Here is a 55,758-nt window from a genome sequence, read left to right as displayed (position 1 = left end):
GCCGACGACGCCACCATTCAGAAGTGGATCGACAGCGAATTCCAGCCATCCACGCTGTCGAAGGCAGAGCAGCTGAAAGAACTGCAGTGGTACGAGAAGGCCGCGCAGCCGTTCAAGGGCATGGAGATCAATATCGTCTCCGAAACCATCACCACGCACGAATACGAATCGCGCACGCTGGCCAAGGCGTTCTCCGAAATCACCGGCATCAAGCTCAAGCACGACCTGATCCAGGAAGGCGACGTGGTCGAGAAGCTGCAGACCCAGATGCAGTCCGGCAAGAACGTCTATGACGGCTGGATCAACGACTCCGACCTGATCGGCACGCATTTCCGCTACGGCCAGACCATCGCGCTGTCGGACTACATGACCGCAGAAGGCAAGGACGTCACCAGCCCGACGCTCGACGTCAAGGACTTCATTGGAACGTCCTTCACCACCGCGCCGGACAAGAAGATGTATCAACTGCCTGACCAGCAGTTCGCCAACCTCTACTGGTTCCGGTACGACTGGTTCACCAATCCCGACTACAAGGCCAAGTTCAAGGCCAAGTATGGCTACGATCTCGGCGTGCCCGTGAACTGGTCGGCCTATGAAGACATCGCCGAGTTCTTCACCAACGATATCAAGGAGATCAACGGCGTCAAGGTCTATGGCCACATGGACTACGGCAAGAAGGATCCGTCGCTCGGCTGGCGCTTCACCGACGCCTGGCTATCGATGGCCGGCAATGGCGACAGGGGTCTTCCGAACGGTCTGCCCGTCGATGAATGGGGCATTCGCATGGAAGGCTGTCGTCCGGTCGGCTCCTCCGTCGAGCGCGGCGGCGATACCAACGGTCCGGCCGCCGTGTATTCGATCGCGAAATATCTCGACTGGATGAAGAAGTATGCCCCGCCGCAGGCGCAAGGCATGACCTTCTCGGAGTCGGGTCCGGTGCCGGCGCAGGGCAATATCGCCCAGCAGATGTTCTGGTACACCGCTTTCACCGCCGACATGGTGAAGCCGGGTCTTGCGGTCATGAATGCCGACGGTACGCCGAAGTGGCGCATGGCCCCGTCGCCGCATGGCTCGTACTGGAAAGAAGGCATGAAGCTCGGCTACCAGGACGTCGGTTCGGGCACGCTGCTCAAGTCGACGCCTGCCGATCGCCGCAAGGCGGCCTGGCTCTATCTGCAGTTCATCACCTCGAAGACGGTGTCGCTGAAGAAGAGCCATGTCGGTCTCACCTTCATCCGTGAGAGCGATATCTGGGACAAGTCGTTCACCGAACGTGCGCCGAAGCTCGGCGGTCTAGTCGAGTTCTATCGCTCGCCGGCCCGCGTGCAGTGGTCGCCGACCGGCAACAACATCCCGGACTATCCGAAGCTGGCGCAGTTGTGGTGGCAGAACATCGGCGATGCGTCGTCCGGTGCGAAGACCCCGCAGCAGGCGATGGACTCACTGGCCGCAGCTCAGGATTCGGTGCTCGAACGTCTTGAACGATCCAAGGTTCAGGGCGAATGCGGACCGAAGCTGAACAAGAAGGAAACCGCCGAGTTCTGGTACAACAAGTCCGCGAAGGACGGCAACATCGCGCCCCAGCGCAAGCTGGCCAACGAGAAGCCGAAGGGCGAGACGGTGGACTACGACACGCTGATCAAGTCGTGGCCCGCAACCCCTCCGCAGAAGCGCGCGTCGGCGAATTAAGGCTGACTCAATAAACACAAAGGCCGGGAGTGATCCCGGCCTTTTCTTTCTGCCAGCACTCCTGCTGTCGTCATTACAGGGACCGTAATGACGATCCTCATCTCAAATCTCGGTCGCCAGTGCCTTGCGGGCGATGCTGGCTGCGAACAGCGGTGTCTCGCGATTGTTGTGATCGCCGCCAGCGGCCTGCCGCGCTGCCGCTGCCTGCTCGTATGTCTGGCCGCGCTCGGCGATAAACGCCATGAATGCGTCTGTCGGATGACAGGTGACGCGGTTGGTGTAACGCGTGCGGCTGGCATCCAGTGGCTCCGCGATCAGCTCCCAGATGACGTTGACCTGTGTGCGCCCGCTCGCGGTGAACACGTCCGAGATCGAATTCATCCGGCAATAGGTAGGCGTCGCCTCTTCAGCCACATAATGCTGTATCACCAGTCCGGCTCCGATCTGCTCGACATTGATGGACATCCGGCGTCCATCGTCGGTACTGGTCGTTCCGGCGGAGATGTGGTCGGGCGGGCAGCAGCGCTGATATTCGGCCTCCGGCAGGTTGAACAGCCAGTCGGCGATATCGATTTTTTCGATGGGAACGTCGATCTCGCTCGAATAGGCCGATTGAGAGAGTATCTGATCAAGGAGGATCTTCATGCTATGTCCTTTGCAGTGACGAGGGCGCCTCAGCTATCGAGTGCATCCATCCGACGTTCGCTAACGGGAACGACACCACTGTTCTGGCAGCACCGCCCACATTCCTCCATCACGCGGTAGCTTGCTGTTCGCATGCTTGCGTTTGCGCCATAGCAACGAACGTATATGCGCCCCGCATGCCGGAGGCGCAGGAACTTACAAGACGCTATTGCGCTGCCGCTTCCGACTTTAGGGGATCAAGAGTATTTTGCCGAAGTGCGCAGCGCGTTCTAGATAGCGATGCGCCTCTTCGGCCTCGCGCAAGGCGAATGTCCGGTCGATGATCGGCTTCAATTCACCTTCCACGAGCGCTGGCATCCATCGCTCCGCGAAACGCCCAACCATATTCCGCTTCTCATGCAGAGAGACGGATTTCATTACCGTCCCTTCAATCCGTAGTCGCCTGAAGAGCACGAGATCGAGGGGGAGCGTTGCTTGCGATCCACCGGAGACGCCAATCTGGATCAGGCGTCCGCCCGGCCGCAGTGAACGAATGTTGCGCTCGAGATAAGGGCCTCCGACGAAGTCGACAATCACATCGACGCCGGGATCGGGGGACAGCTGCGCGATAACGTTTTCGAACTGTTCACCGCGGTAGTTGATCGCCAGATCGACGCCAAGAGCCAGCAACCTCGTACGTTTCTCGTCGCTGCTTGTAGTGATGACGGAGCCCGCTCCGGATAGAACCGCCAGTTGCACGGCTGCAGAGCCGACGCCCCCGCCTGCACCATGGATCAGAGCCCGCTCGCCTTTTTGCAGGCGCCCGAGATGAAAGAGTGCCTGATGGGCTGTAACAAAGGCTTCGGGAATGGCTCCCGCTTCGATATCCGTCATCCAGGTCGGGACGGGTATCGCCAGCCCGGCATCCATCCGTGCAAACTCTGCATAGCCGCCACCGCCCGTGATCCCCATGACCCGGTCACCCGGCTTGAATTGCGTCACGGCTTCGCCGGTATCGATAACCGTTCCGGCAATCTCCAGGCCCGTCAGGTCGGAATCGCCGAAGTTAGGCTCCTTGCCATACTTCCCTTTTCGATAATTGATATCAGCCTGGTTTATCCCGGCAGCCGCGACGCGCACGATCAGGTCGTTTGGCCTTGCGGAGGGCGAGGGGAGCCCGACATATCGCAAGACCTCCGGCCCGCCGAAGTGATCGAAGGCAATAGCCTTCATGGAAGCGGGATATGTGGGCTGCGTCATGTCGAACCTGTTGAGGCGTCGCCGCGTCGTTGCGGCACGAGATGGAGAATTTACGAAGCGCGTTGCAAGCGCACAAATAGCAGAAAAGGCCGGGACGATCCCGGCCTTTTCACTTTATCGATAGCGGATCTTACTTCGCCGCAGCCAGCGTTGGGTAGTCCGTGTAGCCCTTGGCGCCGCCGCCATAGAACGTCGCCTTGTCGGCATCGTTGAGTGGCGCGCCGCTCTTCAGGCGCTCGACCAGATCCGGGTTCGAGATGAACGGCTTGCCGAAGGCGATCAGGTCGGCGGCATCGGCCGCGAGAACCTTGTTGGCGAGCGCGAGATCGAAGCCGTTATTGGCGATATACGTTCCACTGAAACGCTTGCGCAGGCTGGCATAGTCGAACGGTGCCACGTCGCGCGGACCGCCGGTCGCGCCTTCGACGACATGCAGATAGACCAGCTTCTCGGCGCTGAGCCCGTCGGTGATGTAGTCGAACAGCTTTTGCGCCTGCGTGTCGGCGGCGGCATCGTTGGCCGGCGTCACCGGCGAGATGCGAATGCCGGTTCTGTCGCCGCCGATTTCCTTGGCAACTGCCGCGGCCACTTCCAGCATCAGTTTGGCGCGGTTCTCGAGCGAACCGCCATAGGCGTCGGTGCGCTTGTTGGTGCTGTCACGCGCGAATTGCTCAAGCAGATAACCGTTGGCGCCATGGATCTCCACGCCGTCGAAGCCGGCTTCGACCGCATTGGCAGCGCCGCGGGCGAAACTGTCGATGACGCCTTGAATTTCACCCAGCTCCAGCGCGCGGGGCTCCGAGACGTCGGTGAAGGTGTTGTTGACGAAGGTCTTGGTGTTGGCGCGGATCGCCGAAGGGGCCACCGGCGCTCCGCCATTCGGCTGCAGGCTGACATGCGAGATACGGCCAACGTGCCAGATCTGCATATAGATATGACCGCCCTTGGCATGCACGGCCTCGGTCACCTTCTTCCAGCCGGCGATCTGCTCCTTGGTGTAGACGCCCGGGACGTCCTGATAGCCCTGGCCCTGCTGCGAGACGGGTGTGCCTTCGGTTACCAGAAGGCCGGCGCTGGCACGCTGGCTATAATATTCGACCGCTAGCGGATTCGGTACGTTGCCCGGCAATGCGCGATTGCGCGTCAGCGGGGCCATTACCGTGCGATTGGTCAGCGTGTTCGCACCAAGCTTGTAGGGTTCGAAGAGTTTGGACGTGCTCATGATGAATGATCCAGTCGATGAAAGGTGAAATCGAATTGGGCATCATGCAGCGCATTGGCAATACCGCTGCGCTGCATGTCGTTGGTTCAGGATAAAGCGATCGTAGCGATGACGGATTGAATGATCATGATCTCTCTATCGGTCGGCCAGTAGCCGAATATCCTTTGGTGATGGTCCGGCTTACTACGCGCCGAGGAAGTCGCGCTTGCCGATCTCGATGCCGCTATGCCGGAGAATGCCGTGGGCGATAGCGACGTGGAAGTAGAAGTTGGGCAGCGAGAAGCTGCTCAGATACTGCTGGCCCGTCATGGTCGTGGTCTTGCCGCCGCCGATCGGAAACGTGACCTCGCGTGCGTCGGCGCCTTCGAATTGAGCCGGCGTGAAGCCCTTCACATAGTCCATCGCCTTGGCCAGACGCTGTTTCAATTCGCCGAAGGTTTTCTCGGTGTCCGGTACCGACTGAGGTTCGTTCTGGGTGAGCCGGGCGCAACCACGCATCGCCTGGTCGCAGGCGACCTGAACCTGGCGAGAGAGCGGCAGCATGTCGGGATAAAGCCGCGCGCCGAGCAAGGCTTCCGGCTCGATCTTTTTCGCGGTGACGTGGGCCTCAGCCTTGTCGAGAATGGCGGAGAGGCTGCCGAGCATCTGCAGATAAGCAGGCACGGCGGAATCGTAAAATGACATGTGATGCTCTTTTTCGGTCAATTGCGGCTGCGCAGCGGTGACGACCCGGAAGGGTCAAGAAAGATGCTGCTGCATGGACTTGGGGCGCGGCCAGCCGAATTCAACCGCCCCAGCCTTACAAAAGAGAAGAAATTTCGAGCGTGATCCCGAGATGTGGATACCGTTTCTCGGATCAGATAAATCAGGCTCTAGCGCCCGGATTTCAGTGCCGCCAACAGTTCAGCCGTCGGCCAGGAGTCCGCGGGCAGGCCGAATTTGACCTGCATGGCTTTGACGGCCGTGCGGCTCTGCTGGCCCAGGATGCCGTCGATCTTGCCGACATTGAAGCCGCGCTTCGCCAGCAGTTGTTGCAGCTCGCGCAGTTCGGGATGTGACAGCTGGGCGACAGGGGCGGAGGGCTGCCGCATCTTGGAGGCGCCATTGATGCGGGTGGCGAGATAGGCTGCTGTCGTCGAATAGATCAGCGAATTGTTCCATTCGGTATAGGCGGCGAAATTCGCGTAAGCGAGGAAGGCGGGGCCGTGCCGGCCCATCGGCAGCAGCAGCGATGCCGGCATGCTGTCGTTCGGCAGTGGCCGTCCGTCGGGATAACTCACGCCGAATGACGCCCATTTCGCGCGGGGCAGTTGGATGGTGAGATCGGCCTGATCCCACGGCACGTTGTCGGTGACCCGCACCTCCTGCAGCCATGGCTCGCCGCGCCGCCATTTCAAACCGGTGGAAATATAGTGAGCGGTCGAGCCGATTACGTCGGCGGGGCTGCGCAGCAAATTACGATGGCCATCGCCGTCGTAGTCGACGGCATAGTTGAAATAATGCGTCGGCAGAAACTGCGTCTGGCCGAGCTCGCCGGCCCATGAGCCGATCATCTCGGCCGGCGACAGGTCGCCGCGATCGATGATCTTCAGCGCGGCGATGGTCTCGTCCTGAAACATCTTCGAGCGCCGGCAGTCATAGGCCAGCGACACCAGCGAGCGCAGCGTCTGCAGATTGCCCATCTGCACGCCGAAGTCGCTCTCCAGCGCCCAGAACGCGGCGATGACCGCTGGCGGCACGCCATATTCCTTCTCGGCGCGCGCAAAGGCTGCGGCGTTCGCCTTGATCTTCAACTGCCCGTTCTGCATCCGGTAATCCGCCGCCATGCGGCCGGCGAATTGCGTGAACAACTGCCCGAACACCCGCTGCCCGCGGTCGCGATTGACGATGCCCTGATCGTAGACGAGATAGGGCGCCGCTTCCGCCATCGCCCGCTGCGATACACAGGCAGCAACGGCCTGCTGTTTGAGGCTGGCGAGGAATTGATCGAAGCTCTGGCCGCCATGACAGGACGCTGCGCGCTGCGCGGAAGCGGGGGAGGTGAAGGAGATAAGGGCAGATGCTGCAACGAGAATTGTGAATCGCACAGACATTCGCAGCATGAACCAGACCTCTCCGCTGTCGTACCCGGACTTGATCCAGGCATCCATCTTTCTCCCACACTAACATTCAAGATGGATGGCCGGGTCAAGCCCGGCCATGACATGTCATACAAGCATCAGCGCTCGAGGACCCATCGTGTTACGGCCTGATGAAAATTCAACGGTCCGGGTACGGTCATATGGGTCTTCACATACTTGAAGCCGGCTTTTTGCAAGGTTCGATTCGGCCCGATGTTGAAGGCATTCGGCTCGCAGAACAGCGATTTCAGCTTCAGCATATCGAAATAAAGTGCGGCGCTCTGGCGGACGCATCGAGTGCCGATACCGCTCTGCCGTTTATCCGGGTGCAGCACGTGAAGATGCATGGTGGCGCTTTCGCCATAGACGATCTTGTCACAACTGGAAAATCCGATGGGCTGATCATCCATTAGCCACAGCGCGACAACGGCCGCGCGGCGTTCCGGCGGGAGTGCATATTGTTGGCCGATACGCTCTTGCCAGATCAGCGCCGGCGGCATCCTGGTCGGATCGACGCCCATCGTTTCCAGGAATTCCGGCGTGGCATTGTGGAAATAGGTGCTGACGACGTGAGCTTCGGACGGCAGCATTTCCCGGACCAGCAACGTCATCAATGGCCTCAAAGTTAGGGGCGATCGGGAAGACCTTGCAATTATAGTTCCCGCGCATTGCTGAAAGCAAATGACGATACCCGCCGCGTATTCTCGTCCAGGATCAGGCTGCGCGTGATCGGCGGCTCGGCGCGCTGGCTGCAATTCTCGCGCTCGCAGAGGCGGCAATTGACGCCGATCGGCGTGCCTTCAGTCTTCTCCAGATCGAGGCCTGCTGAATATGCGAGCTTGCCGGCATGGCGGATCTCGCAGCCGAGGCCGATGGCGAAGCGCGGTTGCGGCTGCGGATGCGGCGCTGCGGGCCGGCGTAGCGTCTGTGCGATGGAGAAATAGCGGCTGCCATCGGGCAGTTCGATTACCTGGCTCAGCAGGCGGTCCGGCGTGTCGAAGGTCGAATGCACGTTCCACAGCGGGCAGGTGCCGCCGAATTTCGAGAACGGGAAGGTGCCGGATGAAAACCGCTTCGAGACGTTGCCGGCATTGTCGACGCGCAGCATGAAAAACGGCACGCCGCGCGCATTCGGCCGCTGCAGTGTGGTGAGGCGATGACAGATCTGCTCGAATCCGACATTGAAACGCTGGCCGAGCACCTGCACGTCATAGCTCAGCGCTTCCGCGGCGGCATGAAACGCTGCATAGGGCATCAGCGTCGCTGCTGCAAAATAGTTGGCCAGCGTGATGCGATAGAGCCGCCGTGTGGTGTCGTCGAGCGGGCCGGCGCGGCCGATGATGGTCTCGAAATGCGATGAACATTCGACGAGGCCGATCTGGAACGCGGCCTGAAAGGCGCGGCCGGGCGCATCGACCATTTCCGAGATCAGCAGCTGCCGGCGATGTCGGTCGAAACGTCTGAGCGTCTCGCGCATCACATCCACCGGCATAATGCGAGTGACGATCGAATATTTGTCGCGCAGTCGCGTACTCAGCGCCGCAAACAGATCCTGCGACGGCACGTTGATCTCGTCGCGCAGGCTTTCGGCGGCCGCTTCGAGTTCGGGGAAGTAGTTGCGGTTGGCTTCGATCAAATCACGCACGCGCTCGATCGGATTGGCCTCGAATGGCGCGCCTTCATGCCGATCGGCCATCTGCGCCGCCACCATGGTCTCGCCGCGCCGCGCTTCGGTATAGGCCGCGTAGAGCCGCTGCAGCGCATGCGTGACGCCCGGACAGAGTTCGGCGAGGTCGCGCAATTCCTGTTTCGGCAAATCGATCTGGCGAAACAGCGGATCGGAAAAGATTTCGTTCAGCTCCGCGAAGAAGCGATCTTCATCCGCCGTCGCGAGATCGCGGAGATCGAGGTCATAGGTCTCGGCGAGGCGCAGCAGCAACTGCGCGGTGACCGGCCGCTGGTTGCGCTCAATCAGATTGATGTAGCTCGGCGAAATGCCGAGGCCCTCTGCCATCTGGGTCTGGGACAGGCCCTGTTGCTGCCGGATCCGCCTGAAGCGCGGCCCCACGAACAGCTTCTTGCCAGACTCGCCCGCCATCCGCGCCAATTCCTGGTTCCCCGACTCGCCACTGGGTCGTTGATTATGACAAAATTGACAAAATGACATTTATTACAAGTCGTGATGTTACATCACATCACCATTCAAACACAAGGCATCTGGTGGTTTTGCCCGACATGGCGTTATCTGTTCACACGGTGAATGCATCGCATGTCACGAATGTCGATTTAAGGAATGAACAGGAGCACGACATGTCACACGGTAGCAATTTCTGGGTCATCGGCGGCGAGTTCGGTTCGATGAACTTCCACAAGCTGGTTGAAGGCTCGGCCCAGGTGCAGGGCCCGTTCAAGACACGCAAGCAGGCCGAAGAAGCCTGGAAGACCGTGTCGGAAGAGAATCGCCACCGCGCCGGCGTCCGCTTCTCCATCGTCGAAGAGCCGAGCCGCCAGGTCGCTTAGGACCGACGGGTCGCCTGAAGCTGAGATCCCGAGCGGCGCCAGTGCCGCCGCTCGCCTCAAGCCTGTCGCTGATTTGCCCATAAGAAGACGTCCAAGGATATCAGCGGCCTTATCCGGGAAACCGGGTGGGGCCGTTGATGCGTTTAGCGGCCAAGCCTCTGGAAACAAACGGCCTTTCCGGCACTCGTGGTTACTGATAGGTTACTGCCCGGTGGATGGCGCGCTCAGGCAGCCAGAAAGGGGTCCAGCGTGGCGAGTAACGGGACGAAGCCTGTCGAGGAAGTCAGGCCGCAGCGGCTGCGCGACGCGTTGCGTCAGGCCCGCATCGAGGCGGCCGATCGCACCGGTGTCGTCGTCGAGCTGCGCGATGCCGAAGTGGCGCGGCTGGAGATCCTCAATGAAGCGCTCGATCCGCTGTTCGCCGAGATTCCTGTTGGCATCGAGATGTTCGACCGGGGCATCAGCCAGGGCGACACGCCGCGGCTGTGGATTGACATGGTCGCTCATGTGGCGATGGGGCGTGACAAGCGCATGTATCGCTTCGTGCAGGACACCCGCCATGGCCGCGTGGTGCTGGCCGAGGCGCATGACGTTCCGACCATCGTAAAGGCGGTCACCGACTATATCGCGCGCCGCATGATCGAGCGCGAGCACGCGCTGGTGACAATGCCGGCGCCGGAGGTAGCGACGGCGGTGAAGAAGCCGCGCAGCAGATTCTGGCCGTTCGTGTTCGGTGTGATTGTCGGCGTCGTGGGACTATTTGCGCTCGCGCTGTTCGTGTCCGTGCGCGGACATTAGTCACGCTACACCAGCATCGTCCGCGTCAGCTCGTGTACCATATTGCTGCCCCCGAATCCTCGCACCGTCTGCTCGCAGCGCCAGCGTTCGCCGTCGCGTTCGATGGCGAACAGATTGTAGGCGGCTGCCGGCTTGTGGCCGTGTGCAACCGATGATGCCGATGGCACGCCGATTGCGGGAATGCGCCGCTGTGGGCCGTCGAACCACATGGTCGAATGAATGTGGTCGTGGCCGTGCAGGATCAGTTCGACGCCGTGGCGCTTGAGCACAGCTTGCAGCGCTTCGGAATCCGTCAGTCGCTTCATTTTCTGCTTTGAGCGTAGCGGATGATGAATCAGCAATACGCGAAACAGATGAGCGTCGGCGAGGCCGCCAAGCATAATGTTGAGCGCCCTAAGCTGTGCGTCGCCGAGCGAGCCCGTCGCCATGAACGGCGCGGTTGGCACACTCGACGACACGCCGATCAGAGCCAGCGGGCCGCGGATACGCAGAAATGGAAAGCGCGTATCGGGGGTGCCGTCACTGCGCATATAGTCGCCGAAGGTTGCCGCAAAGCGCTCCGATGCCCCGCGCACATAGGCGTCGTGATTGCCGGGGACCAGGGAGACCTTGTCCGGTGTGCCGACGCTCTCGATCCAGCGGCGCGCGCGCGGGAATTCGGCATCCAGGGCGAGATTCACGAGATCGCCGGTGACGGCAATATGGTCCGGCTGCTGCGCCTGCATGTCGCTGACGATGACATCCAGCATGTCGCGGCGGTGGATCAGGTGCCGGTTACGCCGCCAGTTCAGATAGCCGAGCACGCGCTGCCCCAGGAGCTCGCGCCATTGCGGCTCTGGCATCGGCGGAACATGCGGATCGGACAGATGGGCGAGGGTGAAAGCGGTCATGAGAAGCGATCTGCCCCTGCGCGTATGTGAACAAGCCGGCTCAATGCGCCCTCATGCCTGTGAAATCCCTGCATGTTTTGGCAAGGTGGGGCATATGACGCAAGCACCCACCGTGTCGCCAGCCAGGAATTTGCCGCGATGACCTCACCGACGTTGCGGCAGCGGCTGGAGCCGACCCTGCGCAAATTCGTGCATCTGTATTTCCGCTTCGCCCGCGGCATGACCTTGGGCGTCCGCGCCGTGGTGCTGGACGCTGACAATCGCGTGTTTCTAGTCCGGCACACTTATGTCACCGGCTGGTATCTACCCGGCGGCGGCGTCGAAGTCGGCCAGACCTTTCGCGAGGCGCTAGACATGGAGCTGCGGGAAGAGGGGCGCATCGAACTCACGGGAGAGCCGGTTCTGCATGGTGTCTTTCTCAACAGTCACGTCTCGATCCGCGATCATGTGGCGGTCTATGTGGTCAGGCAGTTCCGGCAGGACTGGTTGCCCGAGCCCAATCGCGAAATCGCCGAAACCGGCTTCTTCGCCCTCGATGCCCTGCCTCACGACACCACCGAGGGCACCCGGCTGCGGCTGGCCGAGATCTTCGACGGCAAGCCGATCAGTGCTACCTGGCGGATCTGATCCCGTCCGCCCGGGCAATGGACCGCGCGCCCGCCAAATGCTATCCCGCCTCCCGATATGAATGACCTTTCTCTGACCATCCTGGCGGAAACCGCCAACGACGCCCAGATCATCGAACGGCTGCATGCCCGCACCTTCGGCCCGGGCCGTTACGTGCTATCAGCCTACCGGCTGCGTGAACATGTCGGTCATCTGCTCGACCTGTCTTTCACGGCACGGATCGGCACGCTGCTGGTCGGCTCGGTCCGGCAATTGCCGATCTGTGTGGGTGATACGCCGGCACTGCTGCTCGGGCCGCTGACCGTCGAGCCGCCATTCCGCAGCCGCGGCGTCGGCCGCAAGCTGCTGGACCGCGCCATCGCCGATGCGCGCAAGAAGGGGCACAAGCTCATCGTGCTGGTCGGCGACGAGCCCTATTACCGCCGGGTCGGCTTCAAGGCGATCCCTAAGGGCAATGTGACCATGCCGGGTCCGGTCGATCAAAACCGGTTGCTTGTGCTCGAGCTGGTGGAGGGCGCCGCTACGGGTCTCGCCGGCGCCGTTCGGCCGGATTGGGACGCGGCGAAGTAATTTTTTGATCCAAGCCGTCATTCCGGGGCGCGCGCAGCGTTAGCTGCGAGCGAACCCGGAATCTCGAAGTGATAGAACCGCATGAGGTTCCGGGTTCGCGCATTCAGCCGCGCTGAATGCACGCCCCGGAACGACGAGTACCAATCAGAACTTCACACTAGCAAATGCCCGCACGTTCAGCCCGGGCTGCAGCACATTGTCCTTGTTATAGGACACCGCGTTGCGGATGGTCTCGTTCAACAGATTGTTGCCGACCACGCCGAGGGTCATTTCCTTGGCGCCGTAGATGCGCGGATCGAGCAGCGTCTTGTAGCTCACTTCCGCTTTCAGCAGGTTGTAGCCCGATGTCGGCGTCTCCGCGATCTCAGCGATGTCGTTCTGCGCGAAAGCGTGCAGCAAGTTCACGCGCGCGAACCAGTTGGCATCGCGCCAGAACAGGCCGCCGCCGGCACGCACCGGCGGAATGCGCGGCACATTGGTGCCGTCGCTGAAGGTCGCGCGCACGATGTCGGCCTGGGTCTCGATACCCCATGTGCCGCCATAGATCTGCGCAACATCGAGCTGGCTCTGGAATTCGCCGCCGCGGAAGATGGCGTCACGCTGCGAATAGATCGCCTGGTTCAGTTCGAGGCCAAGCCCCGCCTGGCAGACTCCGTCTCCGCAGGTGTTGCCGGTCAGGCGGCGATAGATGAAGCCGCTATATTGCGTGTAGTAACCGGTGAGCTCGAAGCGGAACGGACCGGCGGCGCGGCGCAGGCCGAGTTCGACCGACTTCGCCGTCTCGATGCCGAGATTGGGATTGCCGATGTCGAAGGTCTCGGTCGCATCATGTCCGCCGCGCGAGAACAGTTCGGCGGGCTTCGGTGCGCGCTCGGTATATTGCGCGGTGATGCTGGCGGAGAGCCCATACCAGGGCAGGTCCTGGATCAGGCCGATGCTGCCGCTCTTCGGCGTGAAGGTGAGGTTACGCCCGACCGCCGGACCGATCGCGCCAGGATCGGCATTGAGATCGAACTCGTTCGGGATCGACGATGGCGTCGTGCCTGACAGTTCGACATGCTCGATGCGGCCGGCGATCTGCGCCTTCGTGGTTTCGGTGAATTTGAACTCGTTGAAGCTGTAGCCGGCAATCCTTGTGTTCTTATTCGGATCCCACAGGCCGTTGAGCGGGCTGCCGATATCGTCGGGGCTCGGTGCCGTCAGCTCCTGATGATTGATCTGCAGGCCGAAGGCCGACGTGATCGTGGCGAAGCGCGCGTTGAAGGGCATCATCTGCACTTCGAGCCGGCCTTCCTGTTCCTTGTTGGTGAAGGTCTGGCGCACGCCGTCAGACAAGAGATCGCTGGCGTCGGCAAGGCCGATCTCGTTGTGCTTGTAGTTGGTCGCGCCGACCCAGAAGCGGATCGCTTCGACCGCCGCGGCATCCGGGCGATATTCGCCCTTGGCCGTGAACTTGGTTTGCTGGCCGGCGATGCGGGTGCCGACCTGCGCGCCTTCAACGCCCGGAATGCGATAGGTCGTGTTGTTTTGTGTGATCGCCGCGCCGATATAGCCGCCGGTGAAGAAGTAGGAGCCGCCGACCGATGCGCCGGCCGACTGGTTAGCCGAGTTCGGCTGACGCCCGTTGAAGGCAAGGCCGGGCGCGGCATAAGGATAGCTCGGCAGATTGTAGTCGCCGGCCTTGCGGCCATAGACATCGGCATGAACCGCGACATTGCCGCCGCCGGCATCGAGCAGGATGCCGCCATCAACACCGCGATCCACTGAACTGAACGAGGTGCGGACTTCGGCATTCATGCAGCCCGGCGCCGCGAGACCGGCGGCCGGCGCCTTCACCGGCATGCCATAGCTCTGGAACGGCGCCGCCACGGCGCAGTTCGGCAGCGCGTCGGGAATGCGATTGTTGGACGCGCTGACCACGCCGCCGATCGACTGCGAGCCGTAACGCAGCGTCGCCGGGCCGCGGATCACCTCGACCTGATTGGCGGCAAACGGATCGACAGGCACGAAATGATCTTCGCCGAGATCGGATGCGCCGTTGCTGCCAATGCCATTCTCGACAATGCCGACGCGATTGACGTCGAGACCCCTGATGATCGGCCGGCTCGAGGCGCCGGGCGCGTAGCCGGAGCCGGTGATGCCGGGCTTGTTGGCGAGGAGGTCGCCGAGCGTCGAGGCACCGGAACGGCGGATCTCGTCATTCGGCACCACGGTGACGGTGGCGAACTGATCGGTAACGATCGGGAGTTCGCCCTGCTGCGCCTGCACGGCCGGCTCTGCCTCGACCGGCACCGGCGCGGCATTGCGGTTCGGCGCGGGGCGCGTGACATGAGTATGCGCGGTGCGTGACGGCACCGGCTTGCGGCGCACGATCGGGCTTGGCGCGGTGACTTCCACGGCGGGAAGCTGCGTCTGCGCCAGCGCGGATTGCGGGAGGCAGCTCAGTCCCACCACGGCAGATGTGCCGAACAGGAGGGCGCGCTTGAATTGAATCGACATAGGTTTGTCCTGACTTCACCGGCGGCGCGGTTTGTGCGCTTGAGCCGGGACTCGCGGTGATGCGAATCTGACTTCGGTTACGCTGCCTGCGAGGAATTCGCGGCAGCGATCGTCAAAGGTCGTGTCAGGAAACAGGAGGGCCGCGCGGCTGCGACGCGCCGCTGATGGCGTCGAGATGGTCGAATTCAGCCTCGGCGATCCGCTGCAGCAGGACGGCAGCCTGCGGCAACAGCAGGACCGGCGGCGCGGCGAACAGCGCTGTACCGGCCATCGCCATGACGGCGCAGATGGCGCAGGGATCGGCGCCGCGGTGATGGTGGTCAGTATCTGGAGCGGCCGGTGTCTGCGCAGCTTCGCCGGCAGAGAGGGCGATGGCGGTGTCGAGAGGGGCCGCGTGCACCGTCCCGCCATGGACATGGCCGAACGACAGAACGAGCTGCACCGCCAGCGCGAACAGCGCCAGCTTTGCCCCATTCCTGATATTCGCGCGAAACCACTTCATGCCGACAGGCTGCCCCGGCATCGGTCGGCGGAGAGGTCTGCCAGCACCGATGTTATAATGTAACATCGCGCGACAGGCGGCCGGGTGTCAACGGCCAGTCATCTCCGGACACAGAAACCCGGCCTGCTGTGGGATTACGGCAACGCTTCGCGTCGATGGATGTTGGCCAATCCACGCTGATGATGAGAGGGACCGAAATTGCGCGTTACACCGTCGCGCGCCTTGCAATGGCTGTCGCATGCGCGCTGGCCAGCACACGCGCCGTCATCTTCTGAAATTGCAGCGCTGCCGGCGACAGGCTGCGGCCGGTCTGCTGAATCCAGGACAGTTGCCGCGTGATCGCCGGGCGCACGAGCTGGAAAGCGATCAGACCTGGGTACTGCTCGGTCGGCATCATATAGGAGGGCAAGATCGCATAGCCGATGCCCTTCGCCGTCATCGAAAGCGCCGTGTTGATGAGCGACACTTCGTGGGTCGGGATGAGCACCTTGCCATCGCGCCCCAGCCGTCGGTCGATCTGTGCTCGGATCAGCGTGTCGCGGCGCATCGCGATGGTCGGTAGTGTCGCGAGTTCATCCCACGATAGCGTTTGCATCGCTGCGATCGGGCAACCCGGCCAGCCGATGGCGCTGAGACGCCCTCTCACCAGAGGCGTCAGCGTCACCTCGGGCACCGGGCCATCCACGCTGCCGATGGCGAATTCGGCGTCCGACGCGAGCAGCGCGCTTACAAGCTGATCGGATGCGACATCGCGCATGATGACATCAACGTCGGGATAAGCGGTGCGGAATGTCGCGAGCACTGCCGGCATGAGCGCGGAGGCTGCACCGGCCGATGCGACGAAGACGACTGTGCCGCTCCGTGCTTCCGACAGGCTGCGCATCTGACGCGTGAGGCTGAGCGCGTCGCCCAACATACGCTCTGCGGCTCGAACTGCGTCGCGTCCGGCTGCGGTCGGTATACACGACCGTGTCGTGCGGTCGAACATTGGCAGGCCCAACTGCAATTCAAGCTGGCGGAGCAGCAGGCTGACCGCCGCTTGGGTGATGTGAAGTTCTTGAGCTGCGCGCGTCATCGAGCCTGTGCGGCTGACCGCGACCAGTGCTTCCAGTTGGCGAAGGGTGATATTCATGAGGTAATCTTATCAATCAATACTGGAAAAGCGACTTCTCTTATCAAGAGTTGCGGGTAGCTTCAACGTAACGCGCGCAGACGCGGTCGAGGGAGCCAGCCATGCAAGACTATGAGACATCCGTCGTTATCGTTGGCGCAGGGCCTGTGGGCCTCACCGCTGCTCTGGACCTCGCATCCAGAGGGATAGACGTGATCGTGCTCGAGACGCGGCACGCCGGCGAGCCGCCCAATGTCAAATGCAACCATGTTTCGGCGCGATCGATGGAGGTTTTTCGCCGGCTTGGCATCGTGACCCAAATCCGCGACGCCGGTCTGCCGCCCGACTTTCCCAACGATTGCTCGTATCGCACCACCGCAACGGGCATCGAACTCAGCCGGATCGTCATTCCGTCGCGCGCCACGCGCTACACCGCAACGGATGGACCTGACACGTGGTGGCCGACGCCTGAACCGCCGCACCGCATCAACCAGATCTATCTGGAGCCTGTTCTGTTTGCGAACGCGGCCGCCAATCCCAGGATCACGATTTTGTCCCGCACCGAGATGGTGCATTTCGATCAGGACATATCGGGCGTCTCGGTCAAGGCCCGTGGGCTCGATGAGGACCGATCCTTCACCATCCGTGCCCGTTTTCTCATTGGATGTGACGGCGGCCGCTCATTGACACGCAAGCTGATCGGCGCGTCATTTGTAGGAACGCCTGTGATCCAGCGGGTTCAATCGACCCTCATCGATGCGCCGGATCTGAAGACCCTGATGCAGCCCCACACACCAGCCTGGATGGTGCTGGCGCTCAACCCGCGCCGGACCGGCACTGTCGTTGCCATCGACGGGCATGACCGGTGGCTGATCCACAATCACCTCAAGCCGGACGAGCCGGAATTCGACTCGGTCGATCGCGACTGGTCCATCCGTACAATTCTGGGCGTCGGGCCTGATTTCAATTACGAGGTCGTCAGCAAGGAAGACTGGGTCGGGCGCCGTCTTGTCGCCGATCGCTTCCGCGACCGCCGCGCCTTCATCTGCGGGGATGCTGCGCATCTGTGGATGCCTTACGCCGGCTATGGAATGAACGCCGGCATCGCGGATGCGGTTTCGCTCTGCTGGATGCTTGCAGCGCATCTCAACGGCTGGGCGGATGCCGGTCTGCTCGATGCCTATGCGGCCGAACGTCAGCCGATCACCGATCAGGTGTCGCGGTTTGCGATGGAGCATGCGCTGGCCAGCATCAGCCAGCGCGGTGCCGTGCCTACGGTGATCGAGGAAGACAGCGAAGCGGGTGCGGCGGCACGTGCCGCGATCGGCCGCGCCGCCTATGATCTCAACGTGAAGCAATACTGCTGCGCGGGGCTCAATTTCGGCTACTTCTACGATCAGTCACCGGTCATCGCCTATGATGGCGAGGCACCTCCGGCCTATACGATGGGCGATTTTGAACCCTCGACGGTGCCGGGCGCCAGGATGCCGCATGTCTGGCTGAGCGATGGCCGTTCGATCTTTGACGCGATGGGGCCCGGCTATACGCTGTTGCGCTACGATCCGACTTGCGACGTGACTGCGCTGAGAGAGTCCGCGCGCCGCAACGGAGTTCCTCTGACGCTGATTGATCTGTCGATCGCGGATGTCGATGCAGGGCAACCCGCTGAAGCATTGCTGCTGGTGCGGCCAGATCAGCATATTGCCTGGCGTGGTCGCCTCCCTCCGCCGGACCCCGACGCGTTGATTGATCTCATCACGGGCAGAACCGCGTCTACGCATCGGAGCGCAGCCCCGCACCAAAACTCAGCCTCGCATACTGTTTCGGGAGCAATCGCATGACTGTATTCGCTCCGACCCGCAGGATGTTGCTTGCAGGCGCCGCCAGTTCGATCGTGGTCGGTACGACGACGCCCGTGTGGGCCGCCTATCCTGACCAACTCATCAAGATTGTCGTCACCTTTCCGCCAGGCGGCAGCGCCGACATCTTCATTCGTGCGCTTGAGCCGGTGATCGCTGCAGACCTGAAGCAGGGCTTCATCATCGAAAATCGCGGGGGCGCGGGCGGCAATATCGGCATGCAGGCGGTGGCGCAGGCGAAGCCTGACGGCTACACCTTAGGCGTGGCGCCGGCAGGCGCACTGACCATCAACCCTCATATCAGCCCGGCGACGTCTTTCGATCCGATCAAGGATCTGGCACCGATTACGCTGCTTGCCGATATCCCGTTTGTGCTGGTTGCGTCGCCTGACGCCCCATTTGCTACGCTCAAAGAAGCGCTTGCGGCTGCTGCTGCAAAGCCCGGACAACTATCGGTGGGCTATGGCGGCAACGGCACCGTGATGCACATGACGGCTGCGCTGTTTCTCCAAACAACGAATGTCAAACTGACGCTCGTTCCCTATCGGGGCACAGGGCCTGCGGTGACCGATGTCCTTGCCGGGCATATCCCGCTTGCGGTGTTGGACATCCCCAGTTCGCTGGAATTGATCCGTGCCGGGCGACTGAAACCACTTGGCGTCACCAGTGCCAAGCGCGTGCCGTTCCTTCCCGAAGTGCCCACACTCGATGAGCAAGGTGTTGCCGGGTTTGAATCGACGGGCTGGTTCGGCCTCGTGGCTCCCGCCGCGACACCTGGTGACATCGTGACCCGCTTGAATGCCGCCTTCGTCAAGGCTCTGGGAGACCCGGACGTGATCGAGAAGCTGCGGACGATCGGTGCACAGCCGGCACCAATGACGCCGGAAGCCTTCGCGGCCTATATCCGCTCGGAAAGCGCCAAATGGGGGCGTCTCACGCGGGAGATGAACCTCGCGGCGCAATGACCCGCGCCGCCATTGGTTCGTGCTATCGGCTCTCCCGGAGCCACGTCGCAGCGAATGCGCCGAGCAGCAGCAGCAGCCCGATCAGGCCGGCAAACATCGGCAGCACGCCGACGCCGCGGACCACGCTGGCATCGCGCATATGCACGCCCATCCAGCCGTCGCCACGGAAGACGGTCGAGGAGCGCACCGGCACGATGCGCGGCAGCTCGACGCCCGAGCCTTCATTGATCCGTCGGGCGTCGCCACCACTGGCCTGCGCCAGCGGCTTCAGCATCTCGGTGGTCGAGGTGACCTCGGAGAATTCCTTCGGGTTGATCGGGCCGACATTGATCAGCGCCTTCAGCGTGCCGTCGGTGGCCTGCCACAGGCCGAGTTCATCGGCCGGCGTGGTCGCGCGCCACAGGCCGGGCTCGCCGGCTGACAGCGTCAGTTCGCGGGTCTTGCCTGATGGTGAGGTCACAGTCACGGGCTGCACGGCGTCGCCCATGGTCTGGCGCAGCACAACGAGATCCTTGCCCTGACTCTGCAGCTTGAGTGCTTCCTCGTCGAGATCCGGCTGCTTCATCAGCCAGTGCGACGTGCGACGGAGCAGATCGAGATGCGGGCCGCCGCCTTCATAGCCGCGCGCCCACAGCCAGATGTGATCCGACAGCAGCAGCGCGACGCGGCCTTCGCCGGACCGCGACAGCAGCAGCAGCGGCTGGCCGTCGGCGCCAGTCATCACAGGCGGCGTGGTGGTGTTGCGGGTCTCGACGGTGCGGAAGAAGCGGCTCCATTTCGGTGGCTCGGAATTGGAGCCTTCGAGCCCGCGCGTCACCGGGTGACGCTTACCGATATCGCTGAGATGCGCATAGAACGGCTTCTCGCTGACACCGACGGGTTCGGCAGGGAGCACCGAATCCAGCGGTGTGCGCCAGATCGAGGTGTTCGACGCATAGTCGGGACCAGCCGACACCAGCACGGCGCCGCCGGCGCGGACATAGCGCGCGATATTGTCGAAATAGGCGATCGGCAGCACGCCCTGGCGGGCATAGCGATCGAAGATGATCAGCTGGAATTCGTGAATCTTTTGCTGGAACAGTTCGCGGGTCGGAAACGCAATCAACGACAGCTCATTGATCGGCGTGCCGTCCTGCTTCTCCGGCGGGCGCAGAATCGTGAAATGCACGAGATCGATCGAGGCATCGGACTTCAGCAGGTTGCGCCATGTGCGCTCGCCGGAATGCGGCTCGCCGGAGACCAGCAGCACGCGGAGTTTGTCGCGCACGCCATCGATGGCGACCACGGCGCGGTTGTTGACCAGCGTGAGTTCGTTGTCGAGTGGCGAGGCTTCGATCTCGACGATGTTCGGACCGGCATGTTTGATGTCAATATCGACCGACACGGTCTGGCCCGACAGCACCGTGCGCTCGCTCAGCGTATCGCCGTCGCGGCGGATGGCGACACGGGCGCGCTCGCCGGTGACACCCTGATCGTCCAGGCGAAACGTAACGCGTTGCGACTGGCCGACGATGCCAAATCTGGGAGCAGCCGTGATGGCGATGCGGCGATCACGTTCGTCCTTGCGGCCGGTGATCAGCGCATGCACCGGCGCATTGAAGCCGAGACCCGCGACATTGGCCGGGATGTCATGGACACGGCCGTCGGTGATCAGGAAGGCGCCCGCGACACGGTCTGTCGGCACGTCGGAGAGAGCGGAGGACAGTGCGCCGAACAATTTGGTGCCGTCGGTTTCGCCATCAGCCTGTCCGGCTTCGACGACACGGACCTCGAGGCCCTTGACCTGCTTCAGCCGGTCGACCAGCTGCTTCTGCGCTTCCTCGGTTTCCTTGGTGCGCGCGCCGAAATTCTGGCTCGGGCTCTTGTCGATGACGACGGCGGCGACCGATGTGAGCGGCTCGCGCTCCTCGCGTGTGAAGGAGGGATTGGCGAGTGCCAACAGGATCAGCGCCAATGCGGCCACACGCACGGCGGCACCGCGTGCACGGCCGAGCAGTAGCAATGCTGATATCGCGACGATGGCGGCGAGGCCGATCCACAGCACGATGGTCGGGACGAGGGGCGTAAACGCGATGCCGTATTGCATGTCGCGCTCCTATTGTCCGAGACGTTCGATGAGCGCCGGCGCGTGCACCTGATCGGCCTTGTAGTTGCCGGTCAGCGTGTACATCACGATGTTGACGCCGGCGCGGAACGCGAATTCGCGTTGCCGCGGTTCGCCGGGCGTCAGCGGCAGCATCGGCTGGCCGTCCGGCCGCATTGCCCAGGCGCCGGCGAGATCGTTCGAGGTGATGATGATCGGCGATACGCCGTCGCCGCCGCGAGCCGGACGCGAGGCAGCGTCATCGCCATCGTCGCGCGGCAGGGTCTCGACCCAGGTCGGTCCGGAATTGAAGCGGCCGGGGAAGTCGCGCAGAAGATAGAAGGTCTTGGTCAGCACATGTTCGCGCGGCACCGGCTCGAGCTCGGGCACATCGAGCGAGGACAGGATATTGCGCAGCGTCAGCATGCCCGGCGTCTGCGACTCGCCATTAGGTCCGGGCGGCGCCTCGACGGCGTCGCGGGTGTCGAACAGCACCGTGCCGCCTTGCTTCATGTAAGCGTCAATGCGGTTGATGGCTTCCTGCGGCGGCTTGGCCGCGCCGGGAATGATCGGCCAGTAGATCAGCGGGAAGAATGACAGTTCGTCGCGAGAAGGATCGACACCGACCGGTTCGCCGGCTTCCAATGCTGTGCGCTGCGCGAGAAACAGCGTCAGTCCGGTCATACCCGACTTCACGATCGAGTCGACATCGGCATTCCCCGTGACGACATAGGCCAGACGCGTCTGAGACACCGCCTTGACTGCGAAATCGTCGCTGGCCGGATCGGCGCGTGACGGCGTCGGCGCGCCGATCACACTCGTCAGCGCGAGAGCAACTGCGAGTGCGGTAGATACAGCGCGGCGACGGAACATCGCGGCAATGGCACCGCCGAGCAGCGCGACGATGATCGCGTCCACCAAAAACAGCGCCAGCGCCGTGGAGAGCAGGATGCCGCGAAGGTCGCGAGGTTCGGCATTGGTGTAGCTGGCGCGGTTGGCCTTCAGGCCTGAGAAATCGATAGGCTCAATGCGATCGGCCGATGCCAGCGCATTCACCGCGAGCGGGCCATCGGCAGGGCCATAGAAGCCCGGCGGGTGATCGAGCGTGGCGCGGTCGCGATAGTCAGCGGCGAGCGGCTTGGCCGTCGATGGCGGCGGGGTGAAGGCACCGAAACCATCAAGGGTGCGCAGCGGCGCAACCGTTTCCGCGCCGGTCTCGCCGGCGACACCTGCGCCGGGCGTGGACGTATAGCCGGAGATATCGACGACCCTGCGCAGCATTTCGACGAAGGTGCCAGACAATGGCAGATCGGACCAGCGCATATCGGCGCTGACATGGAACAGGGTGACGAGACCTTTGCCGCGGCGTTCGCCGGTGACCAGCGGCGTGCCATCGACCAGCGACGCCCAGCTCTTTGAGGCCAGCGCAGCGTTCGGCTCGGCGAGCACCTGGCGGTTCACGGTGATGTCTTTCGGGACAGGCAGACCGGCGAAGGGACCATCGGCGGCGAAGGACGCCAGATGTTGCGGCTTCTCCCAGGTCAGGCTGCCGCCGAGGCTGCGGTCGCCGCGGCGCAGTTTAACCGGGACGAGATCGTCATCGCCTTGCGCGAGGCGTGGGCCGGCAAAGCGCACCAGCACACCGCCTGCATCGATCCAGGCATTCAGACGCTCGCGGATTTCCGGCGACAGCGTGCCGACATCGGCCAGCACGATCATCGGAAGTTTCTGGTCCAAAAATTGCGTGATCGCCTGTTGCGGCGCCCCGCGATCGCCGAGGCGGACGTCAGCGAATGGCGCCAGCGCGCGCGTTAGATAGAAGGTCGAGGCTAGCAGCGGCTGCGCGGTATCGTTGGTGGCGCCCGAAACGATGCCGATGGCGCGACGGCGCCAGCGCTTGTCGAGCAGTTGCACGGCGCCGGCGGAGCGTTCGCCGGTGATTTCAAGCCGCGCGATGTCGTTGCGCAGTTCCACGGGCAGATCGAACGAGGCTTCGGTCTCGCGGTCGTTCGGTGTGAACAGGAACTTGGCTTCGCCAACCGGCGATCCCTTCTGGTCGAGGCCGCGCACCACGCCGCCGTCCGGGCCGCCGCTATTGGCGCGCAGCACCTTCACGGTCATCTTCGCCGCGGCATTTTCCGCTGCGACCAGCGCATGGGCCGGCGTGGCGCCGCCGTCATAGATGGTCAGTGTGCGGTCGCCGATGGTCTTCGCAAGGCCTTGCGTGAAATCCGCGCCACGGCCGGTGTCGACGCCGTCGGAGAGCCAGACGATTTCGCTGTCGCCGGTGGCCTTCAGGAAGCGCTCCAGCGCCGGCAGCGTATCGACGCGGTCGATGGCATAGGGCTTCGGCGAGAGCTGGCGCAGCGCGACGCGTGCGGTGCCGCCGGGTAGCATTGTGATGTCGCGGTTCGGTTCCGACAGCGGAACAAGGGCCACGCCGCGGCGATTGCTGTCGGCATTGGCAATCAGCTCATCCGCCGCCTTGACGCGAGCGTCCCAGCTCGCCGCGGCGCTCCAGCCATCGTCCAGCAAAATCGTCAGCGGGGCGTTGCTGCCGGCAGCTCCGGTCTGCGGATTCCAGACCGGGCCGGCGGCAGCAAAGATGATCAGTGCCGCAGCCAGCAGGCGCAGCAGTGTCAGCCACCACGGCGAGCGCGACGGGGTCTCTTCCTTCGGCGTGATATCGAACAGCAGACGTGTCGGCGGAAACGCGATGCGCTGCGGGCGCGGTGGCATCACGCGCAGCAACCACCATAGCACCGGAAGGCTGATCAGGCCGAGCAGCAGCAGCGGTTGGGCGAAGGCGAGCGGAAAGCCACCGATCATGCTGAACGTCCTGCCTTGACCATGCTGCCGCCGCCGGCAGATTTGTTGACCATCATGCCGCCATGCAGGAACAGCAGCAGCTCAGCCGCCGAGCGGCTGGTGGTGTGTGTCGAGAACAGCCAGCCGAGTTTGGCGGTTTCAGCGCGGATTTCCTCGCGATGCGCGGCGACGCGGGCGACGTAGTCTTCGGCCCAGGTCTGTGCACGGCCGGCGGTGATGACATTGCCGCTTTCCGGCTCGACGAATTCGACGCGGCCGGAATAAGGGAAACTCTCCTCGGCGGGATCGACGACCTGCACCAGTGCGCCATGCGCGCCGGATGACGACAGACCGGCCAGCATCTCCTTGATCTCCGGCATCGGCGACCAGAAGTCGCCGAGCACCACGATCTCGGCCAGTGCTGAGGGCACAAACGAAGGTGGCAGGCTGGCGCGGTTCGTCGTGTCGTGCAGCATCGCCTGCGCCATCTTGTCGATGACGCTGCGGCTGGACGTCGGATTCATCAGGCCGGGCACGCCGACGCGTTCACCGCCGGCCACCAGCAATTCAGCCAGTGCGAAGGTGACGATCAGCGCGCGTTCGAGCTTGCTGTCGCGCGCGCCCTTGGAGGCAAAGGCCATCGACAGCGACCGGTCCGGCCACAGCCAGACTGTGTGCGCGGCTTCCCATTCCTGCTCGCGGACATACAAATGATCGTCGCGCGCCGAACGGCGCCAGTCGACATTCTGCGACGGTTCGCCGGAGACGAAGCGACGATATTGCCAGAAACTTTCGCCATGGCCGGCGCGGCGCCGGCCATGCAGGCCATGGATGACGGTCGCAGCAATGCGCCGGGCCTCCAGCACCAGACGTGGCAATGACGCAGCAAGCGAACGGCTTTCACCATCGGCGCGGCGGACTGCGATGATCTCCTGCGTGGCGTGATCCGGCGCTGCGGCCATTAACCGATCCGCGTCTTGAGCTGACGGATGACGTCGGGGACTGTGCGACCTTCGGCACGCGCCGAGAAGGTCAGCGCCATACGATGCTTCAGGATCGGTTCGGCGAGATAGAGCACGTCGTCGATCGACGGCGCGAGACGGCCATCGAGCAATGCACGGGCACGCACTGCCAGCATCAGCGACTGTGACGCGCGAGGACCTGGGCCCCAGGCGATCAGCTTGCTGGCATCGCCTGCGTCCGGTCCCGGACGTGCCGAGCGCACCAATGTAAGAATCGCTTCGACCACGCTGTCGCCGACCGGCAGACGGCGGATTAGGCGCTGCGCGGTAATCAGCGTTTCAGCGGTCACGGCAGCCTTGGCGATGGTTTCTTCGGCGCCGGTGGTTTCGAACAGGATGCGGCGTTCAGCATCGCGATCCGGATAATCGACGTCGATCTCCATCAGGAAGCGATCGAGCTGCGCTTCCGGCAGCGGATAGGTGCCTTCCTGCTCCAGCGGATTCTGCGTGGCCAGCACATGGAACGGCTTCGGCAGATCGTGCCGGGCGCCGGCGACGGTGATGTGCTGTTCCTGCATCGCCTGCAGCAATGCGGATTGCGTGCGCGGCGAGGCGCGGTTGATTTCGTCGGCCATCAGAAGCTGTGCGAAGACAGGTCCCGAGATGAAGCGGAACGAGCGCTTGCCGGCGACGCTCTCGTCCAGCACTTCGGCGCCGAGAATGTCTGAAGGCATCAGGTCGGGGGTGAACTGGATGCGCTTGGCATCGAGGCCGAGCGTGGCGCCCAGCGTTTCCACCAGCTTGGTTTTGGCGAGGCCCGGAACACCGATCAGCAGCGCATGGCCGCCGGACAGAATGGTCACCAGCGTGTTTTCGACGACGCGTTCCTGGCCGAAGATGACAGTGGAGATAGCTTCCTTGGCGGCGCGCATCTGGCCAGCCACCTGTTCCGCGGAGCGGACAATCACGTCTTCGAGTTTCTCGACACTGTCAGCGCCAGCCATCCATTGCTCCTTCGGGTGAACGGCGCCTGAAACACGCCGCCGCATTTGTCGTCACGCCATCTTAGTATTCCATGGACCTGATGCTAAACTTAAGCGAAGGCCATGTATTTGTTGAATTAAACTATCCCCACAATATCGGGATGCGGCTATGAACTGCATCACGTTGTGGCGAGTTTGAATGTGACACCGCACGTTTCAAGACTTGAGGTTCAAGACTTGCACCAAACGTGCCAAATGGCAGTGGTAAAGTCAGGGCAAACAATGGCGAAGCAAGGGCAGATCGCAAATCAGGGGCTGGATGGCCTGACAACTGCGGCGAAGGATGCGGCGGCCAACGGTAAAGCCGGCAAGGGCCTGCCGCCGGTGCATCTGTGGAATCCGCCATTCTGCGGCGATCTCGACATGCGAATCGCTGGCGATGGTACGTGGTTCTATTTGGGGACGCCGATCGGCCGGCCCGCATTGGTGCGGTTGTTCTCAACGATCCTGAAGCGTGAGGGCGGCAAGCACTTTCTCGTGACCCCCGTGGAAAAGGTCGGCATCACCGTGGACGATGCCCCATTTCTCGCCGTCGAGATGCTCAAGGAGCAGGACACGCGCGGCACGGTGTTGAAGTTTCGCACCAATGTGGACGATTGGGTGGAGTGTGACAGCATACACCGGCTGCGATTCGAGATGGCTGAGGACGGCGGGTTGACGCCCTATCTGCATGTCCGCAGTGACCTATGGGCCAAGGTGACGCGGGCGGTCTATTACGATCTGGTTGACATGGGCGAGGAGCGGATGGTCGATGGTACTGCGATGTTCGGCATCGCCTCCGCGGGCGCGTTTTTCGCCATGGCCGATGCGGAGCAGGTGAGGGAAGCTACATAAGTGAGCCGGGCGAATGAGCCGATGCTGAAGACCGACGCGGATGCCGCGGATATCGGTTCAGTTGAGTTTTTCAAGCGGGCGAAGGCACGCCTGAATTTCGATGTGCCAGAGGGGCTCACCGATGCCAGCATCATTCCCGTCACCGGCGATGCCGGCAACGACCGCATGATCCAGATTGTGGCGCAGGAGCGGCCGATCCGTCCGGCCGCGGTCCTGATCGGCATCGTCGAACACGAACAACCAACCGTGCTGCTTACCCAGCGCTCCGCGCATCTCAACGATCATGCCGGACAGATCTCGTTTCCCGGTGGCAAGATCGATCCGACCGATGTCTCGCCGCTGGACGCCGCGTTGCGCGAGGCCGAGGAGGAAATCGGTCTCGATCGCTCCTTCGTCGAGCCGATCGGCTATCTCGATCTCTATGCAACCGGCTTCGGCTTTCGCATCCTGCCGACACTGGCGCGGGTGAAGCCGGGCTTCAGTCTCACGATCAACGAGAACGAAGTCGAAAGCGCGTTCGAGGTGCCGCTGGCGTTTCTGATGGACCCCGCCAATCATCAGCTGCACAGCAAGGAATTCCGCGGCATGGAGCGGTCCTACTACGCGATGCCGTTCGCCGAACGCTATATCTGGGGCGCTACCGCAGGCATCCTGCGCGTGCTGTATGAACGGATCGTGCTCACATGATCCGTCCGGTTCTGACCGAAGTCGGCATCTTCCTCATCCCGTTTGCGCTCTATGCTATTTTCCTCATCGCGACCAAGAATGGCGTGGCACTGAAATCGTCATGGCCGATGCCGGTGATGATCAGGCTCGCCATCGCCGCCGCCGTGCTGGTGATCGTGAGCCTCGTGCTGCTGGCGCAGTTTTCCGGCGCGCCGCCAGGATCGACCTATGTCCCGGCGCATATCGAAAACGGCAGGCTCGTTCCCGGGGTCGAAAAATGAGCGTGCGCAAACTGCCCGACGCGCCGTGGCTCACGTCAGGACCGTCCGGGCAGGTGCTGGCGCTGCTCAACGGCAATGGCGAGGAAGCCCGCGCGGTCGGCGGCGCCGTCCGCAACGCTCTGATGAAATTGCCAGTGGGCGAAATCGATATAGCCACGACGGCCGTGCCCGATGAAGTGATCCGCCGCGCCAAGGCGGCCCATATCAAGAGTGTACCGACGGGCATTGAGCACGGCACGGTGACGCTGGTGGTCGATGGCGCACCGTTCGAGGTCACGACATTGCGCGAAGACGTCGAGACCTTTGGCCGCAAGGCCAAGGTGGCATTCGGGCGCGACTGGAAGCGCGATGCCGAACGACGTGATTTCACGATGAACGGCCTTTCGGCATCCATCGACGGCGTGGTGCATGATCATGTCGGCGGCCTGTCCGATCTCGATGCCCGGCGGGTGCGCTTCATCGGCGATCCCGACCGGCGCATCGCCGAAGACTATCTGCGTATTCTCAGGTTCTTCCGCATTCATGCCGCCTATGGCGCCGGGACGCCGGATCGCGAGGGCTATCTCGCCAGCATTCGTGGCCGTGATGGACTGGCGGGAATATCGGCCGAACGTATCAGGATGGAGTTGCTGAAGCTGCTGGTGGCCGATGGGGCCTTCGCGGCGGTGGATGCGATGGTCGATGCCGGCCTGATGCTGCGGATCGCCGGCGGCGTCACCTACAAGGGACCATTCGCGGCGATGATCGCCATCGAGCAGGTGCTTGGGCAAAAACCCGATGCGGTTCTGCGGCTTGGCGCGCTCGGCGTGGCCGTCACCGAGGATGCGCGGCGGCTTGCGCAAAAGCTGCGGCTGTCCAATGACGAAACCAAGGCCTTGGATTCCATGGGCCATCGCTGGTGGCGGCTGAAGGGCATGGACGAATCCCATGCCCGGCGGCGGCTCTATCGGCTCGGCGAAACGCGCTATCGCAATCGCATGATGCTGGCCTGGGCCCGCGCCGGCCGCGATGCTGATGTGGAGGCGTGGAAAACGCTCGTGACCTTGCCCGAGCGCTGGACCCCGCCGGTATTTCCGCTCAGGGCTGCCGACTTCATGGCGCGCGGCATCGCCAAGGGCCCGGCGCTCGGCCATGTGCTGGCGCTGGCGGAAGATGCCTGGCTGGCGCTGGACTTTCCGATGGAGGTCGATGTGTTGACTGTTATCGCCGACCAAACGATTGCGCGATTCAAGCACGACCATCAGCTCTAAGTCTCGACGGTACCATGAAGCACGTCATTCGCCCCGGTTCTGCCGATATCAGCGATGATGCCGACGTCTTTGTGCCGTGGTGGAGTTTCACCAAGACGCTGATTGCCGCCACGGCACTGACCATGGTGCGTGATGGACAGTTGGCTCTGGATGATGCGTTGCCGGGCGAGTCCTCTACGCTCCGCCAGTTGTTGCAGCATCGCGCCGGTCTGGCCGACTACGGTTCTGTTACGGCCTACCATGCGGCTGTCGCTGCCGGTGAAGACGCCTGGCCGGTGGACCAGCTGCTGCACTCAGTTTCTGCTCTGCATGCCGGAATTGAGCCGGGCCATTTCGCCTATTCGAATGTCGGCTATTTGCTGGTCCGGGAACATCTCGAACGCGTGAGCGGGCTGGGGCTCGATGCCTTGATACGACACCGGTTGCTCGAACCCTTCGGTGTGGTCGGGCCGCGCATCGCCAATCAACGCAGCGATCTCGCCGATGTCCGGATGGGCAATGCGCAGTCTTACGATCCGCGCTGGGTCTATCACGGGCTGGCGGTCGGGACATTGCGCGATGCCGCAATGCTGTTGCACCGCTTGATGACGACGGACTTGCTGCCTGTGGGGCTGCGCGACGAGATGTGCCACGGAATCGCAGTGGGTGATCCCGGTACAGGACGTCCGTGGCAACACGCGGCTTACGGCCTTGGCGTCATGGCGGGAACGACAACCAGTAATTTAAGCGTCGTTGGGCACACCGGCGGAGGTCCGGGCAGTGGCATCGCCGTCTATCATTGTCCCGAACATGCGCAGGCGACCGTCGCGGTCTTCGCGGCCGACGGTGCTGCGGGTCATATCGAGGCGGACGCGTTCAAACTCGGTCTGCAGAGATGAACAACAAGCCGCCGCCGGACATTTCCGCCCGGCGGCGGACGGCCTGATCAGGCCACCTTGCTCTTGTGCTCTTCTTCTTCGTCGTCGTGTTCTTCAGCTTCGTCCTCTTCGCTCTCGTCTTCGTCGTCATGCGGGATGACGAGGGCGAGTTCGAGCACGGCACGCGGAAGGGTCTCGCGGAACAAATCGCCTTCCTCGCCCAGCCAGATGCATTCAATATCGTTGCCGTCAACGTCGGCCACGGTCAGAGGGCAACCGCCCGACTTCAGCATGACGACATCGCCTGATTTCAATTCCATGGTCGGCTCCCGAAATGTGTGTGACACGCGCTGAGTCTAGCTGCGCGTCATGACAGGCCGAACACGGGGATGTTTCTGTCAGCTATTTTTGCTGAAGCAGTTTTGCGAGTTCCGCGCCGAGGCCAGCATTCTCGAACGCTGGCGGTGGGCTGGTATTGTTGAGACCATTCGCCGCCGCGGCGATCACCGCGCGCGTGCCGGTCTCAACGGAACACAGGACGGGTACCGGCACGTCAGCTTGGATGCGAGACGCAAGGCCGGCGAGCGCAGCGCCGCCAAGGATCACGACCTCGGCCCCGTCGTCCGTGGCACAGGCCGTGCAAGCGCTGGCGAGCGCGGCCAGTGCTGCATCGGGATTCCGCGCGATATCGCCGCCGGTCGGTGCGATGGTGCGCACCTTGGCGAGCTTGTCGGCCAAGCCGATACTTCCGACGAACTCCCGGAGCATCGGGCCCCACAGCGCGCCGCCGGTGACGATGGCGAAACGCCCGCGTCTGGACGCCTCGATGCAGGACGCTTCGGCCATGCCGACCACGGGGACATCAGCGATCTCGCGCAAAGCCAGCAGGCCAGGGTCGCCGAAACAGGCGAGATAGACGGCATCGCAGCGGTCGCGATGCGTCGCATAGGCGTCGAGCGCCGCATGGCCTGCGATGGCCGCCGATGCGCGCGTCGAAATATAGCGGGCGCCGAACCGGCCGGTCGCCGGCACAAAGGTCGCGGCATCGCCGGCGATGGTTTCGGCATGCCGTTTCACCAGCGTGGTAACGCTTTCGGTCGTGTTGGGATTGATCAGCAGGATACGCACGGGGGGGCTCTCGATGAGTCCGTCCACTATAGGCGTCAGCGCGGGAAATGCACGGCGATCATCGAGACGCATGCGGGAGCGCATATGGCGTGCCGCCCGCGGTGGTCCTAGCTGCCGGCGCTGTAATAGGCTTCGCTGCGGATGATCTGGTGATCGGCATCGAAATCCATCATCTCGCAGGCCCGGGTCGGTCCACCGGGCAGCGGCGCGCTCCACCAGACCGTCAGGCGCTGTAACGCGCCGTCCCAGGCGGCGCTCTCCAGGGTGAGATGTGGCTCGGATAGCCCGCCATAGGCGGCGTGCCAGTAGGTGCGAATGGCGTCGCGTCCCTTTATGGTGGATGATCCCGCCAGTTTCGTTGCCAGCGGGCTGCGCATCTCGCCTTCGGGAGCAAAATGATCAACGATCGTATCGATCGCGAGCCGATTCCAGTTTGCAGCCCATTGCGGCGCGAATGCCATCGCGTCCTGCCGCGTCAACATGCGTCCCGTCTCCCTGTCGTGAGCCTTCGATGAGCCCATCTGCCGTAAAACCTAGCACCGCCAAGAATCAAGTCAATATTATTGACCTGAAGAAACTCGATCCGCTCGATGATGCGCTGGCGCTGATGTATTTCGGATGGCGCGGGATGACGCGCGCGGCTGACGAATATCTGGCAACGGTCGGCCTGTCGCGAGTCCACCATCGCATTCTCTATGCCGTGCTGCGCGGCGATGGCATCACGATGTCGGATCTGCTGGCGATCCTGCAGATTTCGAAACAGGCGCTGCATCGCCCGATGAAGCAATTGCTCGATGAGGGCTATGTGGCCGTCAAGCGCGATCCGACGCGGCATCGTTTCAAGATTCTTGAACTGACGCCCGCCGGCCGCGCGGTCGAGCGCATCGCATCCGGTCATGAGCGCAAGATCATGGCCCGCGCCTTCAAGAAGGCGGGGGCGGGCAGCCAGGCCGCATGGTCGGCGGTGATGGCGGAGGCGGCGCGCGACTAGCCAAGTTCAAGTCTTGAGGTCAACAATATTGACTTGATAGGCAAGCTCTGCCATCCCGGTCTCATAACAAGGATGTTCACGGGACGGCGGAGGCGAACATGACGACTGAGATTGGTGACGCGAGCAGTGGCCTGAAGCTTGTGCAGCAGGCCTTCGCCGCAGGCGGATTTGCGCGCGGCATCGGCCGCACACTCGGCATCAAGGGCGAGTCCGCAGAGCAGGGCAAGGTTGTGCTGGTCGGCTCGCCGAACGAGGATCACTACAATCCGCTCGGAACGGTGCATGGCGGTTACGCGGCCACGATGCTGGATGGCGCCATCGCGCTGGCGGTGCAGACCTCGCTGCCGGCAGGGACCGGTTACGCGACGCTCGATCTCAAGGTCACCTACATTCGCGCCATGACGGCTGCATCAGGGCCGATCCGCGCCGAAGGCCGTATCATTCACATGGGACGCAGGATGGCCGCGACGGAGGGGACGCTGACCGACAAGGATGGCAGGCTTTGTGCCCATGCCACCGCCACCTGCATGATCACGGGAAAAGACTAGAGCATCATCCCGAAAAGTGGATACCGGCTTTCGCCGACAAACGAATTCGTTTGTCGAGAGATCATGCGCCAATAAAGACTCTAGCCTTTCGGCCCGAAATATACGCAGCTCTCGTTGCAGCTGTCGCGAAACACGCCGACGCGGACGACCGGAGCCTTGTCGGCGACGCGGTCCCAGATGAAGCGCGAGAGATTTTCCAGCGTCGGAATGCCGATCGCTTCGATCTTGTTGAGAAACTTGTGGTCGAGCGTCTTGCGCAGCTCGTCGAGGCTGCGGTCGAGCAAGCCGAGATCCATCACCATCCCGGTCACGGGATCCGGCACGCCGCGGATGGTGACTTCGGCGCGGAAGGAGTGGCCATGGATTTCCTGGCTCACTTCGCCCAGCGTGGTGTGAGACAGCGCATGCGCCGCCTCGAAGCGAAACGATTTGGTCAGTTCCCACATAGGAAATCGTCGTCCTTAGAAGTCCGGGTCCTTAGCGGATCCCAAGTGTCTTGTGTGTCTGCACGCTCAGCCGCCATTGCGGGTGGCGCAGGCAGTAGTCCACCGCGTGCGCGGTATTACTGATGGCGTCCGGTCCGTCCATCGGCTGCAATGAGAAACGCTCGAAGGTGAGGCCTTCGAATTTTTCCGGCATCGCCTGCGCCTGCGGATAGACCAGCTTCAATTCGTGTCCGCTGCGCACCACCAGTTCAGCGCCGGCCTTCGGGCTGACGCAGATCCAGTCGATACCTGCGGGCGGCGCGACCGTGCCGTTGGTCTCGACGCCGATCTCGAAGCCGCGCGCATGCAGCGCGTCGATCAGCTCGGAATCCACCTGCAGCAGCGGCTCGCCGCCGGTCAGCACCACATAGCGGTTATCGGAAGGGCCCACCCATTGCGCGGCGATGGTGTCGGCGAGCTTGTCGGCGGTGGGGTAACGACCGCCCAGCGTGCCGTCCATACCGACGAAGTCGGTGTCGCAGAACTGGCAGGTGGCCTCGGCGCGGTCCTGTTCCCGACCCGTCCAGAGATTACAGCCGGAAAACCGGCAGAATACGGACGCGCGGCCGGCATGGGCGCCTTCGCCCTGTAGTGTCAGGAAAATCTCTTTGACCGCGTAACTCACTGTCTCAGCTCTCTAAAACCGGCATGCCCGATCCGGCTCGGGGCACATCTCGGTTCCATATGGGGTAAGCCGCGGCTCTTAGCACGGCTGGCCGGTGGATGTCCCGGCCGATCACCGACATGTCAATTGCGATGTCCGGCGCGGGCCGCCAAAGGTCGATGACATCACGTCAAATTGTCGCACCTGGATACCATGCAGCCGTCGCTCGTCACATCCGGCAGTTCTGCCGCTGCCACACGTACGTGCGGGACCTGCACCATGTGCTGCAAGGTCTATCGCATCGACGACCTCGCCAAGCCGGCCGGCAAGTGGTGCAAGCACTGCGCGATCGCGCAGGGCTGCAAGATCTATGACACCCGGCCGCAGCAATGCCGCGCCTTCGATTGCGTCTGGATCCAGGACGACGAGATGCCGGAATCCTGGAAGCCGGAAAATTCGAAGATCGTGTTTTCGGTCTATCCGACCACCGGCTTCATCTATGGCCAGGTCGATCCCGGCACGCCTTTCGCCTGGCAGAAAGAGCCTATCCATTCCGGCCTGATCGCCTGGTCGGAGAAGCTGCTGGCAGAACGTCGCCACCTGCTGATCTTCGTTGGTGGCAATGCCACGCTGATCATGCCCACCGGCCCGGTGCCGATCGGTCCGATGTCGCCGGCGGATGGCTTCATCATCCGCGAAACCTTCACGGCGAAGGGCAAGGACTACATCGCCACGCGTGTGCCGAGCGGGCGGTAGTCAGCCGCGCGTCTGCCGCAGGGCCTCTCCCAATGCCATGGCCACCGTCATCGCCAGATTGATCGATCGCAGGCTCTCACGCATGGGAATGACGATGCGGCTGTCTGCGGCGGCCGCGACATCCTCCGGCACCCCGGCGGATTCCCGCCCGAACATCAGGATGTCATTGGTGTCATAGCGATGATCGAGATAGGGCTCCGCGCCCTTGGTGGTGAACAGCGCGAGGCGATGACCGGCCTTGCGCCGCCAGTCCTCGAAATGCCGCCATGAATCGTGCCGGACGATCGATACCTGATCGAGATAGTCCATGCCGGCGCGGCGGAAATGGCGGTCGGAGGTCGGAAAGCCCGCCGGTTCGATAATATGCGCTTCGACATCGAGACAGGCACAGAGCCGCAGTATGGTGCCGGTGTTCTGCGGAATGTCAGGCTGGTAGAGGGCGATGCGCACGGCGGACTTTCTCCGGCCGCATCTTGATCGACGCGGCCCATGTCAGGCGATAGCGCCTGACATGCAGTCGGACAAGGCCGGCGGCTCTACTCAGCCGGCGCGAGTCGCGTATTCGAACGTGCTTCCGTTGTCTCGCGTACCTTCACGCGTGCGCGGCGCTTGCGCCACCAGATCACCACGCCGGTGACTGAGAGCGCCGCCACGACCAGGCCCATCGCCGAAATCAGGATGCGGCCAGGCAGACCCAGGATTCGTCCCGAATGCATCGGGAACTGCATCTGCACAAAGATGTCGGCGGCGGTGCCGACCCAGGGCAGCTTGGCGCCGAGCGGACGGCCGTCTTCGCTGTCGTAAAAAAGCGACGGCGGGCCGACACCTGCGGCGCCGTGATCGTCGCCAGGCTCGAAGAAGAACACCTGATACACGCCGTGTGCCGGGCCGTAGAACAGCGAGCCGATCGGTGTGGTCCAGCCGCGCGCCTTGCCGTCGGCGGTGGCGCGCTCGAGAATCTGGGCCCAGGTCATCTTGGGTTCGATCGGGTTATCGAGGTGACGATACTCACGCTGCTCGTAAGGCGTCGGCGTGTAGTCCGAGAACTTCTTCATCAGCGGCGAGAAGACCTCGAAATAGAGGTTCAGCGAGAACGCCGTGAACGCGATGATGAAGAGCAGGGCCCAGGTCCACAGGCTGAAGGCGCGGTGGATGTCGAAATTGATCCGGTAGGCGCTGCCCGAGGTCTTGATCATCCAGGCCGGCTTCCAGCGCGCCCAGAACCCCTTGCCGAGTTCGCGCACGACGGCGGGAGCGGCTCCCGCCTTGACGCGTTTGCGCGACGGCAGTGTCAGATAGAATCCGATGAAGCAATCGATGGTCCAGATGATGGCGATGACGCCGAGGATGCGCATGCCCCAGCGGTCGCTGCCCCAGAATTCCGGGATGTGCATCGTGTAGTGCAGCTTGTAGAGAAACGAGACGAAGTTCTCGCGGGTCACGGGCCAGACGGCGCCCCAATAGCGGCGGCCGAGTTCCTCACCGGTGTTGGGATCGAGGAAGATCTGATTGTAATCGAGCGTGTAACGCTTGCTTGTCGTGGGATCGATCCGCGGCAGAACAAAAAATGAGAGCGACTCATTCTTTTCCGGCGTCATGTACATGTGGATCACACGCGCACGCGGATCGCGCTGCTCGATCAGGCCCGCGAGTTCGATCGACGGTTTGGCGGGGCCCGCGGTGGTGACGTCCTTCAGCTTGCTGTTGAGGAGATCGTCAAGCTCGTGATCCCACGAGATAACCGCGCCGGTGACGCCCGAGAAGAACAGGAAGGCGGCGGTGAGGAGTCCAGCCCAGCGATGCAGGCGCCCGAAGATCGATCTCATGGCGTTCCGCCCGTGTTGTTGTGGTCGCGTTTACTACCAAGTGTCGCCACTGCCGGTCGAGAGACCGGCGGTGGCGTATTGTCGCGTTTTAGGGTGATTCTAATGTTCACCAGCGATAGGTCAGCTTGGCGACGACTTTGCGCGAGTCACCGTAGAAGCAACCATAAACGGGGCTGTAGCAGGATGAAACATAGCGGGTGTCCGCAATGTTGGTGACGTTGAGCGCGAGCCGGTAGTTCTTCTGATTATAGGCCAGTAGCGCGTCGATCACGGTGGCTCCCGGCACCTTGCTTGTGTTGGCATCGTCGGCCCAGCTATCGCCGATGTAGCGAATGCCGCCGCCGACCTGGACGCCCTCGAACAGGCCGCCTTGCATCGTGTAGTCGCTCCAGATGCCCAAGCGATTCATCGGCACGGTGGTCAGAGCCTTGCCAACATTCACCGGATCCTTGGTGACTTCGATGTCGATGTAGGAATAGGCGGCGCGGACATTGAAGCCGGCGGCGAGGGTGGCGGTGGCTTCCAGTTCGATGCCGCGCGAATTGACCTCGCCGGTTTGAATCGCCGTGAACGGCGCAACAGGCAGGAAGCGAACGACATTTTGCCGGGTCAGGTCGAAGGCGGCAAGCGTGATCATCGCATTGACGCCGACCGGCTGATACTTGATGCCGACCTCATGCTGATGCGCTGTTTCCGGCGCCAGCAGGCTGCCATTGGCGATGTTCAGCACCGGCAGGAACGACTCCGAGTAGCTGTAATAGGGCGCCACGCCGCTGTCGAAATTGTAGATCACGCCCGCACGACCAGTGAAGGCCGAGGCATCGGTGGAGGTCGATGAACCGTCCATGTAGTTGTCGTAGGTCGTCTTGGCGAAATCCTGCCGGCCGCCGAGCTGGACCGAGAGCCGGCCGAGCTTGATCTGGTCCTGCGCATAGATGCCAACCTGCGACTGCTTCACGCGATAGTCTTCGTAGAGCGCGCCCTTGGTCCAGGTATTGGTGTAGGCGGGGTTGAAGACGTTGAGGGGATCGGCGCTGTAGCTCGTGTTGACGTCGGTCGATGTCGTGTTTCGATAGTCTATGCCGAACAGCGTGGTGTGGCTCAGGATGCCGGTGGTGAAGTGGCCCTCCAGCTGGTTGTCGACGGCGATGGAGTTGATCGTCGAGGCCGAGGATCCGCCGTAGCGGTAGAGCAGCCCGGCGGCTTCGTCGAGGTACCCGCCGGCATTGATGCTGTCGGATTCGTTGTGCATCCACGAGTAGCGCAGGTTCTGCCGGAAGGTCAGGTTGTCGTTGATGTTATGCGCGAACAGGTAGCCAACCGAAGCGATCTCGTTGTCGTATCTGTTGAAGCCGGGTTCGCCGGTGTTGCGGTTGATAGGGATGATACGGCCCGCATTCGGATAGATCGTGCCGGATGCCGGCAGGAACTGCAGACCCCAGCCGTTCTTCTCCTTCTGATAATTCGCCAGCACTGTGAGCGTGGTGTCTTCGTTCGGCTTGAAGGTGACGGCCGGCGCGATGAAGACGCGGCTGTCCCTGGCGTCATCGACCTGCGTGCCGCCGTCACGGACCAGGCCGGTCAGGCGATAGAGCACCGTGCCTTCCTTGTTGGCGGGACCGCCAAAATCGAACTCGCCCTGATAGCGGTCGAAACTGCCGCCTGACACCGAGATTTCGCCGAACTGACGGGCGGTCGGCAGCTTGCTGACATAGTTGAGAATGCCGCCCGGTCCGCTGCCACCATACATCACCGAGGACGGTCCTTTCAGCACTTCGAGACGAGACGCGCCGAAGGGATCGAGGCTGTCGAAATGGATATAGGGCGTACTGGGCAGCCGCAGGCCATCGAGATACAGCCCCTGCTGTGTCATGTCGAAGCCGCGGATCTGAATGCCGCCATTGCGGGTGTCGGAACCGCCATTGACGTCGCCATTGGCGCCCGCGGTGTAGCGCAGCGCCTGAGTGAGGGTCTGTGCGTCCTGGGTCTTGATCTGGTCGGAGGTGATCACCGAGATCGATTGCGGAGTTTCCATGATCGGGGTGTCGGTCTTGGTGGCGGAGCCGCTGCGATTGGCGACGAAACCGATCACGGGGCCGCCGGCGCGCTCACCGGCGTTGGGATTGGCTGGTGCCACCGGTGCCGCCTGCGGCGCACGGGCCATGCGATTGGTGCGGGCGGCGCGGCTGGTCGATGTGCGCTGGGTCGGCCTGGCCGTCGCCGGACGCGTACGCTGCTGCGGCGCATCCACCGTCACTGGCGGCAGGGCCGACTGAGCGTCGGCAGTACCTGTCGGAATCGACAAAGCGAGACCGCTGACGGCGCAAAGACATAGAGCCCGAAGCGTGTGCAGCCGAGTTGCCGATTCGATGAAGTGGGATGTTGTCATGACGCTGCGATGCCCCAGTTAGGCCGGCTCTACCGGTAAAATTTGGATGCTTTCGCTTTAGCGCAGGCGAAGAATGAGAACAGAATTAGGGATTTAGAACGTCTTCAAACGCGCTACTTGAGCGCGATTTGTTGCTGAAACGACGCAGAATTATTCACGATCATGAATTGTTGCTGTTTTTGCCTGACCGTCGCGCGAATCGTGGCGCGCGAGAGGTGTCCGGAAATTCGGCGGAGCGCTATCGAATGCGAATCGCGATCCCTTGTCCCGCTAAAAGCCTGATGGCCGTTTCCGATAGTCACGACGCGCCGAATTATCCGCCGCGCGGAAAGGCGTTGATTCTGTGGTGCATCGCATCTTGCTTCGCCGATCGTAGGCTTGCACTGCCGCACCAAGGGTGCCAATAGAACGATTCTGGACTGCGTGTTCTGCCTGTTAGGCAAGGACTAGTAGGCCTCTGCCGCCGTGGGGAGAATCGCGGGCGTCGGTTTTTTGCTTCAGGTCAACGCAAAGGCGTGACCGGGGGTGTCTAAGCCGGCTGCAGATAAGAAAGGGTTGGGATCGTGACGACAACGTCTTCGGCGGAACACACGCGCCGTGATTTCTTGTTCGTGGCCACTGGGGCAGTGGCTGCAGTGGGCGCCGCAGCCGCCGTCTGGCCGCTGATTTCTCAAATGAATCCAGATGCTTCGACCATCGCGGCGGGTGCGCCGATCGAGGTCGATCTGGCCCCCATCGCCGAGGGGCAGGACATCAAGGTGTTCTGGCGCGGCAAGCCGATCTACATCATGAACCGGACCAAGAAGCAGGTCGAAGAGGCGCGCGCCGTTCCGGTGTCGAGCCTGCCCGATCCGCAGACCGATCAGGCCCGCGTCAAGGAAGGCCACGACCAGTGGTTGGTCGTCATCGGCATCTGCACCCATCTGGGCTGCATCCCGATTGCTCACGAAGGCGCTTACGACGGCTTTTTCTGCCCCTGCCACGGTTCGGTCTACGACACTTCGGGCCGCATCCGTCAGGGTCCGGCGCCGCTCAACCTGCCGATCCCGCCTTACGCCTTCGTCTCTGACACCAAGATCAAGATCGGCTGAGCTGTCGGATCCCATCCGATCTCGCGCCGATAGTGTTTTTCTCTTCTCAGGATCGCATCATGAGCGGACCATCGACCTACCAGCCGACCAATCCCGCTTTGCAGTGGATTGAAAAGCGTCTGCCAATCATCGGCCTCGTCCATTCCTCCTTCGTTGCCTATCCGACACCGCGTAACCTGAATTACTGGTGGACGTTCGGCGGCATCCTGTCCTTCATGCTCGGCGTGCAGATCGTCACCGGCGTGATCTTGGCGATGCACTACACCCCGCATGTGGACATGGCGTTCAATTCGGTCGAGAGCATTGTCCGCGATGTGAATTACGGCTGGCTGTTGCGTTATCTGCACTCCAACGGCGCATCGATGTTCTTCATCGCCGTCTACATCCATATGCTGCGTGGCCTGTATTACGGGTCGTACAAGGCACCGCGCGAAATCCTCTGGATCCTCGGCGTGATCATCTACCTTCTGATGATGGCGACTGGTTTCATGGGCTACGTGCTGCCGTGGGGCCAGATGAGCTTCTGGGGCGCCACCGTCATCACCAACCTGTTCTCGGCGATTCCCTATGTGGGCGAGAGCATCGTGACCCTGCTGTGGGGCGGCTATTCGGTCGGCAATCCGACGCTGAACCGCTTCTTCTCGCTGCATTACCTGCTGCCCTTCGTGATCGCCGGCGTCGTCGTGCTGCACGTCTGGGCGCTGCATGTCGCCGGTCAGAATAATCCGGCCGGCGTCGAGCCGAAGACCGAGAAGGATACCGTGCCGTTCACGCCCTACGCGACCATCAAGGATGGTTTCGGCATGGTCTGCTTCATGATCTTCTACGCTTGGTTCGTGTTCTACATCCCGAACTACCTCGGCGATCCCGATAACTACATCCCGGCCAATCCGGGTGTGACGCCCGCGCACATCGTGCCGGAATGGTACTACCTGCCGTTCTACGCCATCCTGCGTTCGATCCCGAGCAAGCTCGGCGGCGTCATCGCGATGTTCTCGGCGATCATCGTGCTGGCCTTCCTGCCCTGGCTCGATACCGCCAAGACCAAGTCGTCGAAATATCGTCCGTTGGCCAAGCAGTTCTTCTGGATGTTCGTCGTGGTGGCGGTCCTGCTCGGTTGGCTCGGCGGCAAGCCCGCGGAAGGCATCTACATCATCGCCGGCCGTGTCCTGACCTTCTGCTACTTCGCCTACTTCCTGATCGTGCTGCCGATCCTCAGCCGTATCGAAACGCCGCGCGCAGTGCCGAACTCGATCGCTGACGATGTGCTGGCCAAATACGGCAAGAAGGCAGCCTCCGCGATCGTCGCACTGGTCCTCGCCGGTGGCCTGATGGCCGGCGGTACGCAGAGCGCCAAGGCTGCCGACGAGCATGGCGGCCCGACGCCGCCGTCTCTGAGCTGGTCGTTTGCCGGCCCGTTCGGCAAGTTTGACCGCGGTGCCCTGCAGCGCGGTTACAAGGTCTACAAGGAAGTCTGCTCGACCTGTCACTCGATGAGCCTGATCCACTTCCGCAACCTCGCGGACGTGGGCGGCCCGGGCTTCTCTGCGGCTCAGGCGCTGGCAGTGGCATCCGAGATCAAGGTGCAGGACGGTCCGAACGACGCCGGCGATATGTTCGAACGTCCCGGTCGTCTCGCGGATCCATTCCCCAAGCCGTTCCCGAACGAGAACGCGGCGCGCGCAGCCAATGGCGGTGCCTATCCGCCGGACCTGTCGCTGATGGCCAAGGCCCGCAACTACGACCGCGGCTTCCCGCAATTCGTGTTCGACTTCTTCACTCAGTTCCAGGAGAAGGGCCCGAACTACATTGACGCCCTGCTGCAGGGTTACGTCGATCCGGCGCCGAAGGATTTCGCGCTGCCGCCGGGCGCGTATTACAACAAGTACTTCCCCGGCCACGCCATCAAGATGCCGAAGCCGATCTCCGACGATCAGGTGACCTATGACGACGGCACCCCGCAGAAGGTCGAGAACTACGCCAAGGACGTTTCGACCTTCCTGATGTGGACCGCGGAGCCGCATCTTGAGGCCCGCAAGCGTATTGGCTTGCAGGTGATGGTGTTCTTGATCATCTTCGCGTTCCTGATGTATTTCACGAAGAAGAAGGTCTGGGCGAACGCTCACTGACCGTCGCAAACATTCTTTCAAAAGGGCCCCCGATGGGGCCCTTTTTCGTTTTCAGCCTGTGCGCGCCCGGACCATGGATTCTCGGGGAACCGTTGACTAAGCTTCGTGCAAAGGCGGGAGACGCGGGCTCGGTGAGCGTCACGGATATCCACGCTCATCGGGGGGATGGATGGCGGGCGCGGCGATCGACGATATTCTGCTGAACATTAGTCCGGGTGGCCAGATGGTGCTCGGCATCGTGCTGGCGATGATCATGTATGGCGTCGCGCTCGATCTTCGCGTCACCGATTTCGTCGATGTGTTCCGACGTCCGGCGGCGCCGCTCGCGGGGCTCGCCGCGCAACTGATCCTCCTGCCGGCGGTCACATGGGCGATCACCATGGTGTTGAAGCCGCAGCCTTCCATCGCGCTTGGCATGATGGTGGTGGCGGCCTGTCCTGGTGGCAACATCTCCAACCTCATCACTCATATGGCGCGCGGCAACACGGCGCTGTCGGTGTCGATGACCGGCATCTCCAGCCTGCTTGCGTCCATCACGACACCGCTAAACATCCTGTTCTGGGCCGGACTCAATCCGCAAACCGCGGCACTGCTGCGCCAGGTGAGCGTCGATCCCGTCTCGTTTATCGGATCGACCGTGCTGCTGCTTGGCGTGCCGATGGTTGCCGGTCTGCTCACGGTGCGTCATCTGCCGGGGCTGGCCGACCGTCTGCGCCGGCCGCTGCAGATCCTCTCTTTCGTGTTCCTGATCGGATTTATTCTGGCCGCGACGATCACCAACTGGCGCTACATCGCGGTATTCTCGACGGCGGTGCTGCCCTTCGTCGTGCTGCATAACGCGATCGCCGTCGCGCTCGGCTGGGGCGTCGCGAAGATCCTTGGGCTCAGCGACTACGACACCCGCGCGCTCACCATCGAAGTCAGCATGCATAATTCCGGCCTGGGGCTGGCGCTGATCCTCACGCAATTCGACGGCCTTGGCGGCGCAGCGCTGGTCGCCGCTGGCTGGGGAGTCTGGCACCTCGTCTCCGGCTGGGCGCTGGCGGCCTGGTGGAAACGGCGCGACCCGCATCCGGCACGCATTGAAGGTGCGGCATGAGCGACGCGATGGCGAATAGCGGCGTGCTGATCACCGGCGCTGCGGGCTTCATTGGTAGTGCTTTGCTGCGCGCATTCGCGGCCGGCGGCGACGGGCCGGTGACAGCGCTCGATCTGCGCGAGGTACCGTTGCAAAAGCGCCTCGACGGCGTTGCCTATGAGCACGGCGACATTCGCGATCCCGGCTTGAAAGAGATCATCGCCCGCGTGAAGCCACGTGCTGTGGTGCATCTCGCCTCGGTCGTCGCCGTCGGCGGCGATCCGCAGCGTGACTACGAGATCGACGTGCTGGGCACGCGCAATGTGCTGGAAGCCTGTCTTGCGGCTGGTGTCGACCACCTCATCGTGACCTCGAGTGGCGCGGCCTATGGCTATCACGCCGACAATCCCGTGCCGCTGCGCGAGACCGATCCGCTGCGCGGCAACGAGGACTTTCCCTATGCGCGCAACAAGCGTGAGGTCGAGGAGATGCTGGCGCGCTGGCGTAGCGATCATCCGCAGTTGCGGCAGACCGTGTTTCGCCCCTGCACGGTGCTGGGGCCGACCACGAACAACCAGATCACTGCATTGTTCGAGCGCCCTGTTGTCACCGGCCTCAGTGGCACCGCAACGCCGTTCTCGCTGATCGCCGATTCCGATGTGGTCGCGGCGCTGGCGCTGGCCGTGCGCACCGGCAAGAGCGGCATCTATAATCTCGCCGGCGATGGTACGCTCAGTCTGCGCGAGATCGCCCGACTGAACGGCAAGCCGTTCATTCCGATCCCACCAGCGGTGATGAAGGGCGCGCTGTGGCTGCTCCATAGGCTCGGCCTGACCAAGTTGACGCCTCAGAACGTGAAATTCATCCAGTATCGCCCGGTGCTCGATAATACGCGCCTCAAGTCCGAATTCGGCTACTCACCGCAGCTCGATGCGCGCGCCGTGTTCGAACGCTATCGCGACGAGCGCCCGGAGCCGATGTCATGACTTTCCTCGTCATCGGCGCCGGTCCAGCAGGTCTTGCCGCAATCCAGAGCCTGAAAGCCGCTGGCCATGCGGTGGAAGCCGTGGAGCAGAATGCCGATATTGGCGGGCAGTGGCTGTATGGCGCGGCGCCGAGCGCAGTCTACGCCTCGACGCATCTGATCTCGTCGAAGCGCACCACGGCCTTTGCGGATTTTCCGATGCCGGAGGACTGGCCGGCCTATCCGGGCCATCGCCAGGTGCTGGATTATCTGCAGAGCTATGCCCGGCATTTCGATCTCTATCCGCTGATCCGCTTCAACACTGGCGTGCGCAGTCTGACGCGGCAGGAAAGTGGATGGCGCGCCGTTTTCAGCGACGGCACGGCAGCCGACTATGCCGGCGTTGTCATCGCCAATGGGCATCTCAGCGATCCCCTGATCCCCAAAACGTCAGGCACCTTTGATGGCCCACTGATGCATGCCAAGGACTACAAGACCGCCGATATCTTCACCGGCCAGCGCGTGCTGGTGGTGGGCATGGGCAATACCGGCTGCGACATTGTCGTCGATGCGATCCATCGCGCGGATAAGGTGTTGTGGAGCGTGCGCGGCGGCAATCATTTCGTGCCGAAGTTTCTCGCTGGCAAGCCGGCGGACGAAGGCAATCACAAGCCGAAGCGCTTCATCATCCCGAAGAACCTGCGCTCAAGGCTGCACGAGCCGATCCTGCGCTTCATCGTCGGCGCGCCGGAGCGTTTCGGTCTGCCCAAGCCGCAGCACCGGCTCTATGACCGCACGCCGATCGTCAATTCGCTGGTGCTTCAGCATCTCGGCCAGGGCGATGTCGGTTTGCGCAAGCCGGTCCGCGAATTCAACGGCAAGTTGGTCGTGTTTGCCGATGGCCGCTGCGACGAGGTCGATCTGGTGCTGCTCGCGACCGGCTACCGGATCACGTTTCCGTTCCTCGGCGATCTCCGTGCACTCGATTGGCAGGAGGCAATCGGCGCGCCGCGGCTGTTCATGAACATGTTTCCGTCGGAGGATAACGGTCTGTATGTCGCGGGGCTGCTGGAGGGCGCCGGCGTGGGCTGGGAAGGGCGTGCATTGCAGGCCCGCGTGATTGCGGCCTATCTCGCGGCTAAGGCCGCGCGGCCGGATGCGGCAGCAGCGCTGCGGCAGGAGATCACGCAATGGTTCGCGCAACCGCCACGGCGGGACGGCGGCGAACACGGACTGTTTGTCGATTTTCTGACCTACAAGCGAGACCTGCAGCGCGCGCTGGCCCGGTTGAGTTGACACGTGAGGGGTCTATAAGTTGCCCCGAACCATTCCAGCGGAGGACATCATGGGAACATCGATCAGCTTCAAGCGCCCCGACGGCAAGGAAGCCAAGGGCTATCTCGCCAATGCCCAGGCCGGCAATGCGCCCGGCGTCGTCGTCATCCAGGAATGGTGGGGTCTGCAGGAGCAGATCAAGGGCCTGGCCGATCGTCTTGCGCTGGCCGGCTTCGATGCGCTGGCGCCTGATCTCTATAATGGTGTGGTCGTGCCCTATCACGACACGGATGCGGCCGGCAAAGAAATGAACTCGCTCGATTTCATGGACGCCACCACGCAGACCGTGCGCGGCGCGGCGCAATATCTGTCGCGCAACGGCGCCAAGGTCGGCCTTACCGGCTTCTGCCTTGGCGGCGCCGTGACCATCATCGGTTCGTGCAAGATTCCCGAACTAAAGGCCGCCGTGGCGTTCTATGGCATTCCGCCGGAGCAGGCCGCCAAGCCCGCCGATGTGCAGGTGCCGCTGCAGGGCCACTTCGCCAATCGCGACGACTGGTGCACGCCTGCGGTGGTTGATGCGTTCGAGAACGGCCTGAAGGCTGCCGGCAAGTCCGCCGAATTCTTCCGCTATGATGCCGACCACGCTTTCGTCAACGAACAGCGCGTCAGCGTACATGACCGCGAAGCCGCCGAACTCGCCTGGGGCCGCGCGACGGCGTTCTTCAAGAAACATCTGGGCTGAGGCCTTTTGATCGGATGCTGATCCGCAGAGCGCGCCCCGATGAAGCGGCCGAGATATGCGATGTCTTGCGCCGCTCCATCGCCGAGCTCTGCGGCGCCGATCATCATGACGATCCGGCGATCCTGAGACGTTGGCTCGCCAACAAGACTCCTAAAATAGTGGAGGGCTGGATCGCCCATCCGGACAATTTCGTTCTCGTCGCGGTCGAGGAAGAAACAGTGCTCGCCGTCGGCATCGTCAGACACGATGGCGAGATTACGTGCAACTACATCTCGCCGGATGCCCGGTTCCGGGGCGTCAGCAAGGCGATGCTGGCACAGCTTGAGGCGACCGCACGGGACCATGGCAACGATGTCTGCCATCTGATCAGCACCGAGACAGCACATCGCCTGTATCTGTCTGCCGGCTATGAAGACTGCGGAGTGCCGCAGGGAAAATTCGGCACGACGTCATCCTTTCCCATGCTGAAGCGGCTCACCGGTGAAGCTCACACATCGTGACGCACAGCCGCGTGGCAGCTTGATGCGACAGGCCTGACCTTGTAGGTCGAGGCCGATGACATCCGACTTCACCATTTCCGATTTGCGCCAGCAGCCCGACTTCTTCGATACCGTCGCCGATCGTATCTGGCAGGCGTGGTGGAAACGCCATGGCGTGCCCGAGGCCTATATCGTCGAGCGACTGCGCGAGAACATGCAGGGGACCGACCTGCCGATCGCGCTGGTGGCCCATCGTGGGCCAGACTTTCTCGGAACGGCGTCGCTGCTGGTGTCCGATCTCGACGAGCGCCCGCAATATACGCCCTGGGTCGCGGCGGTCTGGACCGAGCCCGATGCCCGCAAACAGGGCATCGCCCCGGCGCTGATCGAGCGGGCCTGCCTGGAGGCCTTCTCTCGGGGGCATGCCCGGGTCTATCTCTGCGCTGCCCCGCCCCGTCGGGCCTGGTACGAGAGCATCGGCTGGACCCCGATCGAGGACGGCGTCGGGGCGCTCAAACTGACGGTATTCGTCCGGGAGCGGCCGGGGGCCGTTTAGTCCCTTGACCTTCCGGGCCGGCCATGGTGATTTGCCCGCTATGAGCACCCCTGTCCGCAACAGCCGTCGTTGGTGGCGCACCTCCTGAAGAGGTGGTCGGTGCGATTTGCTTATTTTCAATCGTCGAAGGCCGCCATCGCAGTGCGACGGCCTTTGCTTGTTTGTTCTGTGTGGCGCCCCCTCCGGCATGTTTCCTAAGAGGACACCATGAACAGGACTGTGTTTTCGCTCCCCGCTGACAGCGCCTACAAGACCCGCGCGGGTCTCTCCGTGGCACGCCATGTCGATTATTTCACCGGCGGCACCGCGCTGGACGATCTGATCGTCCGGCTCGACCAGCGCCGCGGTGTGGTGTTGTCGTCGGGCACCACGGTGCCTGGCCGCTATGAGAGCTTCGATCTCGGTTTCGCCGATCCGCCGCTGCTGCTGGAAACCACTGGGACGGATTTCACGCTGACGGCGCTGAACAAGCGTGGCCAGGTGTTGATCGCCTTCCTCGCCGACACGCTGCAGGATCCCTGTATCGCGCTCGACGGGCGGACGATGTCGAAGCTCAAGGGCCACATCATCCGCGGCGAGGCGCCGGTCGAGGAAGACCAGCGGACCCGCCGCGCCAGCGTGATGTCGCTGGTGCGCGACATGGTCGCGCAATTGTTCTCCTCGGACGATTCCATGCTCGGGCTCTATGGCGCCTTCGCCTATGACCTCGTGTTCCAGATGGAGGACCTGAAGCAGAAGCGCGCGCGCGAGGCCGACCAGCGCGACATCGTGCTGTATCTGCCCGACACGCTGCTGGCCTATGACCGCGCCACCGGCCGCGGCGTGGTGATGTCCTATGATTTCACCTGGAAGGATCGCTCCACCGAGGGCCTGCCGCGTGATACGCCCGACAGCGGCTACAACAAGGCACCGCGCCAGGGCTTTGCCGATCATGCGCCCGGCGAATATCAGAAGACTGTCGAGAACGCCCGTGCCGCCTTTGCACGCGGCGATCTGTTCGAGGCCGTGCCCGGTCAGTTGTTCGCCGAGCCCTGCGAACGTTCGCCGGCGGAAGTGTTCCAGCGGCTTTGCATCATCAACCCGTCGCCTTATGGCGCGCTGATGAATCTCGGCGATGGCGAATTTCTCGTCGCTGCCTCGCCGGAAATGTTCGTGCGCTCCGACGGTCGTCGCGTCGAAACCTGTCCGATTTCCGGCACCATCGCGCGCGGCGTCGATGCCATTGGCGATGCCGAACAGATACGGCAGTTGCTGAATTCGGAGAAAGACGAGTTCGAACTCAACATGTGCACCGACGTCGATCGTAACGACAAGGCGCGCGTCTGCGTGCCCGGCACGATCAAGGTGCTGGCGCGTCGGCAGATCGAGACCTACTCAAAACTGTTCCATACTGTCGATCATGTGGAAGGCATGCTGCGTCCCGGATTTGACGCGCTCGATGCGTTCCTGACCCATGCCTGGGCGGTGACCGTGACCGGTGCACCGAAACTATGGGCGATGCAGTTCGTCGAGGATAACGAGCGCTCGTCGCGGCGTTGGTATGCCGGCGCGATTGGTGCCGTGTCATTCGATGGTGGCATCAATACCGGCATCACCATCCGAACGATCCGCATGAAGGATGGCCTCGCCGAAGTTCGCGTCGGCGCGACGCTGCTGTTCGATTCGGATCCCGTCGCCGAAGAGAAGGAATGCCAGACCAAGGCCGCAGCCCTGTTCCAGGCGCTGCGCGGCGATCCGCCGAAGCGGCTGTCGGCCTTCGCCCCGGATGCAACCGGTTCGGGCAAGAAGGTCTTGTTGATCGATCACGACGACAGTTTCGTGCATATGCTGGCAGATTACTTCCGTCAGGTCGGCGCGACCGTCAGCGTCGTTCGTCATGTCCATGCACAGACCATCCTGAACCGCGAGAGTTTCGATCTGCTGGTGCTGTCGCCGGGGCCGGGACGTCCCGCCGATTTCGGCATCAGCAAGACACTCGATACCGCGCTGGACAAGAAACTGCCGGTGTTCGGCGTCTGCCTGGGCGTGCAGGCAATCGGCGAATATTTCGGCGGCGTGCTGGGCCAGCTCGCGCAACCGGCGCATGGACGGCCGTCGCGCGTACAGGTGCGGGGCGGAAAGTTGATGAACGGTCTGCCCAATGAAATCGTCATCGGCCGCTATCACTCGCTGTTTGTCGAGCAGGACAGCATGCCCGATGTGCTCACCGTGACGGCCTCGACCGAGGACGGTGTCGCCATGGCCATCGAACACAAGACGCTGCCGGTCGGCGGCGTGCAATTTCATCCGGAATCGCTGATGTCGCTTGGCGGCGAGGTCGGCTTACGTATCGTCGAAAACGCATTTCGGTTGGGGCAGCGCCCCAACTGATGTCCATCTGAAGAACCGAAAGACCCTGATGACACCCGAACTCGCGCACGATCTCAAAGCCTCCGTCCGCACCATTGTGGATTATCCGAAGCCGGGTATCCTGTTTCGCGACATCACCACACTGCTGGGTGATGCGCGCTCGTTCCGCCGCGCGGTGGATGAGCTGGTGCAGCCCTGGGCGGGGCTGAAGATCGACAAGGTCGCCGGCATGGAAGCGCGCGGCTTCATCATCGGCGGCGCGGTGGCGCATCAGTTGTCGGCCGGTTTCGTGCCGATCCGCAAGAAGGGCAAGCTGCCGCACACCACCGTGCGCATCGCTTACTCCCTTGAATACGGTATCGACGAGATGGAAGTGCATGCCGATGCCATCAAGCCCGGCGAGCGCGTCATCCTGGTGGATGATCTGATCGCCACCGGCGGCACCGCTGAAGGTGCGGTCAAACTGATGCGCCAGATCGGTGCTGAGGTGATGGCCGCCTGTTTCATCATCGACCTGCCGGATCTCGGCGGCGCGGCCAAGCTGCGGGCGATGAATGTGCCGGTGCGGACGTTGATGACGTTCGACGGGCATTGATTGCCCGTCACGACCCCTGCAGCAAAAGTCCCAGCTCGATTTCCCGAAAGCTGAAATAATTCTTCCTGATCCACTGATGCAGCTCGGTCGATGAATCCTGCTCCGAGCGCAAATAGCCGGTGAAGGAGAAATTCAGCCGGTCGATATAGGTCTTGAGGAACACCGGCAGCGCCGCGATACGCAGCATACGGCCCTGCGCCAGCGCCACTGGGATTTCGCCGCGCAGCACGTGTTCGTTGTCGATCACATAGAGCGAATTGCGGGTGAACTGCTGCTGCAGCATCTCGTAGCCGCGCAATGAGGCGCGGTCGCTGTCGCCCATGAAGAACACGATGGGCGCCACGCCGCGGCGTGCGGCTTCCTTGGCGAAACCGATCTCGCCGGTCATTTTGAAGAATTCGTCGAAGGCGAAATAGCCAAGGTCGATCACCTTGGCGACGTCGTCGTTGACGATGAGCCGGTCCATCAGCGACATCTTGCCGAACGTGTCATTGACGTCGGCGGTCTCGGTCAGCTTCGGCAGGAAATCCAGCAGCGAAGGTTCCTTGAGGCTGATATCGAAAGCGGTGACGTCGCCGCGCTGCAGCTTCAGGAATTCGCACAACAAGCGCGCGACGAGGGTCTTGCCGACCATCGGTCGCGTCGAGCAGATGATATAAACGGGCGTGCGTCGCATCGGCGCAATATCAGGCGAATCCGACGCCGCTCCAATCGTTAAATGGACTTACTTCTCGCCGGGGCTGCGGGCGCCGGGCTTGTCGTGGACGATGTCGGTCAGCTTGATGCGGTCGAATTCGCTCCAGACATTGGCCAGCCAGTGCCGGACATAGCCGCGCAGCACGAACGAATAATTCGCCGTCTCGTCGTGCGGTCCCTTGTTGGCGACGAATTTCAGGAACGGCACGCTGGACACTTCGACCTGCTCATAGGCCATTTCGTTCAGCTTCGGGATGGTGATCTCGGTGGCGCCCTTGATGCGGTGGAAATAGGAGTTGTAGGTTGCCTGGTCCCATTCGAAGAAGCTGGTGTTGTTAATGAAGTTCTTCACCAGGAAATACTTCGCACCGTCCATGAAGCCGGCGGTCTCGGCGATCTCGTCCAGGGAGGCGATCGACGGGCCGAGTATATGGAAAACGGCAAAGGTAATCTGGCCGGACTTGGCGGCATCAAGGAAGCCGATGTCACGCAGATCGGCCAGCGCGCGCGACAGCAGGCCTGCGCGGACGTCAATCACGGTCACCGAGGGCGACGCGCTGTTGAGCGTATCGAAGATCTTCATCTGGTCGGATGTGGTCGTCATGTCGACGATTTCGGTGATGTCCGAATGGAACCGCTTCAGCGTGCCGCGCGGCGCTTCGGTGTCGAAAGCGCGCGTCGGGACGTTGTTGGCGCTGAAATAGTCCAGAACCGTCCGCGAAACCGTGGTCTTGCCGACCCCACCCTTGTCCGCGCCGACGACAATCACTGCTGGCTTCGCCATGGAATTCCTTTGCCGCTTTCAACTGGAGCATCCGCGCGATGGAGATTCGCGCGCCCGAGAACACTACCCGATGCCTGCTTTGGGCGCGAACATGGCAGAAACAAGGGGGATTTCAATCGCTGAAAGATATGGCCCACGGAAATCATTGGGAAATTCTCAATATTTGGCTGCCGGCGTTGTTTCCCGCGTTACGGCTACCCGACCGGGCTTGCAGGTGCCGGGGTCCCCGACGGCGCTCACCACACCGTGATTGATGCGACGCACAAAATAGATTGCAGCCTAATCGATAGGGTCCTATCTAATTTCCATGCCCCACTCCCAAGCGCATATCCAGGCCGAACTGGGCCTGCTGGTTGCGCGACTGGCACGGGTCTGGCGCCGCAAGGCTGACCAGACCCTGTCGGCGCATGGCCTGTCCGAAGCCACGGCCCATCCGCTGCTGATCCTGTCCCGCGCCGGACGCGAGAACGTGCGTCAGGGCGTGCTCGCCGACGAAATGGGGCTTGAGGGCCCGTCGGTGGTCCGGCTGATCGACCTGCTGGCCGCCGAAGGGCTCGTCGAGCGCCGCGAGGACCCGACCGATCGCCGCGCCAAGGTGCTGCATCTGACGCTGCTCGGCGAAGCCAAGGCCGAAGAGATCAGGCGGGTGATGCGCCGGCTGCGTGGCGACCTGATGAAGGGCATCGCGCCCGATGAACTCGCGGTCGCCTTCGATGTGCTCGGACGGATCGAGCAATCGGCCAATCGCCTGTATGAGGCCGCCGAGGAGGCGGACGCACTGCCATGACTTCCGCTGCTGCCCAACCGCCGTTTCTCGTCCGCCACGCCGACATCATCTTCTCCGTGAAAACCTTCATCGCCGGCATGATGGCGCTGCTGATCGGCTTCGCGATGGATCTGCCGCGGCCCTATTGGGCGCTGGCCACGGTCTATATCGCCTCGCAGCCGCTGGCCGGCGCTACGCGTTCGAAAGCGCTGTTTCGCGTCATCGGCACACTGGTTGGGGCTTCGGCCAGCGTCGTGCTGGTGCCAAATCTCGTCAATTCGCCGGAACTGCTCAGCCTCGCCATCGCGCTGTGGGTCGGTCTCTGTCTCTATGTGTCGCTGCTGGACCGGACCCCGCGCGGCTACATGTTCATGCTGGCGGGCTACACCTGCGCGCTGATCAGCTTTCCCTCGGTCAACGAACCCGCAGCCATCTTCGATACGGCCGTGGCGCGCAGCGAGGAGATCATTGTCGGCATCCTGTGTGCCACACTGGTCTCCACGATCCTGCTGCCGCGCAGCGTCGGCCCCGCGGTTGCAGCGCGGGTCGATAGCTGGCTTGCCGGAGCGCGCAAGCTGACCCAAGACGTGCTGGCCGGCCGCAGCGCCGATCCGGCCACGCGCGATCTGCGCCTCAAGCTTGCTGCCGATGCCGTCGATATCGATACGCTCGCCGATCATCTGGCCTATGATCGGCTCGGCGGACGCGAGACCTCACGCTGGATGCGTGCCCTGCGCACGCGCATGCTGACATTCCTGCCGCTGCTGTCATCTATGGGCGATCGCATCGACGCACTGGGCGAAGACGCGCGGACGACCTCACCGCAATTGATGGCGCTGATCGACGACGTCTCCGCCTGGATTGCTGACAACAGCACTGACCGTGAACCCGCCGAGCGGCTGCGCAGCATGATCGCCGCGCAGCAGCCGAAGCTGAGCGCGTCGTCGTCATGGACCGAGATCATGATCGCGAGCCTGCTGATGCGGATGCGCGAGCTCGTCGATATCTCAGCGGATTGCCGGGTCCTCAATCAGGCGATTGCCGAGGGCGGCCGTCCGCCGGGCGCGAAACTCGCCTTTCAGGCTGAAGCCGGTGTGGCCCCGGTGCGGCATGTCGATCACGGCATGGCGCTATGGTCCGCAGCAGGCGTGTTCATTACCATCCTCGTCTGCTGCGCGTTCTGGATCGCCACCGGCTGGACCGATGGCGCGACAGCACCGACCATGGCGGCTGTCGGCTGCTCGTTCTTCGCCAGCATGGATGATCCCGCGGTGGGGTTGCGCGGCTTTGCCAAATGGACGCTGGCCGCGATGGTGATCATCGCGCTCTATCTGTTCGCGATCCTGCCGGCCATCACCGATGTCGAAGTGCTGGTCGCCGTGCTGGCGCCGCCGTTCCTGCTGTTTGGCTATCTCATCGCGCGCCCCGCCACCTTCTTCATCGGTATGCTGCTGGCGGCGAATACCGCGACGCTGATGGCGTTGCAGACGACTTACAATGCCGACTTCGCAAGTTTCGCCAATTCCAGCGTGGCTTTCTTCGTCGGTACTGAACTGTCGGTCATCTCGATCCAGTTGATCCGCTCAGTCGGCTCCGAATGGAGTGTGAAGCGGCTGATGCGGCGCGGCTGGATCGCCATCGCGCAGGCTGCCGAACAGCGCGGCAATCGTGACCGCGCGGCCTTTGCCGGGCTGATGCTGAACCGCATCGGCCTTCTGGCGCCACGGCTGACGGCGCTGAAGGATTCACCGCTGCGTGCTGTCGACAACCTGCGCGAATTGCGCGTCGGGCTGAATATCGTCGATCTGCGCCGGGCGCGTCATCATCTGTCGTCACCGACGCTCAATGCGATGGACACGATGCTAGACGAACTGGCCGCGAGCTTCCGCAACTACAAAGGCGGTGCAATGCCCGAACCACTGCTGGCGAAAGTCGATCACGCGCTGTCGGAAGCCATGGGCGAACGCGGGGCAGGGCGCGAGGATGCGCTGATCGGGCTCGTTGGCATTCGCCGTGGTCTGTTCCCGACGGCACCGGCCTATCTGCCCGAACCGGGTCTAGTCGCCGGGAGTGTGGCCGCATGAGATATGAAATCGATCTGTTCGGCGTGCTGTTGCCATCGCTGATGCTGTGGCTGGTCATCACTTATGCCATCGGCGCGTCGCTGCGCCCCTTGATCGAACGCTCCGGCCTCTATCGCTATGTCTGGCATCGCGCGCTGTTCGATCTTGCTCTGTATGTCTGCCTCTTGGGCGGCGTGGTCTATCTGTCCTCCGGATTGCTGTCATGAAAAACGCTGTGAGTTTCGTTCGTCGTTTCGCTGTCACCGCACTGGCCGTCGTCGCCGCGCTCGCCGTCGGGCACTATCTCTGGGTCTATTATATGGACGCGCCATGGACACGTGACGGCCGCGTCCGCGCCGATGTGGTCACCGTGGCGCCGGATGTGTCCGGCTTCGTCACCGAGATCTTGGTGCGTGACAATCAGAAGGTGACGCGCGGCGATGTCATCATGCGGATCGACCGCGCACGTTTCGGGCTGGCACTGCAGCAGGCGGAAGCCGTCGTGGCCGGTCGCAAGGCCAGCCTGGAGCAGGCCGAACTCGATCTCAAGCGTTACAAGGAGCTGACAACGGCTGCTGTCTCGCAGCAGAAGCAGGAACAGGTGCTGGCGACGCAACTCCTCGCCAAGGCGTCACTGGATCAGGCCGTCGCCGATCAGGCGGTGGCGCAGCTCAATCTCGATCGTAGCGAGGTTCATGCGCCGGTCTCGGGCGTGATCTCCAATATGGACCTGCGCCCGGGCACCTATGTTACAGCCGGTAAAGGTGTGATGGCATTGGTCGATACGTCGAGCCTGCATGTCGACGGCTATTTCGAGGAGACCAAGCTGTCGCGGATCCACGTCGGCGATCCCGTCCACATTCACTTGATGGGTGATGCCGCCAAGCTTACCGGCCGTGTCGAAAGCGTTGCCGCCGGTATCGAAGACCGCGATCGCGCGGAGGGCAGCAACTTGCTGGCTAATGTGACGCCGACTTTCAGTTGGGTCCGTCTCGCCCAGCGCGTGCCTGTGCGCATCGCGCTCGATCCGGTCCCGGCCGGCGCTACACTCGTCGCAGGGCGCACGGCGACGGTGGAGATTTTGCCGGGCAACGGCACGGCGATAGCGAAGGCGAAGGTAGACTAAGCGGTTGGTCCTCCATTCACCCTGTTGTCATCCCCGCGAAGGCGGGGAGGTGGATTCACACTCGAAGTGCAACAGCTGTCGAGCAAAGAGCTCGGCGGGGGTATGCCAGTCAAGGCACTTTCGGGGTGTGCTGTTGTAAGCCAGCACGGCATCGGCAAGATCCTGGGAGGTGAGCGTAGCTAGATCTGTCTTGCGCGGAATCCGGCGGCGCATGCGACCGATGGTATTCTCGACGCCACCTTTCTGCCAAGGGGCGTAGGGATCGCAGAAAAACGTCTGCGCAGAAAAACGTCTG

55 protein-coding genes (1 of these 55 only partly in view) are annotated in these 55,758 nt (G+C 62.6%); 29 read left to right on the top strand and 26 right to left on the bottom strand.

What is annotated here, in order from left to right:
* Positions 1-1,689 carry the 3' portion of an ABC transporter substrate-binding protein gene (locus AC1DUY_RS24365; protein ID WP_478117718.1) on the top strand. The gene continues 105 nt to the left of window position 1, outside the view, so 1,689 of the gene's 1,794 nt are visible here — the last part of the coding sequence; the start codon falls outside the window, past its left edge; the stop codon is at positions 1,687-1,689.
* 102 nt (positions 1,690-1,791) lie between these two features.
* Here the strand turns inward: AC1DUY_RS24365 and AC1DUY_RS24360 are convergent, their stop codons facing one another.
* From AC1DUY_RS24360 to AC1DUY_RS24330, 7 genes are all read right to left on the bottom strand, one after another.
* On the bottom strand, positions 1,792-2,334 hold the full coding sequence (locus AC1DUY_RS24360) for a hypothetical protein (protein ID WP_478117716.1): 543 nt from the start codon (positions 2,332-2,334) through the stop codon (positions 1,792-1,794).
* Between the two features lie 228 nt (positions 2,335-2,562).
* Entirely contained in the window at positions 2,563-3,573 is a 1,011-nt protein-coding gene (locus AC1DUY_RS24355; protein WP_478117714.1) for an NAD(P)H-quinone oxidoreductase, read from the bottom strand.
* Between the two features lie 130 nt (positions 3,574-3,703).
* Positions 3,704-4,795 carry an alkene reductase gene (locus AC1DUY_RS24350; protein ID WP_478117712.1) on the bottom strand — a complete coding sequence of 364 codons (1,092 nt, stop codon included), beginning with the start codon at positions 4,793-4,795 and terminating at the stop codon, positions 3,704-3,706.
* Positions 4,796-4,978: 183 nt separating this feature from the next.
* Positions 4,979-5,479, bottom strand: a complete 501-nt coding sequence (locus AC1DUY_RS24345) for a DUF1993 domain-containing protein (protein ID WP_092139718.1) — start codon at positions 5,477-5,479, stop codon at positions 4,979-4,981.
* A gap of 188 nt (positions 5,480-5,667) precedes the next feature.
* Positions 5,668-6,897, bottom strand: a complete 1,230-nt coding sequence (locus AC1DUY_RS24340; protein ID WP_478117710.1) for a lytic murein transglycosylase — start codon at positions 6,895-6,897, stop codon at positions 5,668-5,670.
* A 116-nt stretch (positions 6,898-7,013) separates the two neighbouring features.
* Positions 7,014-7,505, bottom strand: a complete 492-nt coding sequence (locus AC1DUY_RS24335; protein ID WP_478117708.1) for a GNAT family N-acetyltransferase — start codon at positions 7,503-7,505, stop codon at positions 7,014-7,016.
* A 62-nt stretch (positions 7,506-7,567) separates the two neighbouring features.
* Positions 7,568-9,013: a helix-turn-helix domain-containing protein gene (locus AC1DUY_RS24330; RefSeq protein ID WP_478117706.1), complete on the bottom strand. Its 1,446-nt coding sequence runs from the start codon at positions 9,011-9,013 to the stop codon at positions 7,568-7,570.
* Between the two features lie 212 nt (positions 9,014-9,225).
* Here AC1DUY_RS24330 and AC1DUY_RS24325 point away from each other — a divergent pair, with 212 nt between their 5' ends.
* Positions 9,226-9,435, top strand: coding sequence for a DUF4170 domain-containing protein (locus AC1DUY_RS24325; RefSeq protein WP_068733054.1), 210 nt, complete (start codon positions 9,226-9,228; stop codon positions 9,433-9,435).
* A gap of 249 nt (positions 9,436-9,684) precedes the next feature.
* Positions 9,685-10,233, top strand: coding sequence for a hypothetical protein (locus AC1DUY_RS24320; RefSeq protein WP_309947764.1), 549 nt, complete (start codon positions 9,685-9,687; stop codon positions 10,231-10,233).
* A 5-nt stretch (positions 10,234-10,238) separates the two neighbouring features.
* On the opposite strand, the gene AC1DUY_RS24315 is transcribed toward AC1DUY_RS24320, so the two are convergent.
* Entirely contained in the window at positions 10,239-11,123 is an 885-nt protein-coding gene (locus AC1DUY_RS24315; RefSeq protein ID WP_478117703.1) for a metallophosphoesterase family protein, read from the bottom strand.
* 138 nt (positions 11,124-11,261) lie between these two features.
* Here AC1DUY_RS24315 and AC1DUY_RS24310 point away from each other — a divergent pair, with 138 nt between their 5' ends.
* Complete coding sequence (locus AC1DUY_RS24310) at positions 11,262-11,750, top strand: NUDIX domain-containing protein (RefSeq protein ID WP_478117701.1); 489 nt, start codon at positions 11,262-11,264, stop codon at positions 11,748-11,750.
* A gap of 57 nt (positions 11,751-11,807) precedes the next feature.
* Positions 11,808-12,320 carry a GNAT family N-acetyltransferase gene (locus tag AC1DUY_RS24305; protein WP_093759621.1) on the top strand — a complete coding sequence of 171 codons (513 nt, stop codon included), beginning with the start codon at positions 11,808-11,810 and terminating at the stop codon, positions 12,318-12,320.
* A 144-nt stretch (positions 12,321-12,464) separates the two neighbouring features.
* On the opposite strand, the gene AC1DUY_RS24300 is transcribed toward AC1DUY_RS24305, so the two are convergent.
* The 3 genes from AC1DUY_RS24300 to AC1DUY_RS24290 all read right to left on the bottom strand — a co-directional run bounded on the left by AC1DUY_RS24300 (position 12,465) and on the right by AC1DUY_RS24290 (position 16,453).
* Positions 12,465-14,819 carry a TonB-dependent receptor gene (locus AC1DUY_RS24300; protein ID WP_478117699.1) on the bottom strand — a complete coding sequence of 785 codons (2,355 nt, stop codon included), beginning with the start codon at positions 14,817-14,819 and terminating at the stop codon, positions 12,465-12,467.
* Between the two features lie 124 nt (positions 14,820-14,943).
* Positions 14,944-15,321, bottom strand: a complete 378-nt coding sequence (locus tag AC1DUY_RS24295; protein WP_175368677.1) for a DUF2946 family protein — start codon at positions 15,319-15,321, stop codon at positions 14,944-14,946.
* 205 nt (positions 15,322-15,526) lie between these two features.
* A complete protein-coding gene (locus tag AC1DUY_RS24290) occupies positions 15,527-16,453 on the bottom strand; it encodes a LysR family transcriptional regulator (protein ID WP_175368678.1) in 927 nt (308 codons plus the stop codon).
* A 101-nt stretch (positions 16,454-16,554) separates the two neighbouring features.
* On the opposite strand from AC1DUY_RS24290, the gene AC1DUY_RS24285 reads away from it, so the two are divergent.
* Both AC1DUY_RS24285 and AC1DUY_RS24280 read left to right on the top strand, forming a co-directional pair.
* Positions 16,555-18,273, top strand: a complete 1,719-nt coding sequence (locus AC1DUY_RS24285; protein WP_175368679.1) for an FAD-dependent oxidoreductase — start codon at positions 16,555-16,557, stop codon at positions 18,271-18,273.
* Positions 18,270-19,256, top strand: a complete 987-nt coding sequence (locus AC1DUY_RS24280; RefSeq protein WP_246297868.1) for a Bug family tripartite tricarboxylate transporter substrate binding protein — start codon at positions 18,270-18,272, stop codon at positions 19,254-19,256. The genes AC1DUY_RS24285 and AC1DUY_RS24280 overlap by 4 nt, the downstream gene beginning before the upstream one ends.
* 22 nt (positions 19,257-19,278) lie before the next feature.
* Here AC1DUY_RS24280 and AC1DUY_RS24275 read toward each other — a convergent pair whose 3' ends face one another.
* From AC1DUY_RS24275 to AC1DUY_RS24260, 4 genes are read right to left on the bottom strand one after another with little or no spacing between them, the layout of a single operon-like run.
* Positions 19,279-21,342 carry a hypothetical protein gene (locus AC1DUY_RS24275; RefSeq protein ID WP_175368680.1) on the bottom strand — a complete coding sequence of 688 codons (2,064 nt, stop codon included), beginning with the start codon at positions 21,340-21,342 and terminating at the stop codon, positions 19,279-19,281.
* Positions 21,343-21,351: 9 nt separating this feature from the next.
* Positions 21,352-24,165 (bottom strand): DUF4159 domain-containing protein, encoded by a 2,814-nt coding sequence (locus AC1DUY_RS24270; protein ID WP_175368850.1) that lies wholly within the window; start codon positions 24,163-24,165, stop codon positions 21,352-21,354.
* Complete coding sequence (locus AC1DUY_RS24265; RefSeq protein WP_175368681.1) at positions 24,165-25,109, bottom strand: DUF58 domain-containing protein; 945 nt, start codon at positions 25,107-25,109, stop codon at positions 24,165-24,167. Before AC1DUY_RS24265 ends, AC1DUY_RS24270 begins: the two co-directional genes overlap by 1 nt.
* The gene (locus AC1DUY_RS24260; RefSeq protein ID WP_478117695.1) at positions 25,109-26,113 is read right to left on the bottom strand and encodes an AAA family ATPase; all 1,005 of its coding nucleotides are present in this window, start codon (positions 26,111-26,113) and stop codon (positions 25,109-25,111) included. Before AC1DUY_RS24260 ends, AC1DUY_RS24265 begins: the two co-directional genes overlap by 1 nt.
* A gap of 261 nt (positions 26,114-26,374) precedes the next feature.
* Between AC1DUY_RS24260 and AC1DUY_RS24255 the strand changes: the two genes are divergently transcribed.
* From AC1DUY_RS24255 to AC1DUY_RS24235, 5 genes are read left to right on the top strand one after another with little or no spacing between them, the layout of a single operon-like run.
* Positions 26,375-26,986, top strand: a complete 612-nt coding sequence (locus AC1DUY_RS24255) for a DUF1285 domain-containing protein (RefSeq protein WP_175368682.1) — start codon at positions 26,375-26,377, stop codon at positions 26,984-26,986.
* 21 nt (positions 26,987-27,007) lie between these two features.
* The gene (locus tag AC1DUY_RS24250; RefSeq protein WP_175368851.1) at positions 27,008-27,673 is read left to right on the top strand and encodes a CoA pyrophosphatase; all 666 of its coding nucleotides are present in this window, start codon (positions 27,008-27,010) and stop codon (positions 27,671-27,673) included.
* A complete protein-coding gene (locus AC1DUY_RS24245; protein WP_068733079.1) occupies positions 27,670-27,933 on the top strand; it encodes a DUF6111 family protein in 264 nt (87 codons plus the stop codon). Before AC1DUY_RS24250 ends, AC1DUY_RS24245 begins: the two co-directional genes overlap by 4 nt.
* Entirely contained in the window at positions 27,930-29,183 is a 1,254-nt protein-coding gene (locus AC1DUY_RS24240) for a CCA tRNA nucleotidyltransferase (protein WP_478117692.1), read from the top strand. Before AC1DUY_RS24245 ends, AC1DUY_RS24240 begins: the two co-directional genes overlap by 4 nt.
* 14 nt (positions 29,184-29,197) lie before the next feature.
* Positions 29,198-30,061, top strand: coding sequence for a serine hydrolase domain-containing protein (locus AC1DUY_RS24235; protein ID WP_478117690.1), 864 nt, complete (start codon positions 29,198-29,200; stop codon positions 30,059-30,061).
* Positions 30,062-30,108: 47 nt separating this feature from the next.
* Here the strand turns inward: AC1DUY_RS24235 and AC1DUY_RS24230 are convergent, their stop codons facing one another.
* The 3 genes from AC1DUY_RS24230 to AC1DUY_RS24220 form a co-directional block, all read right to left on the bottom strand.
* A complete protein-coding gene (locus AC1DUY_RS24230; protein ID WP_478117688.1) occupies positions 30,109-30,360 on the bottom strand; it encodes a YodC family protein in 252 nt (83 codons plus the stop codon).
* Between the two features lie 82 nt (positions 30,361-30,442).
* A complete protein-coding gene (locus AC1DUY_RS24225; protein WP_478117686.1) occupies positions 30,443-31,168 on the bottom strand; it encodes an aspartate/glutamate racemase family protein in 726 nt (241 codons plus the stop codon).
* 107 nt (positions 31,169-31,275) lie between these two features.
* On the bottom strand, positions 31,276-31,650 hold the full coding sequence (locus AC1DUY_RS24220) for a nuclear transport factor 2 family protein (RefSeq protein WP_478117684.1): 375 nt from the start codon (positions 31,648-31,650) through the stop codon (positions 31,276-31,278).
* Positions 31,651-31,679: 29 nt separating this feature from the next.
* Between AC1DUY_RS24220 and AC1DUY_RS24215 the strand changes: the two genes are divergently transcribed.
* Positions 31,680-32,159: a MarR family winged helix-turn-helix transcriptional regulator gene (locus tag AC1DUY_RS24215; RefSeq protein WP_478117682.1), complete on the top strand. Its 480-nt coding sequence runs from the start codon at positions 31,680-31,682 to the stop codon at positions 32,157-32,159.
* A 98-nt stretch (positions 32,160-32,257) separates the two neighbouring features.
* Positions 32,258-32,707, top strand: a complete 450-nt coding sequence (locus AC1DUY_RS24210) for a PaaI family thioesterase (protein WP_093759607.1) — start codon at positions 32,258-32,260, stop codon at positions 32,705-32,707.
* 80 nt (positions 32,708-32,787) lie between these two features.
* Here AC1DUY_RS24210 and AC1DUY_RS24205 read toward each other — a convergent pair whose 3' ends face one another.
* Both AC1DUY_RS24205 and queE read right to left on the bottom strand, forming a co-directional pair.
* Complete coding sequence (locus AC1DUY_RS24205; RefSeq protein ID WP_089262534.1) at positions 32,788-33,153, bottom strand: 6-pyruvoyl trahydropterin synthase family protein; 366 nt, start codon at positions 33,151-33,153, stop codon at positions 32,788-32,790.
* Between the two features lie 31 nt (positions 33,154-33,184).
* Complete coding sequence (queE, locus tag AC1DUY_RS24200; protein WP_478117679.1) at positions 33,185-33,817, bottom strand: 7-carboxy-7-deazaguanine synthase; 633 nt, start codon at positions 33,815-33,817, stop codon at positions 33,185-33,187.
* 192 nt (positions 33,818-34,009) lie between these two features.
* Between queE and AC1DUY_RS24195 the strand changes: the two genes are divergently transcribed.
* Complete coding sequence (locus AC1DUY_RS24195; RefSeq protein ID WP_231078149.1) at positions 34,010-34,552, top strand: hypothetical protein; 543 nt, start codon at positions 34,010-34,012, stop codon at positions 34,550-34,552.
* On the opposite strand, the gene AC1DUY_RS24190 is transcribed toward AC1DUY_RS24195, so the two are convergent.
* From AC1DUY_RS24190 to AC1DUY_RS24180, 3 genes are all read right to left on the bottom strand, one after another.
* Positions 34,553-35,002: a tRNA (cytidine(34)-2'-O)-methyltransferase gene (locus AC1DUY_RS24190; RefSeq protein ID WP_478117677.1), complete on the bottom strand. Its 450-nt coding sequence runs from the start codon at positions 35,000-35,002 to the stop codon at positions 34,553-34,555.
* Positions 35,003-35,088: 86 nt separating this feature from the next.
* Positions 35,089-36,378, bottom strand: a complete 1,290-nt coding sequence (gene fsrB / locus AC1DUY_RS24185) for a siderophore utilization protein FsrB (protein WP_478117675.1) — start codon at positions 36,376-36,378, stop codon at positions 35,089-35,091.
* Between the two features lie 106 nt (positions 36,379-36,484).
* Complete coding sequence (locus AC1DUY_RS24180; RefSeq protein ID WP_478117673.1) at positions 36,485-38,683, bottom strand: TonB-dependent siderophore receptor; 2,199 nt, start codon at positions 38,681-38,683, stop codon at positions 36,485-36,487.
* 647 nt (positions 38,684-39,330) lie between these two features.
* On the opposite strand from AC1DUY_RS24180, the gene petA reads away from it, so the two are divergent.
* The 10 genes from petA (at position 39,331) to AC1DUY_RS24130 (ending at position 50,028) form a co-directional block, all read left to right on the top strand.
* The gene (petA, locus tag AC1DUY_RS24175; RefSeq protein WP_068733107.1) at positions 39,331-39,858 is read left to right on the top strand and encodes a ubiquinol-cytochrome c reductase iron-sulfur subunit; all 528 of its coding nucleotides are present in this window, start codon (positions 39,331-39,333) and stop codon (positions 39,856-39,858) included.
* A gap of 59 nt (positions 39,859-39,917) precedes the next feature.
* A complete protein-coding gene (locus AC1DUY_RS24170; RefSeq protein WP_089262525.1) occupies positions 39,918-41,987 on the top strand; it encodes a cytochrome c1 in 2,070 nt (689 codons plus the stop codon).
* A gap of 169 nt (positions 41,988-42,156) precedes the next feature.
* Positions 42,157-43,086, top strand: a complete 930-nt coding sequence (locus AC1DUY_RS24165) for a bile acid:sodium symporter family protein (protein WP_478117670.1) — start codon at positions 42,157-42,159, stop codon at positions 43,084-43,086.
* Positions 43,083-44,051 (top strand): SDR family oxidoreductase, encoded by a 969-nt coding sequence (locus AC1DUY_RS24160; protein ID WP_478117668.1) that lies wholly within the window; start codon positions 43,083-43,085, stop codon positions 44,049-44,051. Before AC1DUY_RS24165 ends, AC1DUY_RS24160 begins: the two co-directional genes overlap by 4 nt.
* Positions 44,048-45,325 carry a flavin-containing monooxygenase gene (locus AC1DUY_RS24155; RefSeq protein ID WP_478117666.1) on the top strand — a complete coding sequence of 426 codons (1,278 nt, stop codon included), beginning with the start codon at positions 44,048-44,050 and terminating at the stop codon, positions 45,323-45,325. Before AC1DUY_RS24160 ends, AC1DUY_RS24155 begins: the two co-directional genes overlap by 4 nt.
* A 49-nt stretch (positions 45,326-45,374) precedes the next feature.
* Positions 45,375-46,049, top strand: coding sequence for a dienelactone hydrolase family protein (locus tag AC1DUY_RS24150; RefSeq protein WP_093759598.1), 675 nt, complete (start codon positions 45,375-45,377; stop codon positions 46,047-46,049).
* Positions 46,050-46,063: 14 nt separating this feature from the next.
* Positions 46,064-46,549, top strand: a complete 486-nt coding sequence (locus AC1DUY_RS24145; RefSeq protein ID WP_478117663.1) for a GNAT family N-acetyltransferase — start codon at positions 46,064-46,066, stop codon at positions 46,547-46,549.
* Positions 46,550-46,604: 55 nt separating this feature from the next.
* The gene (locus tag AC1DUY_RS24140) at positions 46,605-47,084 is read left to right on the top strand and encodes a GNAT family N-acetyltransferase (RefSeq protein WP_120288372.1); all 480 of its coding nucleotides are present in this window, start codon (positions 46,605-46,607) and stop codon (positions 47,082-47,084) included.
* 207 nt (positions 47,085-47,291) lie between these two features.
* Complete coding sequence (locus AC1DUY_RS24135) at positions 47,292-49,454, top strand: anthranilate synthase component I (protein WP_478117661.1); 2,163 nt, start codon at positions 47,292-47,294, stop codon at positions 49,452-49,454.
* Between the two features lie 28 nt (positions 49,455-49,482).
* The gene (locus tag AC1DUY_RS24130; RefSeq protein WP_068733118.1) at positions 49,483-50,028 is read left to right on the top strand and encodes an adenine phosphoribosyltransferase; all 546 of its coding nucleotides are present in this window, start codon (positions 49,483-49,485) and stop codon (positions 50,026-50,028) included.
* 7 nt (positions 50,029-50,035) lie between these two features.
* On the opposite strand, the gene AC1DUY_RS24125 is transcribed toward AC1DUY_RS24130, so the two are convergent.
* Both AC1DUY_RS24125 and AC1DUY_RS24120 read right to left on the bottom strand, forming a co-directional pair.
* Positions 50,036-50,704 carry a P-loop NTPase family protein gene (locus AC1DUY_RS24125; RefSeq protein WP_184513384.1) on the bottom strand — a complete coding sequence of 223 codons (669 nt, stop codon included), beginning with the start codon at positions 50,702-50,704 and terminating at the stop codon, positions 50,036-50,038.
* 48 nt (positions 50,705-50,752) lie between these two features.
* Complete coding sequence (locus AC1DUY_RS24120) at positions 50,753-51,508, bottom strand: P-loop NTPase family protein (protein ID WP_089262507.1); 756 nt, start codon at positions 51,506-51,508, stop codon at positions 50,753-50,755.
* Between the two features lie 307 nt (positions 51,509-51,815).
* Here AC1DUY_RS24120 and AC1DUY_RS24115 point away from each other — a divergent pair, with 307 nt between their 5' ends.
* From AC1DUY_RS24115 to AC1DUY_RS24100, 4 genes are read left to right on the top strand one after another with little or no spacing between them, the layout of a single operon-like run.
* Positions 51,816-52,295 (top strand): MarR family winged helix-turn-helix transcriptional regulator, encoded by a 480-nt coding sequence (locus AC1DUY_RS24115; protein WP_478117658.1) that lies wholly within the window; start codon positions 51,816-51,818, stop codon positions 52,293-52,295.
* Positions 52,292-54,358, top strand: coding sequence for an FUSC family protein (locus AC1DUY_RS24110; protein ID WP_478117656.1), 2,067 nt, complete (start codon positions 52,292-52,294; stop codon positions 54,356-54,358). Before AC1DUY_RS24115 ends, AC1DUY_RS24110 begins: the two co-directional genes overlap by 4 nt.
* Positions 54,355-54,564 carry a DUF1656 domain-containing protein gene (locus AC1DUY_RS24105; RefSeq protein ID WP_478117654.1) on the top strand — a complete coding sequence of 70 codons (210 nt, stop codon included), beginning with the start codon at positions 54,355-54,357 and terminating at the stop codon, positions 54,562-54,564. Before AC1DUY_RS24110 ends, AC1DUY_RS24105 begins: the two co-directional genes overlap by 4 nt.
* Positions 54,561-55,463, top strand: coding sequence for an efflux RND transporter periplasmic adaptor subunit (locus AC1DUY_RS24100; RefSeq protein ID WP_478117652.1), 903 nt, complete (start codon positions 54,561-54,563; stop codon positions 55,461-55,463). The genes AC1DUY_RS24105 and AC1DUY_RS24100 overlap by 4 nt, the downstream gene beginning before the upstream one ends.
* A 27-nt stretch (positions 55,464-55,490) precedes the next feature.
* Here AC1DUY_RS24100 and AC1DUY_RS24095 read toward each other — a convergent pair.
* Positions 55,491-55,758 (bottom strand): transposase (locus tag AC1DUY_RS24095; RefSeq protein ID WP_478117650.1); only part of this gene is annotated, 268 nt, incomplete at its 5' end.

This window comes from Tardiphaga sp. P4_G1 (genome assembly GCF_056401215.1).
Note: the sequence above shows the minus strand (reverse complement) of the source record. Positions and strands in the feature narration are given on the sequence as shown.

Excerpts from the sequence above, each read along its gene's own strand:
- AC1DUY_RS24360 (WP_478117716.1), bottom strand. The coding sequence starts at position 2,334 with ATGAAGATCCTCCTTGATCAGATACTCTCTCAATCGGCCTATTCGAGC.
- AC1DUY_RS24355 (WP_478117714.1), bottom strand. The coding sequence starts at position 3,573 with ATGACGCAGCCCACATATCCCGCTTCCATGAAGGCTATTGCCTTCGAT.
- AC1DUY_RS24350 (WP_478117712.1), bottom strand. The coding sequence starts at position 4,795 with ATGAGCACGTCCAAACTCTTCGAACCCTACAAGCTTGGTGCGAACACG.
- AC1DUY_RS24345 (WP_092139718.1), bottom strand. The coding sequence starts at position 5,479 with ATGTCATTTTACGATTCCGCCGTGCCTGCTTATCTGCAGATGCTCGGC.
- AC1DUY_RS24340 (WP_478117710.1), bottom strand. The coding sequence starts at position 6,897 with ATGCTGCGAATGTCTGTGCGATTCACAATTCTCGTTGCAGCATCTGCC.
- AC1DUY_RS24335 (WP_478117708.1), bottom strand. The coding sequence starts at position 7,505 with ATGCTGCCGTCCGAAGCTCACGTCGTCAGCACCTATTTCCACAATGCC.
- AC1DUY_RS24330 (WP_478117706.1), bottom strand. The coding sequence starts at position 9,013 with ATGGCGGGCGAGTCTGGCAAGAAGCTGTTCGTGGGGCCGCGCTTCAGG.
- AC1DUY_RS24325 (WP_068733054.1), top strand. The coding sequence starts at position 9,226 with ATGTCACACGGTAGCAATTTCTGGGTCATCGGCGGCGAGTTCGGTTCG.
- AC1DUY_RS24315 (WP_478117703.1), bottom strand. The coding sequence starts at position 11,123 with ATGACCGCTTTCACCCTCGCCCATCTGTCCGATCCGCATGTTCCGCCG.
- AC1DUY_RS24310 (WP_478117701.1), top strand. The coding sequence starts at position 11,262 with ATGACCTCACCGACGTTGCGGCAGCGGCTGGAGCCGACCCTGCGCAAA.
- AC1DUY_RS24305 (WP_093759621.1), top strand. The coding sequence starts at position 11,808 with ATGAATGACCTTTCTCTGACCATCCTGGCGGAAACCGCCAACGACGCC.
- AC1DUY_RS24300 (WP_478117699.1), bottom strand. The coding sequence starts at position 14,819 with ATGTCGATTCAATTCAAGCGCGCCCTCCTGTTCGGCACATCTGCCGTG.
- AC1DUY_RS24295 (WP_175368677.1), bottom strand. The coding sequence starts at position 15,321 with ATGAAGTGGTTTCGCGCGAATATCAGGAATGGGGCAAAGCTGGCGCTG.
- AC1DUY_RS24290 (WP_175368678.1), bottom strand. The coding sequence starts at position 16,453 with ATGAATATCACCCTTCGCCAACTGGAAGCACTGGTCGCGGTCAGCCGC.
- AC1DUY_RS24285 (WP_175368679.1), top strand. The coding sequence starts at position 16,555 with ATGCAAGACTATGAGACATCCGTCGTTATCGTTGGCGCAGGGCCTGTG.
- AC1DUY_RS24280 (WP_246297868.1), top strand. The coding sequence starts at position 18,270 with ATGACTGTATTCGCTCCGACCCGCAGGATGTTGCTTGCAGGCGCCGCC.
- AC1DUY_RS24275 (WP_175368680.1), bottom strand. The coding sequence starts at position 21,342 with ATGCAATACGGCATCGCGTTTACGCCCCTCGTCCCGACCATCGTGCTG.
- AC1DUY_RS24265 (WP_175368681.1), bottom strand. The coding sequence starts at position 25,109 with ATGGCCGCAGCGCCGGATCACGCCACGCAGGAGATCATCGCAGTCCGC.
- AC1DUY_RS24260 (WP_478117695.1), bottom strand. The coding sequence starts at position 26,113 with ATGGCTGGCGCTGACAGTGTCGAGAAACTCGAAGACGTGATTGTCCGC.
- AC1DUY_RS24255 (WP_175368682.1), top strand. The coding sequence starts at position 26,375 with ATGGCGAAGCAAGGGCAGATCGCAAATCAGGGGCTGGATGGCCTGACA.
- AC1DUY_RS24250 (WP_175368851.1), top strand. The coding sequence starts at position 27,008 with ATGCTGAAGACCGACGCGGATGCCGCGGATATCGGTTCAGTTGAGTTT.
- AC1DUY_RS24245 (WP_068733079.1), top strand. The coding sequence starts at position 27,670 with ATGATCCGTCCGGTTCTGACCGAAGTCGGCATCTTCCTCATCCCGTTT.
- AC1DUY_RS24240 (WP_478117692.1), top strand. The coding sequence starts at position 27,930 with ATGAGCGTGCGCAAACTGCCCGACGCGCCGTGGCTCACGTCAGGACCG.
- AC1DUY_RS24235 (WP_478117690.1), top strand. The coding sequence starts at position 29,198 with ATGAAGCACGTCATTCGCCCCGGTTCTGCCGATATCAGCGATGATGCC.
- AC1DUY_RS24230 (WP_478117688.1), bottom strand. The coding sequence starts at position 30,360 with ATGGAATTGAAATCAGGCGATGTCGTCATGCTGAAGTCGGGCGGTTGC.
- AC1DUY_RS24220 (WP_478117684.1), bottom strand. The coding sequence starts at position 31,650 with ATGTTGACGCGGCAGGACGCGATGGCATTCGCGCCGCAATGGGCTGCA.
- AC1DUY_RS24215 (WP_478117682.1), top strand. The coding sequence starts at position 31,680 with ATGAGCCCATCTGCCGTAAAACCTAGCACCGCCAAGAATCAAGTCAAT.
- AC1DUY_RS24210 (WP_093759607.1), top strand. The coding sequence starts at position 32,258 with ATGACGACTGAGATTGGTGACGCGAGCAGTGGCCTGAAGCTTGTGCAG.
- AC1DUY_RS24205 (WP_089262534.1), bottom strand. The coding sequence starts at position 33,153 with ATGTGGGAACTGACCAAATCGTTTCGCTTCGAGGCGGCGCATGCGCTG.
- AC1DUY_RS24195 (WP_231078149.1), top strand. The coding sequence starts at position 34,010 with ATGCAGCCGTCGCTCGTCACATCCGGCAGTTCTGCCGCTGCCACACGT.
- fsrB (WP_478117675.1), bottom strand. The coding sequence starts at position 36,378 with ATGAGATCGATCTTCGGGCGCCTGCATCGCTGGGCTGGACTCCTCACC.
- AC1DUY_RS24170 (WP_089262525.1), top strand. The coding sequence starts at position 39,918 with ATGAGCGGACCATCGACCTACCAGCCGACCAATCCCGCTTTGCAGTGG.
- AC1DUY_RS24165 (WP_478117670.1), top strand. The coding sequence starts at position 42,157 with ATGGCGGGCGCGGCGATCGACGATATTCTGCTGAACATTAGTCCGGGT.
- AC1DUY_RS24160 (WP_478117668.1), top strand. The coding sequence starts at position 43,083 with ATGAGCGACGCGATGGCGAATAGCGGCGTGCTGATCACCGGCGCTGCG.
- AC1DUY_RS24155 (WP_478117666.1), top strand. The coding sequence starts at position 44,048 with ATGACTTTCCTCGTCATCGGCGCCGGTCCAGCAGGTCTTGCCGCAATC.
- AC1DUY_RS24150 (WP_093759598.1), top strand. The coding sequence starts at position 45,375 with ATGGGAACATCGATCAGCTTCAAGCGCCCCGACGGCAAGGAAGCCAAG.
- AC1DUY_RS24145 (WP_478117663.1), top strand. The coding sequence starts at position 46,064 with ATGCTGATCCGCAGAGCGCGCCCCGATGAAGCGGCCGAGATATGCGAT.
- AC1DUY_RS24140 (WP_120288372.1), top strand. The coding sequence starts at position 46,605 with ATGACATCCGACTTCACCATTTCCGATTTGCGCCAGCAGCCCGACTTC.
- AC1DUY_RS24135 (WP_478117661.1), top strand. The coding sequence starts at position 47,292 with ATGAACAGGACTGTGTTTTCGCTCCCCGCTGACAGCGCCTACAAGACC.
- AC1DUY_RS24130 (WP_068733118.1), top strand. The coding sequence starts at position 49,483 with ATGACACCCGAACTCGCGCACGATCTCAAAGCCTCCGTCCGCACCATT.
- AC1DUY_RS24125 (WP_184513384.1), bottom strand. The coding sequence starts at position 50,704 with ATGCGACGCACGCCCGTTTATATCATCTGCTCGACGCGACCGATGGTC.
- AC1DUY_RS24120 (WP_089262507.1), bottom strand. The coding sequence starts at position 51,508 with ATGGCGAAGCCAGCAGTGATTGTCGTCGGCGCGGACAAGGGTGGGGTC.
- AC1DUY_RS24115 (WP_478117658.1), top strand. The coding sequence starts at position 51,816 with ATGCCCCACTCCCAAGCGCATATCCAGGCCGAACTGGGCCTGCTGGTT.
- AC1DUY_RS24110 (WP_478117656.1), top strand. The coding sequence starts at position 52,292 with ATGACTTCCGCTGCTGCCCAACCGCCGTTTCTCGTCCGCCACGCCGAC.
- AC1DUY_RS24105 (WP_478117654.1), top strand. The coding sequence starts at position 54,355 with ATGAGATATGAAATCGATCTGTTCGGCGTGCTGTTGCCATCGCTGATG.
- AC1DUY_RS24100 (WP_478117652.1), top strand. The coding sequence starts at position 54,561 with ATGAAAAACGCTGTGAGTTTCGTTCGTCGTTTCGCTGTCACCGCACTG.